The organism is Serratia sp. Je.1.23.a (genome assembly GCF_051129805.1).
GTDB classification, from domain to species: Bacteria; Pseudomonadota; Gammaproteobacteria; order Enterobacterales; family Enterobacteriaceae; genus Serratia; species Serratia liquefaciens.
The window spans coordinates 1,547,850-1,604,662 of sequence record NZ_JBCPSR010000001.1 but is presented as its reverse complement, the minus strand read 5'-3'; the positions used below and the strand labels follow the sequence as shown (position 1 = coordinate 1,604,662).

Here is a 56,813-nt window from a genome sequence, read left to right as displayed (position 1 = left end):
GTTTGACGAACACGCATTTGGCATGCAGCTGCGTACACAGCGCATTGGCGATATCGATATCAAAACCGGTGATCTCACCGTTGGGCGCGAGCACGTCAAACGGCGGATAGCCACCGTCAACGCCAAAACTGATGGTGTCGAAGGCCTGAGCCGCCGCAGGACCGCCCAACGCCAGGCTGGTCAGTAAAACCGCTAATGTTTTTTTCATCGCTGAGATCCCCGGTAAAAGAAAAGATTAGAAACGAAGTGACAGGCAGGTCAGGCCGCCGTCCATTTTTTTAAATTCACTGGTGTCGAGCTGAACGATGGGCATGCCCAGCTTTTCGATTTGCGCAAGCGTGTACGGATAACCCTGCGGCGTAATCAGCGTATCGTTGATCCACAGCGTATTGCCGGCATAGGACTCCGCTTCGGGAATGACGATCGAACTGAAACCGCTAAAGGCAGGATGGTGCTGATAGTCTTCGGTCAGCAACAAGGTATTGCGGCCAACGTAATTAACAATGGACTTCAGGTGTAGACCGGCGCTGACTTCAATCGCCGTCACCCGATAGCCATAGGGCTCCACCGCCGCAGCGAACTCGCCAATACCAGCCTCATCGGTACGGGCCGTCAGGCCAACGAAAAACTGGCGATCGACCAGCAGCACATCCCCCCCGTCCAGATGACCGCGCTCGCTCATACGCACCACTGGCCGTTCGCCTTCAAACAAGGGCGCAATGGTGGCCACCTCGCCCTGACGGCTGGGTGCGCCGGGATGGCTGATCACCGCCAGCTCAGGCATCACCACCGCCGTGTCTTCAACAAAGTGTGCATCCGGGAATGCGGGTGCTGCCGGTAACACGGTCACTTTTAGCCCCAGACGGAGCAAGGTGTCCACATAGGCCAAAAACTGACGGCCGGTGGCCGCGATATCGGGCGCGCCCAATTGGGCGGTAGTTTGTCCGCTGCCGCAGCTGTCGGCAGGGAGTCTGGCAATGGCTTGAGTAAAGTGCATGGCGATTCTCTCGATTGAAAGGGACGGTCACTGTTGCTTCGATTATCAAACAGATACCGCCGCCAATCAGGTTGAATCCGCGCGCCGACACTCTAGATTTGCGCTGTATATCGCTCCGCTAACGACAAATTCCGCTGTACGCGTTTTTAGGTCGTTGGCGCATTTGCGCCGGTGATGCGCGGCATCACCTCTTTCATCAGCTCAAGGAATTTACGCAGCCGGGCGGGATAATAGCTGGCGTACGGATAAAGCAGATAAATCGGCAAGGGCGCGGCACACCAGGTTGGCATTAAAGGAATCAGAGCGCCCTGCTCCAGATCCTGTTTGACCACCCAGGAGGACAACATCGCCACCCCTACGCCGTTCAACGCGGCTTTACGCACCGCATAAAGACTGTCGGTGCTTAATCTTGGAGCAATGTCAAAACGATAGGCTTCACCGTTATCCCTGTGAGTCAGGGTGACTTCGTTACGGTAAAAGCTATTCAACGCCAGCCAGGGCAACTGCGCTAAATCACCGATCTGCTTCAGAGGATCATGACCTGCTAATAAGCTCGGTGCTGCCACCACAATGCGCGGCACTTCCGCCAGTAATACCGCCACCACCGAAGGATCGGTTACGGCCCCCACGTGGATCGCGCAGTCCACGCCTTCGGGGATAAAATCCGGTGAGTGGTCGTTAAGCGTCCATTCCACGCTGGTCTGGCGATAGCGTTGCAAATAGTCACCCAGCGGCCCGATTAGCTGATCCTGGCCGAAGGCATGCGGCGCACGTACCCGTAATACGCCGACCGGCTCATCGCGCACGCCGCGCAGCTCATCCTCCATGATTTGCCACTGCTCTATCAGCTTGCGCGCATGCTGATAACAGCGCTCTCCGTCATCCGTCAGCTTCATACTGTGGGTGGTGCGCTGGATTAATTTAACGCCCAGCAGTTGTTCCAGCACCTGCAGGCGCCGGCTAACGGTGGGTTGTGAGGTCTGCATTTGCGCCGCAGCGGCAGAAAGACTGCCGCTGTCTACGATGCGCACCAGCGTTTGCATCATGGCTATGCGATCGCCATTGGGAAATGAGTTTTTATTCATACGTATTACGTATAACAGTTCTACCCGTTCGGGGGCTACAGTTTGCGGCAAATACTGGCAAAAATAAGCGCACTTTACCTCTACGGGATAATCACCATGACCCTGATTTCACCAGCCAATCATACCGGCACCACACCGGCCCATGCGCTTTCCGCCAAAGTTGTCTTTCTGCTGGCGACCGGCGCCGGTCTTAGCGTGGCGTCCATTTACTATAGCCAGCCGATGCTGGGGATTATGGCGGATGCGTTCCATGCCGGAGTAAGTGACGCCGGCTGGGTACCTACGCTGACCCAGGCAGGCTACGCACTTGGGATCCTGCTGTTGGCCCCGCTGGGCGATCGTCACGATCGTCGCCAGATCATCCGTATAAAAGGCATGTTGCTGGCTGTTACCCTGCTGTTCTGTGGTTTTTCATCTTCATTCCCGCTGTTGCTGCTCAGCAGCCTGGCGATCGGCCTGGCCGCTACGGTGGCGCAGGACATTATCCCGGCGGCTGCAACGCTGGCAACCGACGCCAATCGGGGTAAAACGGTGGGAACCGTGATGACCGGACTACTGGCGGGGATTTTGCTTTCACGGGTGTTCAGCGGCGTGGTGGCGGAATATTTCGGCTGGCGCAGCGTTTACCTGCTGGCGGCCGTGGCGGTGTTGGCGATCAGTTTTGCCATCGGGGCCGTATTGCCCCGTTTAAAACCCAATACTTCCCTCAGCTACCCGGCGTTGTTGCGTTCATTGGGCCAATTGTGGGCCGATTACCCGGAGCTGCGGCGTGCAGCGCTGGCGCAAGGCTTGCTGTCGATCGCGTTCAGCGCTTTCTGGTCTACGCTGGCAGTGATGTTGGCGGAACGGTATCAGTTGGGTAGCGCCGTCGCCGGGGCTTTTGGTTTGGCCGGTGCGGCAGGCGCATTGGCTGCCCCCTTGGCAGGCATGCTGGCCGATCGTCACGGGCCGGACTATGTCACTAAGATTGGCGCTGCCATGGTGGTGGTTTCTTTTGCCCTGATGTTCCTGCTGCCGTTGCTGTCGCTCCCCGCGCAATTGGCGTTGATTGCCCTGAGCGCGGTAGGTTTTGATCTCGGCATTCAGGCCACGCTAGTCGCCCATCAAACCATTATTTACGCTATCAATCCGGCCGCCCGCAGTCGCCTCAACGCCATCATGTTTACGCTGGTGTTTATCGGCATGGCAGGCGGGGCCGCTCTCGGTAGCAAGATCCTGGAAGCTGCCGGCTGGCCTGGCGTAGTGACGTTGGCCACGCTGACGGCTGCTGGCGGTCTGGCAATGAGGTTGTTCGGAAAAACCGCCCCGCGCGTGACGGCCTGAAAAGTACATCAACGATAGCCGCAGTCACTGCGGCTATGATGCCATCGCCTCACGGCCACCAAGGGCACTATATCTACTTCTGATTAACCGCCTGGAATTCTGCCAAATTCTGCTGTGTGATGGTTTTGTAAGGTATCCAGTTATAAGGCTCGACCTTTTGTTTTTCCAACAGGGCCTTGGTTACCTGCACCGCCCTGATGGCCTGCCCTTTGGCATCCTGGAAAATGGTCAACGTCATGCCGCCGTTTTTAATGAACTGCTGACCGTCCGGCGTGCCGTCGATGCCCGCCACCAGAATGGTTTTGTTTTTGGCCTGATTCAGCGCCATGATGGCACCAATCGCCATTTCATCGTTGTTAGCGGCAATCGCGTCAATCGGCCGGCCGTTCAGCAGCCAACCGGATACCACGTCCACCGCCTCGTTGCGCTGCCATTTGGCGGTCTGCTTCTCCAGCACCTTCATGTCTTTATATTTGGCGATCACCGCTTCCACGGCGCGGGTGCGCTCGCGTGCTTCTTCATTGGACAACGCCCCCATCAGGATCGCCACGTTCCCACGGTAGTTCATCTTTTTCGCCAAGGCTTCCATCTGCATTTCACCACCCACCGCAGAGTCAGAGCCTACGTAGGCCATGTCCTTGCCCAGTTTCACCTCCGGTTTGCGGTTGACGAAAATCAACGGAATATTGGCGCGTTCGGCGGCGTCCATCATCGGTTTCACCCCCTGAGTGTCAACCGGGTTGAGGATAATGGCGTCCACCCCGAGGTTGATAAAATCGTCCACCTGCTGCACCTGCAACGCCACGTCTCCTTTGGCATCGACAAACTGACCGTCCATACTCAACTGCTTAAGTTCGCTCACCATCTGTGAACGCAAAATAGAGACAAAGTTAAGATCGAAATTGGCCAGCGCCACGCCGACCTTGTAGGTTTTCGCCTGGGCGCTGAAGCTCATGACGATGCTCAGCAGTATCAGTAGCAAGCTTTTGGTTTTCATGATGACATCCTGTAGGTTGAGGTTTATTTATTATTAAAATCAACGCATCATTTTGAATGCCGGGCAGCGGCCCTGCCCGGACGTGTTCAGGCTATCGGGTAAAATGGTCGCGGAACTGTAACAGCGCCTCGGTGCTGTCACCGGATGCCCACCCTTCCATCGCCACCACGCCCTGATAACCGATGTCTTCTAACGTGCGTGCGATGGCGCGGTAATTGATTTCACCGGTACCAGGCTGTTGCCGCCCCGGCACGTCCGCCACCTGGATTTCCCCTATTGCCGGGCCACAGCGACGGATCAGTTCGATAAGATCCCCTTCGCCAATCTGCGCATGGTAAAGATCGAGATTCATCTTCAGGCCCGGACGGTTTACCGCCTCCACCAGAGCCAGGGTGTCGCAGGCTTTGGCGAAGGGTGTGCCTGGGTGGTCGCGTGGCAAATTGAGGTTTTCCAGCGTGAAGACTTTCCCGGCCCGCTCCGCCATGTGCGCCAGCCGGTTTAGCGTATCGGCCGCCTTGAGCCACATCGCACCGGTTACCACCGCCACCGGTTTCACCGGTAATCCCTGAGGATCCAACCCGGTACCGTGAAGATTCAGGCTCGGGCAATTCAAGCGTTGGGCGACGGCCAATGACTGCTCCGCGCTGTGCAACAGTTGGGCAATGTCTTCGTCGTCGGTCAGGTTGCCGGTCAGATAGCCGGTCATTGATGTAAAGCGCGCCCCGCTGGCGGCCAAAGCATCAAGGTCCTTATTGGCCCAGTTCCACATTTCAACGCCAAAACCCAGCGCATCGATACGCGCCACGCGTTCGATAAACGGCAGATCGAGAAATACCATTTCTGCGCATACAGAGAGCTGATAACTGGCCATTATTGCCCCCCTAATTTGACCGGTTTGCCCTGCTGCACCGACTCGATACAGGCCAAGGCTATCGCCAGCGCATTGCGCGCATCTTGTCCGGTAGCACGCGGGCTGCAACCCTGCCGGATGCTCTGGGCGAATTCGGTCAACTCCGCCACGTAAGCGTCACGCAGCAGATCGGTGTCCTGCCGCGAGGTTTCTATGGCGATGCCTCCGGCGTGATAACGCACGCAGTTGTTCAGGTTGATATTGCCCGCCTGCAACATGCCTTTGCTGCCAAACACCTCGCCGCGTACGTCGTAACCGTACACCGCCTGGAAATTGGCTTCGGCAGTGGCGATTGCCCCGTTGTCAAAGCGAATGGTGACCACGGCGGTGTCCAGCAGCCCTTTGTCTTTGAAGTCCGGCCGCACCAGGGCGTCCGCCAACGCATACACCTCTACCGGCCTGGCGCCAGGGTTGAAATGCAGCAAGGTGTCGAAATCATGAATCAAGGTTTCAAGAAAGATGGTCCACGCCGGGATGGGCGCCGGATCCCGTAGCAAGGGATCGCGCGTCACCGAACGGGATAACTGCGTAGTGCCATTCTCCCCCGCCTTTACGGCGGCGATAGCGGCGGCAAATCCGCTGACAAAACGGCGATTAAATCCGACCTGCAGAACGACGACCGCCCGTTTTGCGGCGGCAATGGCGCTGTCTGCCTCATCCAGCGTGATGGCCATCGGCTTTTCGCAGAACACATGCTTACCGGCCTGTGCCGCTGCAATCACCCACTCCGCATGGGTGCGGGCCGGAGATGCTATTACCACCGCATCAATAGCCGGGTTGTCCAGCATCGCCTGCAAATCGCTGTAGGCTTCAACGCCCAAACGTTCCGCCAGCCGTTGCGCCGCCCCCGGCAGAGGATCGGCCACCGCCGCCAGCACCGCACCCGGCACGCGCCGTGCCAACGACTCCGCATGGAAAGTGCCCATTCTGCCAGCACCGATCAGACCAACACGCAGGGGTTGGGATGAATGACTCATAGTGATTCCTTATGTGAGGTAACGCCCTATTGGGCAACGGAGTTCACCCTGGGTATTGCAAAGGGGATGCCAGCTCAAAACACGCGGAATTTGTGAGACGTTGCACAGATAGGCATAACAAAGTGACAACTAAATTGACATGTCAATTTCACATGTCAATAAAATGAACATTACATTCCAAACAGCGGAGCGCACCATGCAGACAGCCGCCGGCCTGATGCCGATCAAAGACGAGAGCGATCCGATCTTCAGCCTGCCTGAAGGGGCGGAATCCGGTGAATGGGACAGCCTGTTTTGGCAAGGGTGGCAGGCGTTTAATGAAGGCGGCCAGCCCGGTTGGATACGCAAGTCGATCCTGCAATCCTGGCGACGCTCGCGTGAATACGGCATCGATCCCGATGAGTTTGTTTATCACGCGCCACCGCCTGACCAACTGCTGGCGATTCTGGCGCACAATGCCGAGCTGATTGCCGTGGCGCGCAGCATCATGGAAAATTTGCTGGCCTATAATCCCGACGGTCACATCAACCTGACCGATGCCCATGGCGTCACCCTTCACTACTGCGGCGCGGACATGACGCCGATCGGCAGCATCTTGCGTGAAGAGGTTCAGGGCACCAACTGCACCGCACGCTGCCTGCTTGAACAGCGGCTGGTGTATGTGCTCAGCGGTGAAAACTGGAAGATGGGCCTGCGGCAACGGCATCGCCAATGCGCCGCCGCGCCGGTGCGCAATGCCGAAGGCGTCATGATTGGCGTGCTGACGCTCACCGCCACGCCGGACAATTTCAATGCCCACACTCTGGGTACCGTGCAGGCGGCCGCCGAGGCCATCGGTCAACAGCTCAAGCTGCACCGGCTGTTGGCCGAGCAGCAGTCCATTTTGGAAACCCTGAATGAAGGCGTGATGGTCTGCGATGGCCATGGCCGGCTGAAAACGGTCAACCGCTATGCTCGCCAAATTTTTGGCGGGCTGGAACCCGGTGATACGCCGATCGATGAGCTGTTGCGTCCTCAATCCGGATCGTTGTTAACCATGCCGTTTTGCAACGATCGTGAAATGGTGTTTATGCCCGCCGGCAAGCCAGCCCTCTCCTGCGTGATTTCGCTGATGCCTGCGCCGGATAATGGCCGGGTGCTCTCCCTGCGCGAAAATCAGCGCATCCGTGCCATCACCCGACGAGTCATGGGCGTGAGCGCCAGCTACACCTTCGAGATGATTTTCGGTCATTCCAGCCGCATGCGGGAGGCGATCATGCAGGCGCGCACCTGCAGTCGCAGTGACAGTACGGTCTTGCTGACGGGGGAAAGCGGCACCGGCAAGGAGCTGTTCGCTCAGGCAATCCACAACGGCGGTGAGCGCTGCAACGAACCCTTTGTCGCGGTCAACTGCGGCGCCCTGCCGCGCGATCTGGTGCAAAGCGAGCTGTTTGGCTACGTCGATGGCGCCTTTACCGGATCGCGTCGCGGCGGTTCGGCAGGCAAATTCGAACTGGCGGACGGCGGCACGCTGTTGCTCGACGAAATCGGTGAAATGCCGTTGGATGCACAAACCAGCCTGCTGCGCGTATTGCAGGAAGGCGAAGTGTTGCGGATTGGCGCGGCGCATCCGGTCAAAGTGAATGTGCGAATTATTGCGGCTACCCATTGCGATTTGCTGCAGGCCGTGGAGAACGGCGCGTTTCGTCGTGACCTTTATTACCGCCTGAACGTCCTTTCCCTCCCCGTTCCGCCCCTGCGTGAACGTCGGGAAGATATCGCCGGACTGGTCAACGGCTTTATTCACAAGCTGAGTACGCGGATGAAGAAGATCCCGCCGCAGGTCTCACCGCAGGCCATGGTTTGCCTTAACGCCTGGCACTGGCCCGGCAACGTGCGCGAATTGGAAAACCTGGTGGAGCGGATGGTGAACCTGTGCGAAGGGTTGCTGATCGACGTGGATGATTTGCCCAGGGAGATCGCCCAGGCTTTTCCTGAACAGGAAGCCGTCCCCTCAAGCCGTCTGGAGGACAATGAACGCGCCCATATCATTCAAATCATTGAATCCAGTAACGGTAATCTGCGACAGGCGGCTCGTCTGCTCGGGCTTTCGCGCACCACCTTGTACAATAAAATCAACAGGTGGCAGATTGATTTGGCCTTGCTGCGTCCCTGAGGAAGTTGGCTTGACAGCACGACGGCGGCGTTCGATGATGCAGGCTCTCTCTCGCCGCTATGGTTCTGCCCATGAAAACATCCCCTGCCGTCACCATTCACTATTGTTCGCAATGCAACTGGCTGCTGCGTGCGGCGTGGATGGCGCAAGAGTTGCTCCACACCTTCAGCACCGATTTAGCCGCCGTCACCCTGGTACCCGGTACCGGCGGCATTTATGAAATCACCGTCGACGGCGTGGTACTTTGGGATCGTAAAATCGAGGGCGGCTTTCCGGATGCGGCGGCATTGAAACAGCGCTTACGCGATCGTTGTTTCCCCGAGCGCTCATTAGGGCACGTAGACAATAAAGGCACGAAAGCTTAAGGGGTTACGGCTTGAGCCGCCTGACGCAGTTGGCCAATGGCCGCCGGCATGGCCAGGCCAAAACTCAGCAGCGCATTATCATCAATCACCAACAGACGCCGTTGTTGACCCGCCGGGGTAAAAGCCAATCCCGGCAGCGCCCAGATATTCGCCTCACCGCCCATCCGTCGCAAACTGCCTTTGCCTATCACCAGCAGCTGGGGCGCAGCGGCCACCAGACCCTCCTGGGTTAACGATTGATAACGTGCTACGCCGCCCATGGCATTTTGCAGCCCGGCGCTGCGAATGGCGCCATCGGCGGCGGTGCCGCTGCCGGCCCCCATGGCCGTGATCCCGGTGTGCGCCATGATAAACAGCACCCTGACCGGCAGGGGGTTCGTCGGCACCGCGGCGAGCTGGCGATCCAACGCTGCCTGCAGGGCTTTCCCCTCTTTTTCACGGCCCAGGATAGCGGCGATCGCGGTTATTTTTTCGTCGATCGCATTCAGTTCGGGTATGCCTGTCACGGTGACGACTTTTACCCCGGCCTGCTCGACCTGCTGCAACGCCAACGAGGGTTGTGACAGCATGCTGGCAATCACCAGCGTGGGTTTCATCGCCAGCATCCCTTCGGCATTGAGCTGTCGCATATAACCGACATTGGGCAGCGCCGTGGCCTGCGGCGGTTGCAGGCTGGTGCTGTCACGTGCGACCAACGCTTTCTGGGCGCCAAGCGCATAAACAATCTCCGTGACGTCTCCGCCAATCGAGATCACGCGTTCGGTGGCGAAGAGCGAAAACGGCAGTACCAGCAAGCCGATAATCCACAGTTTCATGGGGTGTCTCCTTCAACGGGAGATGGATGACCAAGCCGCCCTTCACTGACAAAAGGCGGCATAAGGAACGTTATGGGTTCATCCACCGGATGGGCTTAGAAATCCACGTTTACGCCTAACTGGAAAGTTCTCCCCGGCATAACGGCCAACGCATTATCGTAAGCATCCTGTTGAGTCGAGTCCGTGAGTTCGCGGCTGCTCAGGTAGTCACGGTATTTTCTGTCGGTGATGTTATACACACCGCCACTCAGCTTCACATTGCGAGCCACCTGCCAGTACGCGGACATATCCACCAGGCCATAACCCGGCACGCGCAAATATTCCGTGGTTGCGTCGGTGAGCGTACTGCCGCTGGCGTTGTTGTAGCTTTCGCGGCTGGTGGCCGTTGCCTGCTTGCCTTTAACGAAGGTCGCCGTCGCCGCAGCGCCGTAGCGTTTCGCCGGATCGTCCCACGCCACGCCGACAATGGCCTTCATTGGCGCAACGCTGTCGATATCGACATATTTATCGCCGGAGTAACTGGACTTGGACTTGCCCTGGTTATACCCCAGGGCAAAGTTGGCGCTCAGGCCGTTAACCTGCTCAAACCAGGTGCCAAAATTCAGCCGGGTGCTGATTTCACCCCCGTAGATGTAGGCCTTGTCGCGGTTTTCTGCCTGATAAATGGTGTAGATATTGGACGGCACGTTAGCAAACTTGTCCGGACTGCTGGCGCGCTGATAGCGGGTATAGGCAATGAAGTTTTTATAGGTGTTGTAGAACAGCGAGGTGCGCAGGGTCACGCCTTCGACAACCTCTCCCTTCACGCCCCATTCCAGGTTGTTGCTGGTCTCGGTATTCAGATCGGCGTTGCCGATCAACGCATACTGCGCGGTGCCTGCGTAGCTGGAGCCGAGGTTCCATGAGCCATAAAGTTGGCTGGCGTTCGGGAACTGCGCACCGCGTTTGTACTGGAGATAACTCATCAACGTCGGCGTCAGATTGTACTGGAAGCTGAGTGACGGCAGGACCTGGGTATCGGTGTTGCTTTTGCCGTACAGCGTTTCCAACTCGGACTCCGTCAGCACCGTGCTGCCGGTAGTCAGGCTGCTCAGGTTCTGCGGCTTGGTGCTTTGGTGAGCCACGCGCACGCCCGGCACCACCGCAAAGCCGTGCCCGTCGAGATCAAACTGGATCCTGTCCTGCACATAACCGCCCAGCACATAGCTGCGACTGTCGGACTCCGGCTGCATGATGGCGGTAAATGCACTGGGTGCAGGCTCTTCACGGAACGGTCGCTCGGTATCGGTCAACCTTGCATTGAGTCCCCCGCTCAGCGTGTGCCGTCCCCATGTTTTGGCTATCTGGGTTTCAAAACCATAGGTGTTGACGTTGTAGTCGGAATAAACCCGTTCCATGCTGCCAGTGCTGGTGGGCATATAGGTGTTGTCATGCGCCTGAGTCTGTTGGTAATAGACTTTTGAGGTCAGGGTATCGACAAAATCGTTGTACGGCGTCCATTCATCTTTCAGGCTCACTCCCCAACGGCGCGTATTGCTTTGCTGTTGGGCGGTCCCCAGAATGGCGCTGCCGGCCGAGTTCCAACTGTCGTAATGGGTGTGGTTGGTTTTGTCATAGTAATCCACCGTGCCCGTGAGTTTGTGTTCGTCGTTCGATTGCCAGATACCGGAGGCCATCAGCGCATTGGTGTGCCAGTTGGCCGGATAGGCCTGGTGGGTGCCGCTGTTATTTCGCGTTTCCTGGCCGTCACGGCGACTGTAAACAAACACCCCGCGCAGTTGTTCATCGCCCGCAGCGGCGGTAATACCATTGTGCCAGCTGCGATTGGACGAATCGTAATCGCTCTGGTAACCAAAGTAGGTCTGTTTGGTGGGGGAAAGGTACTGATCGGCTGATTTCGGTAAAAACGAAACGGCGCCGCCAATAGAAGTATTACTGCGTTCAATCGAGGTTGCGCCCGATTCGATCTCCACCTGGCCGTACATGTAAGGGTCGATATAGTCCCTGCCGATGCCAAAGGTATTGAGCCCGGCGCGGCTGACGTAGCTGCGTCCGGTGGCATCAGGCTGTGGAATGCCGTCGACGTCCAATCCGACGCGATTGCTCTCCAGGCCACGGATGTTATAACCGGTATACCCGCTGCGATCGAAACCGCTTTTCCCCGATGATGAGCCCCCGCTAACACCGGTGGCACTGATCAAGGGTTCGTAGCGCATAATCGAGCCGAAATCATTGCCCCCTTTGTTCTGCATGTCTTGCGCGGTAATAGTGGTGATTGTCCCCGATTTATTTTCAATAACCGGCGCCACTACCGTTATTTCTTCTTCACTTTGCGTGGTCTTTTCTAATGAGGTTTTCTTAACTTCCGCATTGGCGTTAAAGGCACTGGCGATTAATGCGCCCCATAAGGCGGAATGCCCGATAATTCCCCGGCAATTAAAAGTTCTGCACATGTGTTAGCCCTGCATTAATTATTAGTATTCGCTCGCAGTTGCTTCGCCACTCGGGTTTAACCGAGTTAAAAGGGATTAAAAGAAATTAATAATGCTAAAATAAAGGTCTTTCTTCGCAGACTCAGTAAATTGATAATAATGACAATGCTTACCATAAGCAACGTCGTTATAACCTTATTAAATACATTGATGAGATACTTCCAAACCGTTTACGAAATCCTTACAAAGCGGCGTCGGTAGCCGACGTGGCGAAGAGACATTGTGGGACGCAGGGGAATAAAACCGTAATAAAACGGTGGGCATAACCCACCGTGACAGAATTAAACAATAAAATCAGTGGCGGTATTTGCCTGGCCTACGATATTAACCAGGAAGTCCGGTGTCGCATGACCACTTATATTCAATGCCAATTCACTAAAATCACTTTGTGAATTATACGTCAACGTGGCCTCACCTGCCTGACCGCTGAAGCTGTCAACGAAATGAATAAAGTCGGTACCGTTATCGCCCTGATTAAAGAAAGACAGGTCAATCTTGTCGATACCGGTTTCAAAGTCGAGGATCTTATCCGGCGATTTGAACGGTGAATCGCTCACGGCGGAGAAAACAAAAATATCACTGCCGCTGCCACCGGATAACTGATCCTGCCCACCGCCACCGTAAATAACGTCGTTCCCCGCGCCGCCCTGAAGAATATTGGCGGCGTCGTTGCCGACAATGACATCATTCCCCGAACCGCCAATGGCGTTTTCGATGACAGCGCCTACGGCGATGGAAATATTGCCCTTCAACCCGCCAACGTCAGAGAACGAGCCTTCGGTCAGATTAATACGCTGGTCTTGCGAGTACCCTGAGAAATCAAGGGTGTCGTTACCGCCCGCATCCCAGACGGAGAAAATCAGTTTCTGGCTGCTGTCCGTCGCGGTGTAGAAATCTCTGCCGGAATTAGAGTTGAATCCATATACCGTGTCACCGGTGCGCGTGGTGGTATTGGCACCATATAAATACTGAATGGCAGCAATATCATCGACCAGCGGAGCCGCGGAATAATAACCGCCGTGATCGCCACCGGTGACAGATTCATCCCAATAGCTCATCACGCTGAACTGGCGAGTATCTTCGGCGTAGGTAGCCTTGGCATAACTCGGGCTTTGTCCGGCATTGTAAACCCCTGGATGATCCAACCCCAAAGTGTGCCCCAATTCATGGGTGATGCTCAGGCGGCCATAGTTGCCCAATTCAGGATGTAAATTGGCATAAACACCATCACGGGGATCTGCATAGTCGTAATTAATATTGAACCAGCTTTGACCGTCGGTATTATGCCCGCGATAATCCGTACCTGCGCCGGTAAAAGGTTTAATCGCATAAGCCTGACCGTCGCCCTCATAATTACCAAAGGTAATGTTGGACTTTTGCCCTGGGGCTACCTCGACGAAATTAAGGTTCGCCACATCGGCCCAAGACTGCAGGGAAAGCTTGGCCTGCGCTTTTTGATCGGCGGTAAAGGCACTAAGGCCGGTGTCTTGGCTGGCAAAGCGACCATTTAAATTGCTTTGATTATAATCCCAATCCGGGAAGGAGTAAGTGACGGTGGCGCCTTGGCCGAGGACGTGAGTTCCATTCCAGGTTTGTTCACTGCGCGCTATTTGCTTGCCTGCCGCTGCTATATCAAAAGAAGGCTTATTATTAATGGTTAAACCATTGCCTCTATTATGGTAATTCAGCAAATCATTAACACTATCCCAACCGTTGGTTTTTCCATTTAGGGAATTATCCATATCCATCTCCATTAGGTTAATTCATTTCCGTTATATATAATTCGCTCGCGATATAAAAACCCACTGCAATGTCATTATGCAGCATTTAAAGGCTAGTCTGATTTTCGGATAGCTCAATATATATTGATAAAATATTTTTTTGCGGAGTAAATAGCTTAAAAACACGCAGTGATTAAAGGGGCTTATTTCTTTCCCATGGAATTCCCACATTCCGGCGAAATCCCCTTTCAATCCTCGCGGGCTCTCTTGGCTTTTGGCGGGCCTCTTGCGTTATACTGTGCCCCACTTTTTGTAACGAACTCAGATGACTATGGAACGCTTTCTAGAAAATGCCATGTATGCCTCCCGTTGGCTACTTGCCCCGGTTTACTTCGGCCTGTCCCTGGCCTTGCTGGCGCTGTCGATTAAATTTTTCCAGGAGATATTCCATGTTCTGCCGAACATTTTCTCCATAGCCGAAGCGGATCTGGTTCTGACGCTGCTCTCGCTGGTCGATATGGCGCTGGTTGGCGGCCTGCTGGTGATGGTGATGTTCTCCGGCTATGAAAATTTTGTTTCGCAGCTGGATATCAGCGAAAACAAAGAGAAACTGAGCTGGCTGGGCAAGATGGATGCCACCTCTCTAAAGAACAAGGTGGCCGCTTCAATTGTCGCCATTTCCTCCATTCACCTGCTGCGGGTGTTTATGGACGCCAAAAACGTGCCGGACAACAAGCTGATGTGGTATGTGATCATCCACCTGACCTTTGTCCTTTCGGCTTTTGTGATGGGCTACCTCGATAAGCTGACGCGCTACAAAAACTGATCCCCCTTAGCCGCCGCTCTCCTGCTGGCGGCTAACGTCCTCCCCCTCGAAACACGCAATATCTTCAACAAGTTGTAATTACTGGCGTTTGAATCGGCTGACGTTATTCGCTGTTTTTCAACCCAGAAGGCTTTCATTTGGTGCATCTGATGATAATAACATTATAATGTCATTACACTTCGACCGGCACAGAGGCCCACGCAAGCTGAGCTTTGCCCGCTGACAGGATCCGAAACCCACATGCCGCTAAATGGTAATCCACTGCAGTACCAGGATGTTCAATCTATCCTGCCACACCGTTTTCCCTGTCTGCTGGTTGACCGCATCCTGCCTGCCGGCACTTGCGTTGCCGAAGGCCGCCTTAGCGCCATCAAAAATATCACCGCCAACGAACCGACATTCTGGACCGGCCATCATCAGATGACGGTGTTTCCCGGCGTATTGATGGTGGAAGCGTTGGCGCAAACCACCGGTCTGTTGGCGCATTATTTTCTCAGCCCGTTGCTGCCAGGCGAGCATTACTATTTTGCGGCCATCCATCGCGCCCGTTTCTATCGTTCGGCACGGCCCGGTGACCAACTCTGTATGGAAGTGACATTTGTCCGACAGCGCTCCGGCATTGCCCGATTCTCTGGCCGTGCGTCGGTCAATGGCCGCAGGATCTGTACCGCAGAATTTATGTGCGCCCGTAAGTAAGGCTGCCTTTTTAGGATGGAGGCTCGACGAAACTACTATGTCATTGGTTGATAAGCTGCTAAATAGCCTGGATTTCTCCCCTCGCGGTCAGGTGATTGCACGGGAGTTGGATCACTGCGGCGAAATTATCGTCTCCGATCACAAGGGTTACCGCACCCTGCGTTTTGACGGTATCTGCGAACAGAGCAAAATGTGCATCAGCGCGCCGCAGGTGCCAGTTCATAACTACATCAAAACCATGCTGATGGCGGTCGCCTGGCAGCCCCCCGCCTCGGCACTGATCCTGGGGCTGGGCGGCGGTGGCCTGGTGCGGGCGCTGCACGCCTATGATGCCAATATGCTGTTGGAAGTGGTGGAATTGCGCCAGGCGGTGGTATCCGTCGCCCGCCGATACTTCACTTTGCCTACCGTTCATAACATCACCATGCACATCGCCGATGCCGCGGATTTCTTGCAAGCCCCCGCCCAGCGGCGCTATGACCTGATTTTTTCCGACCTCTACAGCGCCTTTACCATGGATCCGCAACAGGGCACACAGGCCTTTTTGGCGCAGTGCGCCGAGCGGCTTTCGGATCCAGGCTGGTTAGTACTGAACTACCATGAAGTGCCGGATGAGGGCTCACTGCTGTATCACAGCTTACACCGGGTGTTTAACACGGTTCTGTACTGCGTGGCACCCAGCGGCAACGTGATTATCTACGCTGCGCTTGCCAATACCGAAACGCCACTCAGCCTGCTGCGCCGCCTTTCCGCTGAGGTCGGGCCAAGCTTTAGCTGCGATCTTCGCTACCTGTCACGCAAAATTGAACGGCTGCACTTTAGCTAAGGCGGTATTGCCGCCCTGCTATTATCATTTGATTATCATCCTCTGGAGCAATCACCATGGAAAAGAAAACGGCGCGTCTGACCGTCCTCATCGACCCAGACAAGAAAAAAGCCCTGGAAGAACTCTGTCTGCAACAGGACGTGACCCCCTCTCAGGTGATCCGTCAGTTGATACGTGACTATCTGCACAAGCACCAGGTGGAGTATCCCAGCCAGCCGACCCACTCCAATCCTCGGGTGGACAACGCCTGACGTCAGATGACGCACACCCAGCGCCATCCGTACCCCTCAACGATGGTGTGACTCCACAAAGCTAAGCGCAGCGCGCAAGCTGGAATCGTCGATCGTGATCGGCAGCAGATGAATCGACTCGCCCTGCTGCAGGGTGCGTTCGATCAGCCGTTTAATTTGCGCTTCATCGTGGATATCCACCTGCAGCGCTGCCAGGCTGACCGGTAAATCCAGTCGCCGGTAAAGCGCAATCAGTTGCGCCACGGTTTCCGGTTGCCCCAACAGTGCACTCTGCACCAGAATGCCGTACGCCACCTTGGTGCCATGCAAGAAGGCATCGGTTTGCGGTAGCGCGGTCAACCCGTTATGCACCGAATGCGCAGCGGCGATGCGGGTATAGCGATCGCCCAGTCCCCCCACCAAACCACCACCGGCGATAATCGCCTCCAGCACATTAAGGAAGTCCTGACTCAATTGTCCTTGCGCCTGTGCCTGCAACGCCGCCTCGCTTTGGTTGAGCAATACGTCGCGCAGCGTCAGTGCGGTATTGAGGCCCAGTTGCACGGTTAACGGCAAACGTTCCGGCTGCGGACTCAGCACCACCGCTTCATACCATTTCGCCAGGGTGTCGCCGATCCCAGCCAGCAAGTACTCCTTTGGAGCACGCAGGATAATTTCCGGCTCGACCAACACCAGATGGTTGGCATCATGGAAAATCTCATAGCGCAATGCTTGCCCCTGGTCGTTGTACCACACCGAGAGCGGCGTCCAGGCGGCACAGGTAGCGGCAATGGTCGGGATCGCCACCAGCGGCAGCCCTAAGCGACGGGCCACCACTTTGGCCGTGTCCAACACCGCACCGCCGCCAACGCCGATCACCACCTGCCGATCCGCGCCGGCCTGGCGCACGATATCCTGCACGGTGCTCTCGCTGCAGTGGCTGTTAAACAGCACCCGACGAGCATCGGCGTCGTCGAATACCGCCGGTAACCAGGGTTTTGCCGCCGCCAATGCGCGCTCACCGTACACCCAGAGCGCCTTGCTCAGCTGTTGCGGGGAATAAAACTGCGCCAGTTGGTCAATGGCTCCGGGGAATGCAAAATAGTTGGCGGGGCCGGCGACCACGCGGATGGAGTTATCACTCATGCTCAAGTCCTTATTTTATCAGCTATTGCCATCATAGGGGTGAGGACGCCAATCACTAATACTCTTTTGCATTAGCTTATGTTTTTTCGTTCATTGTCATCCGCCGGTCGGCCATGGAAACTGGCTGCCTCAATTCATCCTTTCAATAAAAAGCCATCCCAATGGTGACGATGAATTGTCCTCTCGCTTTTTAATGATGCTTAACCATGCAGGGTAAAACTCAATGAAATTGTTCAACACCTCACTTCTGGCGCTCAGCCTGTTCGCCGTGTTTCCCGCATTATCCGCCCCCACTGCCGCCCCAATCCCGGCAGCGATAGCGAATCATCAGGGGCCGATCCGCATTGCGGTTATCCGCAATTTGGGTTCTGACGACAATACCACGCAGTTCGTATCCGGGGCGGTGCAGGAAGGCCGCAAGCTCGGCTTTCAGGTCAATACCTTCCTGACCAACGGCGACGACGCCAAATTCCAGGACTTCGTCAATCAGGCCATCAGCCAGAAGTACGACGGCATTATTCTGTCTCAGGGGCGCGATCCTTACTCAACCGCCCTGCTCAAGCGCATCGCCGACAGCGGCATCGCGGTGGCCGCCTTTGATACCGCCGTGCAGGGCGAAATCCCGGGGGTAACCATTACCCAGCAGGACGACGCTTCGTTGACCGATCTTTCGTTTGGCCAACTGGTAAAAGATTTCAACGGTCAGGCGAATATCATCAAGCTATGGGTCGCGGGGTTCCCGCCCATGGAGCGGCGTCAAGCGCAGTACCAGAAACTGCTTAAACAACAGCCCGGCATCAAAGAGCTGGAATCCATCGGTGCGGTGTCCTCCGACGTTCAGGGCGATACGGCCAACAAAATTGGCGCGATCCTGGCCAAATACCCGAAAGGCAAAATCGATGCCATCTGGGGCACCTGGGATGCGTTTAGCCAGGGGGCCTACAAGGCCCTGCAGGAGAATGGCCGCACCGAAATCAAACTCTACAGTATCGATATCTCCAACCAGGATCTGGCGCTGATGCGCGCTAAAGACAGTGCCTGGAAGCTCAGCGTGGCGGTGGATCCCAAGCTGATCGGCGCCGTTAACCTGCGCCTGGTGGCCAATAAAATTGGCGGCGAGAAAACCCCGGCAACCTATGAATTTAAAGCTGCGGCAATCCCGCAGGCCCTGCTGCTCAGCCATCCGGCGGCCACCAACGTCGCCTCGCTGGCGAAAGTGATCCCGGACTGGGGTAAATCAGACGATTTCATCGCTCCTTGGTTCGCCACGCTTGAAGCGCAACAGGCTAAGAAATAAGGAGCGATGATGGCAACGCAACCCCTTGTGCAGCCCGAATACAGCCGCAATATGCGGCTGATCGGTCACAGCGATCAGGGCGGCAGGCCGGACGGCGTACAGGTGATGGTTCATCGGGGCTATGCCTATATCGGCCATATGGTTTCGCAGGGCTTTTCCATCGTCGACGTACGCGATGCGAAGGATCCGAAACCCGCCGGCTTTGTCCCTGCGCCACCCGGCACCTGGAATGTGCATTTACAGGCGCATGACGATTTGCTGCTGGTGATTAACGCCCGGGATTTATTTGCCGACGTCCGCTTTGCCGATGAAAAAGTCTATTACACCCGCGCCATCAGCCAGACGGTATCGAGCAGCGATCTCCGCGGCTGGAGCGCCGGGATGCGTATTTTCGATATTTCCACCCCGGACCGGCCACGGGAGATTGGTTTTCTGGCGCTGGAAGGCATCGGCGTACACCGCATCTGGTACGTGGGCGGGCGCTGGGCTTACGTTTCGGCGCTGATCGACGGCTACAGCGACTACATTTTTTTGACCGTCGATCTGGCCGACCCTTGTCATCCGCAAATCGCCGGGCGTTGGTGGCTACCGGGTATGCACAGCGCCGGGGGTGAAACGCCCAACTGGCCGGAGGGCAAGCGCTACGCTTTGCACCATGCGATCATCAGCGGCGATACCGCCTATGCCAGTTGGCGCGACGGGGGGCTAACCCTGTTGGATATCAAGGACCGCAGTCAACCGCAGTTAATTGCCCATCGCAACTGGAGCCCGCCGTTTGGCGGCGGCACCCACACCGCACTACCGCTACCGGATCGGGACCTGCTGGTAGTATTGGATGAGGCGGTGCTCGACAACCAGCAGGACGGCGAAAAGTTGATCTGGCTGTTTGATATTCGCCAACCGACCAACCCGGTGAGCATCGCGACCTTCCCACAGCCGGATGAACGCGATTACGTCAGCAAAGGCGCACACTTCGGCCCCCATAATCTGCATGAGAACCGTCCTGGCAGCTTTATCAGTTCGACGCTGATTTTCGCCACTTACCAAAATGCCGGCGTTCGCGCTTACGACATCAGCAACCCTTATCAACCGAAGGAAACCGGCGCTTTGGTTCCCGCTGCGCCGCAGAGGATGATGGACACACGCCCCGATCGTCCGCAGGTTATTCAGTCGTGCGACGTATTTGTCGACGCTCAGGGGATCATTTACAGCACGGATTACAACGGCGGTTTGTCGATCATTGAATATCTGGGCTGAAAATTCAGCGCCGCGTCGTTCCTTTTGGGGCTATTAAGCCTAAGCTGAAGGAACGTGTAAGCAGGGACAAATAAGGGAAACTATGTTTAGTCATATCACCGTAGGCGTCAGCGATCTGGACAAAGCCGCTGCATTTTACGATGCGATTTTGCTGCCACTGGGACTCAAGCAACGCCCGGTCACGCCCGATGGCGGCCCCGGGGCTCGTTGCTGGGTATTGCCTGATCGGACATTGCCGCGTTTTTACGCCTACCAACCTTATAACCGACAGCCGGCCAGTGCCGGCAACGGCAGTATGGTGGCGTTCACCGCCCAGAATGAACAACAGGTTCGGCAAGCCTATGCCGCCGGGCTGGCGGCGGGCGGCACATCGGAAGGTGAAGCCGGCGAGCGGACCCATTACGGCAGGGGATATTTTGGCGCTTATCTTCGCGATCCGGACGGCAACAAAATTCATATCGCCTACCGGGGCGACCTGCTGTAATCATCCTCGTGCGGGCGGACGCCACCGTTTCTGGCAGCCATCACCAGCGCAAACGCCGCCAGCGCACCGGCGACCAGGTAGGTTATCTGCATGCCATTTGCAACGGCGTGCGACGAAGCCAACTTGATATCGCCGGTGTGGGTTGCCAACATAAATAATGTCCCCATGGCCGATGCGCCGGTGATCAACCCAAGGTTGCGCGAGAGGTTGATCATGCCCGAGATCACCCCACGCTGCTCGGGGGCGGCATGCTTCATCAAGGCCGTATTGTTGGCGACCTGAAAGAGCGCATAACCCAGCGTCATCAGGCACAGCGGTGCCACGTAGCCGAACACGCCCTGATTCAGCGACATCATCGACATGATGCCTGCCCCAACAGCCATGGTCGTCAGCCCCACCAGAGTGATCCTTTGCGCTCCGAAGCGATCCACCCACCGGCCGGCCGGTACCCCGAGCAACGCGGCCACTATCGGCCCCGCCGACATCGCCAGTCCCGCTTGCCCAACCGCCAAACCCAGCCCATGCGTCAGATAAAATGGCCCTACCACCAGCGTCGTCATCATAATGGTCATTACCAGCGCACTCATCGCCAACCCGACGCTCAGACCCGGTTGGCGGAACAACGCCAACTGGATCAGGGGAAGCGTCGTGCGCTTTTGCAACCGGACAAATAACCCCATCCCCAGCGCCGCGCCCAACAACAACGTCAGGTTAACGACGCCAAAGTCACCGCGCCCCAACGTCATCGACAGCGCATAGCAGGCCAGCGTTACCCCAAGCAGTAAGGTCCCTGCCCAGTCAAACCGACCGCGTTCTTTTTGCCGTTGCCGTTCATCCTGCGGCAGGGAGCAATAAACCAGCAGAAAAGCCACTACGCCCACCGGTATGTTGACCAGAAACATCGCCCGCCAGCCGAAAGCCAATATCAGTGCGCCCCCCAGCGAAGGGCCAAGCGCCGTGCCGATGGCCGACATGCTGCCCAGCAATCCCATGGCACGGCCGGTATTTTCTTTACCCACCGTCTCACCAACCAGCGCCATGGTCATTGCCATCATGACGGCCGCTCCCAAACCTTGCGCAACGCGCGCCGCCAACAATAGCCAGATGTCCGGCGCAAAAGCACACAATCCGGACGCCAGGGTGAACAGAGCAATCCCCGTCAGCAACAGGCGGCGGCGCCCCATCCTGTCCCCCAAGCGGCCCATGGCAATAATCGACGTGGTAACGGCCAGCAGGTAGACGATAACTACCCATTGTACCGCCTGAAAAGAGCTGTTGAACGCCTGCGCCAGCGTCGGCAAGCCCACGTTGGCAATGCTGGCGCCCAGCGAGGAAACCAGCATCGACAAAGAAAGGCTGGCAAGGATCCCACGCAAATTGACTGGCGGGCTGGCGTGTTGGGTTATTGACTTCATGTTGCTGACTCCTGAAAGAACCTGTCAGTAGCCTATGCCGTCCAGAGAGCAGGCGGAAGGCGCAGCAAATGCAGTTTATTAGTGCACCAGGCGCCATGTCACGGCGGACCTGTACCCGCATTAAGAAGCAAACGTCAAAACGGCTTCAGGTAGATGATGAGGACACCCCCTCAAGGAGAGATAGATAATGAAAATCGACCTGCTGTTTGACGATCTGTCGATGCGCGCCGTGCAGTACAACGCCCGTGCCTCGGTAGAAGATTTTGACGCCTGTATGGCGCAATATGAACAACTGGCCACGCAGGCCAAAGCGCAGACGCCGGGGATTTACGATATCCACTACGGGATGGGCGTCGCCGAGCGCCTGGACTTGTTCCCTGCCGCCAGACAACCGTCACCGCTGTTGGTGTTTATTCACGGCGGTTATTGGCACTCCCAGCGTAAGGAAGAAGCCTGTTCGATGGCGGCAACTTTCACCCAGCATGGCGTAGCGGTCGCTACGTTGGAATACACCTTGCAACCTGAAGCCACGCTGGCAGAAATCGTCCGAGAGGTTCGTAGCGCAATAGCCTGGCTTTACCACCACGCCGGCCAGTACGGCATCGACCCAGAACGCATCTTCGTCAGCGGCAGCTCGGCCGGCGGCCACCTGTGTGGCATGCTGATTGCCGATGACTGGCAGCACCTGTATCAGGTGCCCGTCAACGTGATCAAAGGGGCGCTGGCGCTGAGCGGCCTGTACGACATACGACCGCTGTGCGATATCTACATCAATGACTGGATGCGCCTGACGCCTGAGCAGGCGGCAACCCTCAGCCCGCTGTTTATGCTGCCGGAAAAGGCGCATGCGCCGCAGATCCTGCTCGACGTCGGCGCCAAAGAAACCCAGGGGTTCAGAAACCAGACGCTGGCTTACTTCGCCGCCTGCCGAGAAAAAGGGCTGAATGTGGCGCTGCTGGAAGATCGGCACAACAACCATTTCACGCTGGTTAACGAGTTGGCCAACCCCGACAGCATCCTGTTCCAACGCGTTATGGCAATGATTAAGTGACGCCGTGAGTCACTGCGGCGCCGATTCGAGGGTAGAGCCTGATTTTAAACGCGATCGTCACCGTCGCCAGCGCCGCGAACACCCCACCGGAGAGCATGATGCCCTGCAGCCCCACGGCATCAATAAAGCCGCCGCTGACCACCGAACCCAACGCCACCCCCAGATTGATAAAGGCAATATACAGCCCGGTGGCGAATTCCGGTGCCTGCGGCGCTTCGGCCGTCAGCCACATTTGTGTCACTATCAAACCGCTGGTATGCGCCGCCCCCCAAAACAGGCAAAGAACGATCATCGTGCCCAGATGGGTGCTGCCGTACAGATACAGCAACCCATAAGCCAGCGCCAGCACCACTGGGTGCAATAAGGTGGCCGCGAACCGGTGACGGTTCAGTAATTTCCCCGCCAGCAGATTGCCGGACACGCCGCCCAAGCCAAAAATCACCAGTAGCAAGCCAACCCTTGGTCCACTGATGCCAATTTCACCACTCAGGTATTCGGTGGCATAGGCATAAACGGAAAACATCGCAGCGAAGATCAGCACACAGGCAAGAATATTCAGCCACAGCGCACCGCTGCGCAATATTGCCAACTGCTTGCCATATTCCATTCGCTGGGGGGCACTATCAGGCAGGCAGAAAAATAAGCCGATACCCGCCAGCAGGTTAACCAGGGCACAAAACAGGAAAGAGGCCTCATAGCTGAACTGCCCGGCGATCCAATGCGTCAAGGGGATCCCCAGCACCATGCCCATACTGGTGCCGACAAAAGCATAAGCCGTCGCCCGCGTCACCTGCTGTTGGGGATACAACGAAGCCGCCGCCACCATCGCCAACGCGAAATATATCGGGTGGAACAGCGCCGGTAAAATGCGCAACACCAGCAGGGAGCCGAAACTGGCCGCATAAGCCGAGAGCACACTGGTCACGACAAATACGGCCAGTGAAATCAGCAGCATGCGCTTACGGTTAAACCGTGAGGCCAACAGCACCAACAGTGGCCCCAGCAAAGCAATCGTTATCGCGAAAACCCCCACCAGCCACCCTGCCTGCGAGGCTGAAATTGCGTAACGTTCCATGATCAGCGGTAATATGCCCACCACGCCAAATTCGATGCAGTACACACCGAACAGCCCCAGGGCAATGAAAAAAATCGGCGACAGAATTTTCATCATCATTGGTCTCCTGCGAGAAGCGGTAATCCGTCATATACCGCCTGGCAGAGTTCCCCGACAAATGCTCCCGCCATCCCTTCCAGCGCGGTATTGGTAAAAGCCACGACGCTGAGCTGCCGGGCCGGATCGACAAACCAGGAATGGCCGTACGTCCCGCCCATACGCCAGGTACCTACCGATTCCGGCGTCTGGGCCGCCCGCGGATCTTTCAATACGGTGATCCCCAGCCCAAAACCGCGCCCCGGCCAGAATGGCATCGGTAAATCGCCGATCTGGTTGCTGGTCATGACCGTTACCCACTCTTCGGGCAGCAATGGTGCGCCGCCCCGACGCAGGGTTTCCAGCAAACGCAGAAAATCTTCCGCCGAACCTACCATGCCGGCCCCGCCTGACGCATAGGCGCTGGCATCCAGCGCCCTGGCAGGTGAAAGCTTAAAACCGTCGGTGCCGTCAATAAACTCGATGCGATCCGGTTGTTGCAGAGGCCGGGGCTCGGGGTAATGGTTAGCGTAAGCCACTGTCAGCCGCTGCGCATCGTGGGTACTGAACCCGGTATCTCGCATCGCCATCGGTCCGGTCACCAGATGTGCCACCGCTTGTGCCAACGGCAAACCACTGGCTTGTTCAATCACCGCACCCAGCACATCGGTGGCAATCGAGTAGCGCCATTCGGTTCCTGGTGCTGCCTGCAGAGGAGCCGAGGCAATACGACGCACATTTTCCGCCAGGCTAAGCGGATCGTCATCCATACCGTCGGAAACTCCCGCCTGCGCATAGGATCCATGCTCAGGTTGGAAAAAGCGGTAACTCAGCCCTGCGGTGTGGGTCATCAGATGACGTACGGTCACTAAGGGTTGCTGGCCGTCCGGCGTACGCGGCCGGAACGACGGCAGCCAGCGCACCACCGGGTCTTCAAGCCGTAAACGCCCTTGAGCCATCAGCACCAGTGCCGCCGTGGACAGGATCGGTTTGGAGACCGAAGCCAAGCGAAACAGCGCATCGATGCGCATCGGTTTGCCCGCCTCTCGATCCGCCATACCGGCCGCACGACGATAGACCTGCTCGCCGCCCAACGCCACCAACACCACTGCACCCACCAGCCGTTTTTGTTCCAGCGCCAGATCGATGGCCTTATCAATAGCCTTGGCATCAAGTTTGTATTTATTCATTAGCCATACCTCAGGTTGACAGCGAATTCTGTCAACCCCGAGGATAGGTTGTGGCGAAAAGAAGAAAAACAGGCTAGATTTCCCTTCATAACGGACATTAACGTCCGTAATAGGAGGCACGAGATGGATAATCTGGCCGGGATCTCCGCCTTCGTTCAGGCGGCAGAAGCGCTCAGTTTTGTCGAGGCCGGACGCCTGTTGGGCGTATCCGCTTCGGCAATCGGTAAAAGCGTTGCCCGATTGGAGGCCCGTCTGGGCGTGCGATTGTTCCATCGCAGTACCCGCAGCATGACTTTGACGGCCGAAGGTCGGCTTTTCTTGCAGCGTTGCCAGCGGATCCTCGGAGAAATGGCGGCGGCGGAACAGGAACTCAGCGACACTCGCAGCGCCCCGCGTGGCAAACTTCGCGTCAGCTTGCCCCTGGTCGGCGGACTGCTCAACCCGGTGCTGGCGACGTTTATTCGTCGATATCCCGAAATTGAACTTGAACTGGACTTTTCCGACCGTCGTGTTGAGGTAATCGAGGAAGGATTCGACGCGGTGATCCGTGTTGGGGAAACGGAAGACTCAAGATTAATGAGCCGCCAACTGGGCAGTTTTCATCTGCAACTGGTCGCTTCGCCCGCCTATTTGCGTCAGGCCGGCACACCACAATGCCCGGACGATCTGCGTCAGCACGCCTGCTTGCTGTACAAATTCCCCACCACCGGCAAAGTCGAAGCCTGGCCGGTAATGGACTGGGATAAAATGCTCGGCGACGGTCTGCATGCAAGCGCAGTGTGCAACAGCGTCGATACGCTGATCTATTTGGCAGAACAGGGCCAGGGCATTGCCTGCCTGCCTGACTTTGCGGTAAAGCAGTCGCTGGCTGAGCAACGTCTTCAGCAACTGCTCGGTGCGCATTGCCGGCACACGGGCAGCTTTAAAATTCTCTGGCCCTCCAGCAAGCACCTGACGCCCCGACTGCGGGTGTTTATCGATCTGCTGAGTGAACAACTTTTCCCGCTTTAGCGCCCTTTTTTCTTAAGCCAAATGGCGACTTTGCTTTGCCTTAAAATGACTAAGCCAGATGCCCCGCGGTATTGAGCCAGCTTTATTGCCGGGATCGGCATCCACCATATTCCATTTTGAAATATGAAATTTCCGTTCGTTCTTTCGGGGCTAATGAAATCGCCACACAATGAAATCTGAATCGCAGGCCGGCGCATAACCGCATAAAAAATCAGGTTTTATATCTTGTCATCGCTCATAACCGCTCAATTTGCCCATTTGGTGCTGGATAGCCGGCCCGAAGCATCAGCCCTGTCGGCCGCCCGCCTTGGGCTGATAGATTATTTTGCCTGCGCGTTGCCGATCGCCCAGGGCGTACTCACCGACAGCGGCCTGGCAGCGGTAAAAAAAGTGTTCCCGCCTGCCAGTGCCGAGAACCGTGCGCTCTATTTCGGCTATATCAGCCATTCGCTGGATTTTGACGATTATCACCCCGCGCTGCGCGGGCACCCCAGCACGGTGGTGCTCTCTGCGCTGCTGGCATTGACCGACGATAACCCCGACGTTGACGCGCTACTGACCGCCTATGTCATTGGCGTAGAGGCAGCCGGGCGACTGGGGCTGGCTGCCGGTACTCAGCACTATCAGTTGGGATTTCACAGCACTGCCACCCTTGGTGCCGTTGCCGCCACTGCGGCGGCGGCACGCTATTTACACCTCACGCTGCACCAAACGCAGATCGCCCTTGGGCTGGCGGCCACCCAGGCCGCTGGGCTGCGCAGTCAGTTCGGGTCAGCCGCCAAGCCGTTGCACGCAGGGATCGCCGCTCGGGCGGCAGTCAATGCCGTGCTGCTGGCGCAGCTGGGTTTTGCCGGGCAGCCGGAAGGCGTGATAGACAGCCTGTTGAGCTCGCATGGCGACGGACGGCAGCGGCCCGAGCTGTTGACGGCCGATTGGGGGGCGCCGTGGCGTATCCTGCAACCGGGGCTGGAATTTAAACGCTATCCCACCTGCGGCGGTACCCACAGCGCTGCGGAGGCCGCATTTATCCTGCGCGAACGCCTGCTCGAACAAGGCATTGCCGTCGAGGATATTTCCGCTGCCATCGCCAAGATCCAGGTCAGTTTTCCACCCGGTGCCGATACCGCTCCCTATATTCGCCGCCCGTCAACCGGCGTTGAGGCGCGTTTTAGCCTGGAATACGTCATCGCCGATGCGTTGTACAGCGGCAGCGTGCCGCTAATGCACTACGGTGAGGCCCCCGTTGACCCAAATATTTCAGCCCTGGCGGCACGGGTTGAACGCCATGCCGACCTGACGGCACCGCCAGACGAGCTGGATGCGGAGTTACGCTTCCACCGCGTCACGCTAACGCTGCACGACGGCCGCCAGTTAAGTGACATTGTCACAAGAAAGCAAACCGCCGCCCGACAGACCGACGTCGGTGCGAAACTGCGCAGCATCCTGCTATTGCTGCCGCATTTGAACGGTGACCGCGTGATCGAGGACTGCGCGCTAACGCAGCCCGCCGCGCTGAGCCGTTTAATCGAATTATTAAACCAATAATAAATATAGGAATAATTATGAGTACTTCACCTTCAACACCATCGCGTCAATTACGTCTCGGCCTGTTTGTTCAAGCTCTGGGCCATCACGTCGGCGGCTGGCGTGCCGAAGGGGCCAGCGGCTCGCCTACGGACATTGACTGGTTCACCTGGATCGCCCAAAAGGCCGAAGAAGGCACCTTTGATATGTTCTTCGTCGGCGATGCGCTGGCGACCAGCGTGCACCGCTTGCCTTCCACCCTGTCCCGCCTGGAGCCGCTGACGCTGCTGGCGGCGCTGGCGGTCAGAACCCGACACATCGGCCTGGCGGCCACCGCCTCCACCACTTTCGACCAGCCTTTCCACCTGGCGCGCGCCATGGCCTCTATCGATCACATCAGCCACGGCCGCGCCGCCTGGAACGTGGTGACGTCATTCTCCAGTGACGCGGCACGTAACTTCAGCCGTGACGATCTGCCTTCGCACGCAGAGCGTTATGAAGTGGCACGAGAGTTTCTCGAAGCCAGCTACAAGCTGTGGGACGGCTGGGAGGAAGGGGCTATCGTACGTGACAAGCACAGTGGCGTGTATGCCATTGACGAGAAAATCCACGCGGCCAACCACCAAGGCAAGCACTTCTCGGTGCAAGGCCCGCTGAACATTGCCCGTTCGCCACAGGGGCGCCCGGTGATCATCGAAGCCGGTTCTTCGCCGGCCGGACAACAGCTGGCCGCAGAGACCGCCGAGGTGGTGTTTACCGCCGCCGCCACGCTGGAGGAAGGCCAGGCCTTCTATCGCAGCCAGAAGAAATTTGTCGCCGATGCCGGCCGCAACCCGGATCACCTGCTGATCCTGCCGGGCGTGATGCCGATCGTGGGCCGCACCAAAGCCGAGGCGCAGGAAACCTGGTATCAGCTCAATCAACTGGTGGATATCGATAACGGCATTGAACAGCTTTCCGCCCGCTTCGGCTTCGATCTTAGCGGCTTCCCGCTCGATGGCCCGGTACCGGACGTCGGCGCGACCGAAGGCGGCCAGAGCCGGGTGAAGCTGCTGACCGATCTGGCGGCACGCGAAAACCTGACGCTGCGTGAACTGGCGGCGGTTGCTGCCGGTTCGCGCGGGCATCGCGTGGTGGTGGGAACCGCCGAAGAGATCGCCGATGACTTCCAGCTGTGGCTGGAACAGCAAGGTGCCGACGGCTTTAACATTATGCCTGCGGTATTGCCGAATCAGTTGGAACTGTTCGTCGAACTGGTGATCCCGGAGCTACGCCGTCGCGGCCTGTTCCGCGAGGAATATCAGTATTCAACCCTGCGTGAAAACCTGGGCCTGCCGCAACCGGCAATCAACTTCGCTAACGTAAAATCGGCTTAATTCGCAGGGGAACATGATGAAAACCAACCTCAAACGCACCGTACTCTCCCTGCTGCTGGCCGGCGCTACCTTGGCTCCGCTGGCCGTTGGTTATGCCGCTGAAGGCGATGTGCCCTTCCGCGCCGCGGTAAAAGCCAGCGCCGATCCCGCACTGCACGACAGCCTGCCGGAAGCAATAAAAAAAGCCGGTTACATCGTGGCGGGCACCAACCCCAATACGCCCCCGACCACCTTCTATGAAGCCGACAACAAAACGCTGGCCGGGCGTGAAATCGACGTGATGAGCGCCATCGCCGATCGCCTCGGCGTGGCAATCCACTGGAAGGATACCGGCGGCTTCGACAATATCATCCCCGGCCTTAAATCCGGCCGTTATGACGTTGCCCTGGCCAATATCGACGCAAACAAGAAGCGCTTCCAACAGGTCGATTTTGTCGGCTATTACAACGCGTCCAAGCTGGCGCTGATCGCCCGTAAAGATGCCGCCCTCGGCCCTTACACCGAGCTGGCGCAGCTTTGTGGACAAACCGTCGGCGCCGGGGCGGGCACTTCACAAATTACCCGCTTGCAGCAGGCCAGCGACAGCTGCGTCAGCGGCGGAAAACCGGCGATCACCATTCCGATTTTCCCCGACCGTCCGGCCGGTGTTCAGGCCGTAATCAGCGGACGCGTGCCGATGTTCTTTGGTCCGTATGAAGGCCTGCGTTATCAGGCTACCCACGTTAAACCGCTGGCGCTGGCAGGCGACATCAACATTGAAGGCACCACGGTCGCCATCGCCTTGCCGAAAGGTTCCGACCTGGTGAAACCGGTGCAGGCGGCGCTTAACTCGCTGATTGCCGACGGCAGCTACCAGAAAATCCTCGACGGTTGGGATATCGGCTTCGGCGCAGTGAAAACCGCTGGCATCAATGAAGAGATTGCAAAATGAATGGGCCACAAGCGACCGGTGATGCCGAACTGCGCATCGTCGGTCATCGGCATTATGGGCGCTGGTTCAGCGCCCTGTTGGTGCTGCTGATCGTCGGCATTATCGCCAATTCGATGCTGCATAACCCTCGCTTCGAATGGGCGGTGGTGGCGGAAAACTTTACCGAAGCGTCGATTATCAATGGCGTGATCATGACGCTGAAGCTCACCGTGATTTCGGTGATCTTCGGCTTCGCCGGGGGCGTGCTGCTGGCGTTGATGCGTCTGTCGGCCAACCCGGTGCTGGTGGCGGTGAGCTGGTTTTATACCTGGTTCTTCCGCGCGGTGCCGATGCTGGTGCAGCTTTTCCTGTGGTACAACATCGCCGCACTCTACCCGCGCATCAGTCTGTGGATCCCCTTCCTGGGTGAAGTGGCCAGCGCTCCGACCAACACCATCATCAGTACCTTCAGCGCGGCGGTGATCGCCCTGGTGATGCATCAGTCGGCTTATGCGGCGGAGATTGTGCGCGCCGGTATCCAAAGCGTCGGCAGTGGCCAGCTGGAGGCCGCCAAGGCCTTGGGGTATCGCCGTGGACAAATCCTGTGGCGCGTAGTTTTACCGCAGGCCATGCGCACCATTTTGCCCCCTGCCGGCAATGAGGTGATCGGGCAGCTTAAAACCACTGCGGTGGTGTCGGTGATTGCCCTGCAGGACGTGCTCTATTCGGCGCAGATCATCTATCAGCGCACCTATGAGGTGATCCCGCTGCTGTTGGTTGCCACGTTGTGGTATCTGGTGATGACCTCGATTTTGTCGATCGGCCAGTACTATGTTGAACGCTATTTTGGTCGAGGTAGCCAGGCGGTGCGCAGCAACTGGCTGTTCCGTCCCCGCAAAGCCGCATCCAGTCCGTCACAGGAGGCACAATCATGAGCGCCGCCATTCAGATCAACCAGGTGCGCAAGTCATTTTCCGGCACCGAAGTGTTGAAAAATATCAGCCTGCAGATCCCGGCAGGCTCGGTAACGGTGATCCTCGGCCCTTCCGGTTCGGGGAAGTCGACCTTGCTGCGCTGCATCAATCACCTGGAAAAACTCGACGGCGGAACCATTCGGGTGGGCGAGCAACTCATCGGGTACCGCCAAAAAGGCAACCAGCTGTATGAACTGAAGGAACGCGAAGTGGCCGAACAGCGTAAAAGCATCGGTATGGTGTTCCAACAGTTCAATTTATTCCCGCACCGCACAGTGCTGGAGAACGTCACTGAGGCCCCGCTGCTGGTCAAAAAGGAAAAGAAAAGTCTGGTGGTGGAACGGGCAAAAGCGCTGCTGGCCCGCGTCGGGCTGGAACATCGCATTCACGCCTGGCCACGCGAGCTTTCTGGTGGACAGCAACAGCGAGTGGCGATCGCCCGCGCCCTGGCGATGACGCCAGAGGTGCTACTGTTCGATGAGCCCACTTCTGCGCTCGATCCCGAATTGGTTGGCGAAGTGCTGCAGGTGATGAAAGGCCTGGCGCACTCTGGCATGACTATGGTGGTGGTGACGCATGAGATCGGTTTTGCCCGCGAAGTGGCGGACCAAATCATCTTTATGGATCAAGGAAAAGTGGTAGAAACGGGGACGGCAAAACAGGTGCTGGATGAACCGGTACATCAAAGAACGCGTGATTTCCTGGCAACGGTACTTTAAACCTGCATCGGGGGGCATTGCGCCCCTCGAACATTATTTCAGCGTCAGCTCTTTTTCCCGCCCACGGCAGAAAACAGATTAAACAGTTCACCCAAGCCATAAATCGAGCCAAGCAACAGGGCTATCATTACCGGCACCATGATCACCACGGTGGCCAAACTCTCTAGTATTTCTAACATCGTTGTCTCCTGGTTTTTAAGCAGCAAAAAGCCTGCCCAGAAAGGAAAATTTCCCTGGAATTTCTTAAGGTTATTTTTGCTTGATTTCAATCTGTGATGCAGATCACAACTCAGTATCGCTAATGTAACTTACACAGTTGCATTACCGCAATGCAAAAAAATGCTCTCTGTCAGGGACAACCAGCACCAGAAGCAGTGGCGCCAACACCCAGCGGTATCCGTACGCCAATGCAGGCCGGAACGCGTCATAGCCCATAACCCTCGGCCTTAGGATTTTTAACGCGTTTTAAGGATTATCCAACCTGCCCCAAGAGATAACAGGCTGGCGATTTAATCATCACCCCAAAGTAAAATGGCGATTAAATAAAATCCGATGGCACAAAATTAAGAATATTTACCTGTTCTATTTTCTTTCGGCAGAATACATTCATCTCAACTTCTACTGGCCGATTAATCAGTGCTTTCTTTGTCTGTTAATTAGGCAATTTATCAGGAAACTCTTATGAACCTTAAACGTGCCGCAGGCGTGATGGTTATCATCATGGCAACACTTTCTGTCACCGCATGTGGGAATATGTCTCACCGCGATCGCAACACCGCTATCGGTGCCGGCGTTGGCGCCCTGGGTGGCGCAGTATTGACCGACGGCAGTACGCTGGGTACCTTGGGCGGCGCAGCGCTGGGCGGTATCATCGGCCACCAAACCAGCCGTTAATATTTTTAAGCCGGGTTGTTTTCAATTGAAAATACCCGGCCGAATTTATTTTATTCGCCACGCATTGGTGCGTCAGATTTTCTTATTTTATCGAATTAATCAGATTGTCTTATCTATAAATATTCCCGCCCAGACAAAGTATCGACGCTTAAAAAATATTCCCCTTTTTAATAAAACCGCCAGATTTATCTTAACTTCACTCGTGATGTCGAATGGGTACAGGCCCACCTTGCGACGTTGAAAAAGTGACTGGTTCCCCCTCCACAGAGGGGGAACATCAGGTTAGCCTTTAACCTGGGAAACGACGTTCAACGGCTGGGCATCAGGCAAGATATTCATATGTTCCAATACCTGCGCCATGATCTTGCCGAACACCGGGCCAGCCACCGAACCACCGAAGTGCTTGCCTGCTTTCGGGTTGTTGACCATCACCACCAGCGCCACCTGCGGATCGCTGGCGGGCGCCACGCCGGCGGTGTAGTTAATGTAACCACCGTCGTATTTGCCGTTGGTGCCCATTTTCTCTGCGGTACCGGTTTTAATCGCCAAACGGTAACCTGGTACCGCAGCGCTGACCCCGCTGCCCCCCGGTAAGGCATCGCTTTCCATCATATGCACCACGGTTTTTACCGTATCTTCCGGCAGAATGCGCTGCCCCATCACCGGTGGCGTCACTCGGGTGATCGACAATGGCCGATAAACGCCATAGGAACCGATAGCCGCGTATTCACGCGCCATCTGTAACGGGGTCACACGCAAACCATAACCAAACGAGAAGGTTGCGCGTTCGATGTCAGCCCAGCGTTCGCGGTGCTGCGGCAAATAACCGCTGCTTTCGTTGCCGATGCCCAGGTCGGTCGGTCTGCCCAAGCCAAAGCTCTTGTAAACCGCAGGCAGTACGGTGGCGGGCAGCGCCAGCGCAATATGTGAAACGGCGATGTCGCTGGATTTTTGCAGCACGCCGGTAATGGTCAATTTCGACCAGTGGCCTACGTCCTTGATCAAATGACCATTGACCCGGTAAGGCGTGGTGTCCAGTACGGTATCCGGCTTAATCAACCGGTGTTCCAGCCCGACCATCACCACCACCGGCTTCACGGTAGAACCCGGTTCGAAACTGTCGCTACTGCACACGTTGCGGATATCTTTGGCCGGGGTATTGGCGTAGTTGTTCGGGTTGAATGACGGGTAGCTGGCCATCCCCAGCACTTCACCGGTATTCACTTTTACCAGCACCGCACAGCCGGAATCGGCCTGGTTTGCCACCACGCCGTCGCGAATTTGCGCGTACAGCACGTACTGGATGAATTTATCAATACTCAGCGTGACATTCGGCGGCGGCACAGGATCGACGTTCTTGATCACGCCAATCACCGCCCCGCTGCCGTCCTTCTGGTAAACCCGCAGGCCGTTCTTGCCTTGCAGCAGGCGGTTAAAGCCCAGCTCGATACCTTCAAGACCCTGATTGTCCTGCCCGACAATGCCGATCAGCCCGGCGGCATCCTGGCTCATCGGGTAGAAACGGCTAAAGTCCTGCAGGGTACTGACGCCGGTTAAACGCAGCTTGCTGATGTAATCGGCATTATCATCTTCGACTTTGCGCGCCAGATAGACAAAACGCTTGTGGGCATTAGCCTGGATCAGCTTTTGCACCTCGGTTAGCGGCATTTTCAGCACGTTGGCCAGGCTCTGCCAGCGTTCATTGCCGATATCGGTATGGGTGTCGAGAATATGCTTGGGATCCAACACAATATCTTTCGAAGACACGCTGACGGCCAAGGCCTCGCCGTTACGGTCGGTGATCATCCCCCGGTTGGTGGGCAGCACCTCGGTGCGAATCGAACGCTGATCCGCCTGATCCGCCAACTGCTGATGCTCCAGCAACTGCAAATAGCCGACCCGAAAGGCCAGCAGGAAAAAGCAAACCAGGATCCCGCCGCAAATCCAGCCAAAGCGAAGGGTCGAATAATTTTTACCGCTTTTTTTTGTTAATGGCGCCACTGTTAACCCTGCGTTTTTATTAAAGTTATGTGATTATTTCAGTCTACCCTGACAGAAATAGTTAGAAGATTGCAGTTTGTAAGAAAGTAAAAGCAAACGCGTTTACTGTTGCACATCCGCGCTGTCGTTTAACTCCGGTTTAACTTTCTGGTTATCCTCAGGCTGCGGGGCGTTGGCCGGGTCAAAAATATGGTCGAGGATCGCCCGGGCCGTCGGCCCCGCGACCACACCGTCACCACCGCCGTTTTCCAGAATTAATGCCATCGCCACCCGCGGATTTTTATAAGGCGCGAACAACGTATAGAAAATATGGTCGCGCAGCCGTACCGGGATCATTTTGGCGTTATAAGTCTGATTCTCTTTCAGACCAAACACCTGTGAAGTCCCGGACTTGGCGGCAATCTGATACGGCGCAGTATGGAACAGCTTATAACCGGTGCCGTTTGGCAGATTGGCCATGCCGTACATGCCATTGCGAACGATGCCCCAGTACGGCGATTTGGCATAACCAATCTGTGCACTCTCTACCGGTGGCTGGTAGCGGCTCACCAGGTTGCCCTGCCGCATGGAGTACAACAAATGGGGCGTTTTCACCTTGCCGTTGTTGATCAGCGTCGTTAACGCCTTCACCATCTGGATCGGCGTAGCCACCCAATATCCTTGGCCGATGCCTACCGAGATGGTGTCCCCCTGATACCAGGCTTTTTTATGCACCCGCTGTTTCCATTCGCGGCTTGGCAGCACGCCGCGATACTCTTCGTTAAGGTCAATCCCGGTCGCCTGACCGTAACCAAACTGGCTTAGCCAGCTGTGAATACGGTCAATGCCCATTTCAAACGCCACCTGATAAAAGAAGGTATCGGCGGACTCCTCTATCGCCTTGGTCACGTTCAGCATGCCATGCCCGGTTTTAAGCCAGTCACGATAACGGCGCTGGGTACCCGGTAAGGTCCAGGTCGGCGCGCCAAAGAAGGTGGTGTTGGGGGTGATCACTCCAGCAAACAGCGCGGAAGTGGCCATGTAAGGCTTCACCGTGGATGCCGGTGGGTAAAGCCCTTGCGTGACGCGGTTAATCAGCGGTAGATCGGGGTTGCTCAGCAGAGCTTTATACGCGGGATAGCTGATGCCTTTCACAAAAGGGTTGGGATCGTAACTGGGGCTGGAGACCATGGCCAAAATGCCACCGTCGCGCGGGTCTTCCACCACCACTGCCGCCCGCTGCCCTTTAAGCACCGATTCGATATATTGCTGCAGCGGCAGATCGAGGGTCAGGTAAATGTTTTTGCCCGCCTGTGGCGGTTGTTCTTTCAGCAGGCGTATCACGCGACCGTGGTTATCCACTTCGACTTCCTGATAACCGGTGGTGCCATGTAACTCTGACTCATAATAAGCCTCGATGCCCTGCTTGCCGATATTGTGGTCGGCGGCATAGTTCTCGCTGAGGCCCGCCTTGTCCAGCCGCTTCAAATCGCCATCGTTGATTTTAGACACGTAACCCACCACGTGGGCCAGTTCGGCACCATAGGGATATTCCCGCTGCTGATAGGTGTCAATCGTCACCCCGTCAAAACGGTATTGATTGACCGCGAAGCGCGCCACCTCGGTTTCCGTCAGTCCGCTTTTCAAGGTGACCGGCTTATAGCGGCCATTGTGGTGCATGTCATCGCGAAAAGCGGCGATGTCTTCGGGGGTCAGATCGACAATCGGCGTCAGCGCCTGCAGCAGCGCAGTCATATTGTCGATTTTGCTGGGGATAATCTGGATCTGATACAGCGTAATGTTACGCACCAGCGGAATGCCGTTGCGGTCGAAAATCAGCCCGCGACTGGGGGCAATCGGCACCATCTTGATGTCGTTTTGATTGGATCGCGTCTGGTAGAACGCATGCTGTTTTACCTGCAGGCGGTACAGGTTGAGGATCAACACGCCAAAACAGGCGACAACCAACACCATTGCCACGCCGGCGCGGCGTATAAACAACATTTCTTCGGCGGAATGGTCGCGAATTTTATCTTTTAATAGGGCCATACGTGGCGAGTTACCTGTCAGACGTCACATTTTCCCAAGATAAATCAGGGCAGTGAAAAGTCGGCAAGCATAGCGTTATTGGTTTGCGCTCCCCATTAAAAGGTTGCTAATGAAATGGCATAAATGTTTCAGCATGTTGGAATGTTACCAAATGCCGATTTTTCTCCCGCTCAGGGATTGAGCAGCGATTTCCCCCGGTGCTACAATGTGACGCAGATCACATTATTTCACCCATTGCCCTGACCTTCCGGCCGCTCGCCGGGAGCAGCTTTATCACCAAGGATCCCGTTCGATGAGTGCCATTGCCACAGGTTTTATTATGATGCGCTGGGAGTTACTTAGCGCCGTTATGATGTTTATGGCCAGCCAGCTAAACGTCGTTTGCCGTAAGACCAGCCGCAACGGCATGGCATTTATGTTCAGCAGCCTCGGGTTGTTCACCACCTGCTGGTTCGTGATGGGCCTGATGGGGATTAGCTTCAGTCAGGAAGGCTTTACGCAATTCTGGTCCCACGCCTGGGACATGTATGTCGAGGTCGTCAGTAACACCCCTACCGATTGGCCACTGCCCTGAGTTATGGCATTCGCTGGCGACGGAATTGACCGTTGTCAGCCTGACCATTTTCAGCCCTGCAGAGCAAAGGGTTGAAATCGCCGGTGGTAACATCCCGTTATTACCCAAAGGTTCACAAAATAAATAAAATATAAGGTAGCGGTCTGAGGCAAATACCGGCTTATGCTTGCCGCAGACAAACCTTGTCACACCGACCGGAAGGCAAACTTCCTGCCCACGCGTTCCTGTTTCCCCCAATTAATCCAGAATCCGGCTTAATAATTAACCGATGACTGGCCTGGCTGATGGATAGCCACACGCCGCCATCAGGAAACGTGATGATTTCTCCCTCTGCCCTTATTGCAGACAACAGCCTGATCGCGCCCGGCGCGATGATCGGTGCGCACGTGCGTATCGGGCCTTTTTGCGTCATCTCCGCCGGGGTTGAGATAGGCGAAGGCACCACTGTTGCCTCGCACTCTGTAATTAACGGCCTGACCCGTATCGGCCGCAACAACGTTTTCGGCTCGTTTTCTTCGATCGGCGAAGCCAGCCAGGATTTGAAGTATGCCGATGAACCGACCTCGTTAATCATTGGCGATCGTAACCGTATAGGCCATTACGCCACCCTACATCGCGGCACGGTACAGGGGCGCCAGCGCACCGTCATCGGTAACGACAATCACCTGCGGAATAATGTGCATGTTGCCCACGACTGCGTCATCGGAAACGGTGCTTACGTCGGCGAGCACAGCGGCCTGGCCGGGCATGTTGAGATGGGCGATGCTGCATGGGTCGGCGCCCGGTGCGCGGTACACCAATTTTGCATTATCGGTGCCCATGCAAAAGTTGCCGACGGTGCCCTGCTGGTGCAGGATCTGCCGCCCTTTGTTCAGGCCGGCGGCCATCGCGCCAAACCTGACGGCCTGCATCTGGCAGCGCCGGCTTTTCTGGCCGCCGATCCGCAACAACAGCGAGTTATTCACGCTCTCTACGATATGCTGTATCACCGGTCGATGGCGTTGGAGGATGTACGGCAAGAGGTTATCCACCTGAGCGTGGAATACCCATTGCTACGCCTGTTCCTCGACTTCTTCACACGCTCGACGCGCGGCATTATCCGCTGAGCGTATCGCCGTCATCCTACCTTATGGCAACGCACCGCCGTGCCGCCCAAGTTGACGCTCAAACTTTGCGGTCGCTGGCACCCCTCGCCGGCGTAAGGGCAACGTTCGCGAAAAAAGCAACCCAGTGGCAACTGACGGTTGCCCGGTAATTCCCCTTTGCGGTCTTCAATTGTGCTGTCGCTCAGTGAACGGCCGGTACGGGGCACCGAATCCAGCAGCAACCGGGTGTAAGGGTGCTGCGGCTGGCGCAACACCTGTGCGGTCGGCCCCAATTCGACAATCTGCCCCAGATACATTACCGCTACCCGATCGCTCATGTGCTGGATCACCGAGACGTTATGCGAGATCAACACATAAGTCAGGTTGCGCTGACGTTGCAGTTCCACCAGTAAGTTGAGGATCTGCGCCTGCACCGAAATATCCAGCGCCGAAGTAGGTTCGTCCAGCACGATGATGTCCGGCTGCGACGACAGTGCGCGGGCGATGGAGATACGCTGTCGCTGTCCGCCGGAAAACTCGTGCGGCAACCGGTCAATCGCCTCCGGCCGCAGTCCCACCTGCTGAGCCAACTCCGCCGCCTGCGCCCGTCGTTCCGCCACGCTGTTGTGTTGCTGCACGTACACCGGCTCGGTGATAATTCGCCATACCGGCAGGCGCGGATCGAGCGATGACTGCGGATCCTGAAACACCATTTGCATACCGCTGCCAAACCAGGAGCCGGCATTGCGCGCCCGCAGCAGCTCGCCGCTGCTGGGCTTCAACAACCCCATCAGCAACTGCGCCAGGGTGCTTTTGCCGCAGCCGGACTCGCCAACGATGCCCAAGGTTTCGCCGCGCATAATGTTCAGATCCAACCCATTGAGCGCATGAACATACTCTCGCGGCTTGCCGCGCCAGTTATAGCTGGCGGGGAAACGTAATCGCACGTCGCGCAGTTCCAGCAGTGCCTCAACGTTCATTTTGCACCTCCAAATCGACAGACTGCGGATGCCAACAGGCTACCCTTTGGCTCGGCTCTGCCACCAATGGCGTAAGTCTTGGCGTATGCCGACACTGAGCGTCAGCATGGCGGCAACGGTTGCTGAAAGCGCAGCCTGGCGGTAACGCGCTCAGATTGGGCACCGTACCGGGGATAGCCTGCAGCAGGCTGCGCGGTTCGGCACGCTCCGGCGCCGCCAGCAATAGCCCAATGGAGTACGGATGACTGGGATGCTCAATCACATTGGCGGTTGCGCCACTCTCAATCACGTGTCCTGCGTACATCACATACACCCGGTCGCAAAGTTGCGACACCACGGCCATATCGTGAGTGATAAATAGCACCGCCGTGCCGCTGGCTCGCGCCTTCTGCTGTAGCAAACGCAACACCTGACGCTGGACCGTGACGTCCAGCGCAGTGGTGGGTTCGTCAGCGATGATCAGTTCCGGTTCGCAGGAAAACGCCATGGCAATCAGCACCCGTTGGCGCATACCGCCGGACAGCTCAAACGGATATCGCTCCATCACCCGCTGTGCATCGGCAATCTGCATTTCCTGTAACAGCTGAATCGCCTTGTCGCGAGCCGCCGAGGCGGAAAGTCGCTGGTGCAGGCGGATCACCTCGCACATCTGGCGGCCGATCTTGCGCGTTGGATTAAGCGCACTCATGGGTTCCTGAAAAATCATCGACACCCGCGCACCGCGCAACTGGCGCATTTGCCGCTCGCTGGCGTTAAGCACGTCGGTGCCCAGCATCTCCAGCGAACCGCCGGTCACGCGGTAACCCTCTTCCGCCAGCAGCCGTAACGTCATCATCGCAGTGACCGACTTGCCGGAGCCGGACTCGCCCACCACGCCGACGATTTCACCCGCCTTGACCTGCAACGAAACGCGATTGAGCGCCTTGACGCTGCCGCCGTAAACCGGAAACTCCAGCTGCAATTCATCGATTGATAAAACGGTGGTTTCACTCATCAGCGCCCCCGGGTTTTAGGATCCAGCAGGTCGCGCAGACCGTCGCCGAACAGGTTGAAACCGGTGGCGGTGATCAGGATCGCCGTGCCGGGAAAGGCCGAATACCACCATTGGTCGAGCACATAGTTGCGTCCATTGGCCACCATAGCGCCCCATTCGGCGGTCGGTTGCTGGGCACCCAGGCCGATGAAGCCCAGCGTAGCCGCCATCAGGATTGCGGTACCGATATCCAGCGACGCCTGCACCACCAACGGCGGCATCACATTGCGCAGCACGTGCCAGCCAATCAGATGCCAGCGCGAAGCGCCAAAGGTGCGCGCCGCTTGCATATACGCCTGATGACGCAGCGTTAACGTTTGGCCGCGCGCCAGCCGCACGTAGAAAGGAATGCGCACTACGGCAATCGCCAACATGGCGTTGAACAAACTGGGGCCCAACGCCGCCGCCAGCGCCATGGTCAGCACCAGCGACGGCACCGACAGCATGATATCCATGCAGCGCATAATTAACGCATCAACCGTACCGCCCATCACGCCGGAGAAACAGCCGAGCAGCGAGCCAATGCTCCCCGCTAAAACCACCACCGCCAGCCCGGCGGCCACCGATTGACGGCTGCCAACCAGGACTCGGCTGAACAGGTCCCTGCCCACTTCGTCGGTACCGAACCAGTGCTCGGGCGAAGGCGGCAGTAAGCGCGCGGTTAGGTCAATGGCGTCCGGGTTATGCGGCACCAGCCACGGCGAGAACAGCATCAGGAACAGCACGGCTATCATGATGGCGGCACCCAGCAGCGTCAGCGGACTCCGCCGAACCCGGTACCAGGCGCGGCGCAGGCTGAGATAGCGCAATACGGGTTCCGCGATCGGTGGTTGTTCGATTTGAGTCATTGTCATTATCCCTCGCGCCCCATTCTTGGGTCGATCCACAGGTAGAGCAGATCGACGATCAAATTAACCATCACGTAGGCAAAAGAGACCACCACGGCAAACCCCATCACCGCCGGAAAGTCCAGCGCCTGAATGGAATCCACCACGTAAGCGCCCATGCCCGGCCAGGCGAAGACCGTTTCGGTCAGCACCGCGCCATAGAGTAAGTCCCCCAAAGCCAGCCCCAACACCGTCACCGAGGGGATCAACGCGTTGGGCAACGCATGCCCAAGCACCACTCGCCAGTGCGAAAGGCCGTTGGCACGGGCCGTGCGGATATAGTCTTCCCCCAATTGTTCAAGCATCGCCGAGCGGATTTGGCGCGCCACTACCCCAAGATGAACAAAGGCTAACGTCAGCGCCGGCAGGATCAGGTGTTGCAGGCTGTTCCAGAACGCCTCGCCGTTGCCGGTCAGCAAGGAGTCCAGCAGGTAAAACCCGGTGATGTGGGTGGGAGGATCCAGCCAGTCGTCCAGTCTGCCGCCGCCGGGCAATAGATTCAGTTGCCCGTAGAACAGGATAATCACCCCCAACCCCAGCCAGAACGCCGGGGTGGAGATGCCGGTCACCGACAACAACCGCACCAGATGATCGGGCCATTTATTGCGATACACTGCCGACACCACCCCAAGCGGGACACCAAACGCGATCGCCAACAGTAAAGCGCAAAAAGCCAGCTCCAGCGTGGCGGGAAAGAAGGCGCGCAGATCTTCCAGCACCGGCCGTCCGGTGCGAATGGAAGTCCCCAAATCGCCATGCAGCAAATCCAGCACGTAGCGGCCAAATTGCACATACAGCGGCTGGTCCAGCCCCAGCTGTTGGCGAATATGCTGGACGATTTCCTCGCTGGCGCGGTCACCGGCCAGCAGGCGCGCCGGATCGCCGGGGATCAGGTGCGAGATGGTAAAGGTGATCACGCACACCCCGAACATCACCAGCACCAACCCCCAGCAGCGCTGACGGATAAGGCTCCAAACGTTCATAGCGGTTTCCCATGGTGCAGGGGCAGCCAAACGGCTGCCCGAAAAAAATTACTTGCTCATCTGCCCAACGTTGAACACCTGCTCCAGCATCGGGTTATACACAAAGCCCTTCACCTCTTTGTTCATCGCCACCTGATAGTTTTTCTGGAACAGATAGACGTAGGCCGCCTGGTCGATGACGATTTTCTGCGCCGCCTGGTAATCCGCGGTGCGAACCTGCTGATCGGACACCGATACCGCTTTCTTCAACAGGGCATCCACCTGCGGATCGCTGTAGAACGACCGGTTGCCCGGCAGCCCTTTCTTGTCGGATTCAAACCAGTAGTTCATGAACATATAGGGGTCGGCGAAATCCGGGCTCCAGTTCCCGATGGCGATATCGTAATTGCCCTGACCGATGCGATCCCGCATGGTGGCGTTAGCCAGCTTCTCCAGTTTGACGTTGAGGCCGACCGTCGCCAGGCTCGCCTGCACCGACAGCGCAATCGCCTCCCAGTTAGGGTCACTGATCGAATACAGGAAGTTCAGCGAAGCGGGTTTGTCTTTCACCGCCGCCAGTGCTGCCTTGGCCTTGTCCGCATCCTGACTGTACTGCTGGGCATTGGCGTCATAGCCCCACATGCCTTCCGGGATCGGGCCGCGCATCTGTTTGCCGTTGCCCCCGAGAATGCCCTTCACCATGCCCTGATAATCCACGGCGTAAGAGATGGCGCGACGCAGATCCACCTGGTTAAGCGGCGCTTTGCCGTTGTTAAGGTACAAATAGGTCACCCGTAGCGACGGGTACTCGTTGACCGCAACCTTGTTTTCACTTTTCAGCGCCGTGAGCTGGTCAATCGGCAGCGATTCGGCAATATCCAGGTCGCCTCGGGTCAGTTGCAGACGGCGGGTGGCGCTTTCGCCGATGATTTTCACCGTGACGCGTTTAAACGCCGGTTTGGCACCGCTGTAATGCGGGTTAGGCACCAGCACCAACTGCTGGCCCTTCTGCCAGCGATCCAGTTTGTACGCCCCAGAACCGGCACTATGGTTCGCCAGCCAGGCCTTGCCCTCGTCTGCCGGATTCGCCTTGGCAATCGCCGGATTAACGATGCCGGCACCGTCATTGGCCAAGGTGTACAGGAACGGCGCAAACGGCGTTTTCAGAGTGAAACGCACCGTCAGCGGATCCACCACCGTGACCTGCAGGTCTTTCGGGAAGGCCTCTGACGGCCCCTGACCAATCTTCATCAGACGCTCGAACGACCATTTGACCGCCTCGGCGTTCACGTCCGAACCGTCATCAAACTTGTTGCCGGGTTTTAGCTTAAAGGTCCAGACCAGTTGGTCGTCTGAACTGGTCCAGCTGTCGGCCAGCTCACCCTCCACCTGGGTCGAACCTTTTCCGCCTTCGGTCTTGTACTGCACCAGTCGCTGATAGGCCGGGTAGGTCACCGTCCAGTCGTTGTTATCGATAGTCACCGCCGGATCCAGCGTTTGCGGATCGGCCGCTTTGCCAATCACCAGCATGTCTTTGGGCACCGCCGCCTGTACCGGCCCGGCTACCGTCAGGCCCAACGTCACTGCAGCCGCCAGAGCGGCGTATTTGATCTGATTCATAAACAAAGCTCCTGATGCGTTGAATGTGTGTTGTTTTAGTCGTAAGAAAAACAGCCGAAGCGATCGGCCAGCAGCGGATAATCCCCGGCGTTGGGCAGCTCGAAGTGCCACCATTCGCTGGCGATCCCGCGAAAACCTCCGGCGGCCATCACCGCATTCAGCAGCAGCCGGTTGCGCTGCACCTCCGGAGGGAAATCGGGATAAAACGGGTGTGATTTTTCGCTCATTTCATCAAAGCCGGTGCCCATATCCAGAGCGATACCCTCGGCGTCCAAAAGCGTCACGTCGATCGCGACACCCCGGCTATGATGCGATCCGGTCAAGGTGCTGGTGACATATTGCGGATCCGGACAGGCTTGCCACAGCAATGCCTGCGCCTGCTGCGGTCGATAAGCGTCAAACACCAGTAGGGAAAAACCGGCCAGCCGCGCCGCCAGCAGGCAACGCGACAGCCCCTGCACCGCATCAGGATGCAGCAGGCAGCGGCTCTCGCGATAAATCGCCCGGCCCGTCAGGTTGTCGGCGCCGGCATATTTCAACTCAATCGGCAGACCAGGGAAGGCCTCGGCCAGATCGGTTAATGTTACATTGTCACTCATTGCGTTTTCCCATACGGTTAAGATTCAAATTGCCCCAGCTCTTTTTGCAGCATTCGGTTGCTTGCCAGCCGTTGCTCGACCGCTGTACCGCCCTGTTCCAGCACCGAAGACAGCAGCAGGTTGAACAGGCAACTGAGCGGGGCCAGCGAATCCCAAAACTGACCGGTGTCGGTTTTTACCTGCAGCAGGTCGATCGGGTAATCCCGAGCCCAGGGGCAGTAAATATCGGTAATCAGCGCCAGCCGCAGCCCACGCGCACAGGCCGCCTGGCAGTATTTTTGTGCGATGGTCGAATACGCGCGCGTGTCCGTCAGCACCAGGTATGGCGCACTGAATTCCGAATTTAGCGACTCCACATAGGTGCCGGATAACCCGTCCGCGTAATAGACCTTGGGCCGCAGATATTCCAGATGGCTGTAAAAGGCATTGGCAATGCCGCGCGTAGACTGTATGCCCACGACAAACACCGCTTCCGCCTGCGCCAACTGACGGCTGACCTGCGCAAAGGCTTCGCCGCCGGCCAATTGGTAAACGTGTTCGATCGCTTCCAGCTCCAGCGTTAATGACTGACGTAATTTTTGGGGTTGCGGCTGTTCGCGCCGGCGGCGGTAAGCCCCCAGGCGATCGGTCACGCCCCAGGGTTGACGCAAAGCCGTACCCTGCTCGCGCAAGGTGCGCTTTAAGTCCTCAAGGTTGCGGTAACCCAGGCTGCGCAGGTAGCGCCCGACCGAAATACCGCTGGTCGCGGTGCTACGAGCAATGCTGTCGGCGGTCTCAAACGGCACCTGCGGCAAATTGGCCAGCAGATATCCGGCAATGCGTTTCCCGGTGGGAGTTTGCACCGCAAATGACGCTTCTATTTGTGCCATCACATCTGGATGCTCTGCCATAGTTCGCCCGCTGTTGTTGAGTTGTCACCAAACCCCACTCTGTTACTCAGATAACAAAGCGAGATGATGACAATGCATGGCCTGTGCCAATTGCGGATTGCAGGGGAAATTTCACGCGCGACGGCGTACGGCGGCGCAGGAACGACAAAAACCTGCGGTTACAACATAGTCATCAGTTGATAACTATTGCACAACATTTGGGCAATGCATCGGGCGATGCACCACCCTGAACCCTTAATTTCAATTTTATGACCAGGCTTGCGAAACCAGTGAAAATGTCAGTGCAACGTCGCAATCCGGTCTATGGGGCACGCTACGCACCATCATGGTCGGCGTATCGACACAGGGTAAACCGCGCTCGGCCAGCCAAGGGCTGAGGCCGCTGGCCAGAGGAGTATCCACCCGCACAAACTCGCCCTGACAAGGCAGGCATAAGGCGTCAACCATGGCAATGGCCCCCGTTAGATCAGGCGCAACCACTGGGCCAATCATGTTGCCGTGACCAAAACGACGTCGGAAGGCAAATCCGACGGCAATCCCCTGCTGCTCCAGCACCAAAGCCTGTTCGGCGCTTGCCAACATTGCGGCCAACAGGGGTTGGCGGCTGAGGCCACTGGCGGCCAAATCCAGCTCAACCAGGGTGGCAAGATCCTGCGGCAAGGCCGGCCGTAGCCTTGCCCCCTTTGGCAAAGGTGCGGTATGGCCTGCCGGCATCTCCCGGCATTGGTGCTGCGCCAGTAATCCCTGATCGATAAACCCCAATTTTTGGTACAGCGGTTTGCCTTGATCGGTCGCTACCAGATGAAGCTGATAGTCGGGCAAAGGCGCTATCATCTGCTGCAACATGGCTCTGGCGATACCTTGCCCACGACATTGCTCTGCAACAATCACCAACCCTAGCGTGGCCCGTTGGTCGCCCCATAGCCAGCGCAAGGCGCAGCCAACCACGTCTCCCTCGACTTCAGCGATCACCCCGCCACCCAATGACCACGCTTGCTGCCAATCTTCCAGCCGATGCGGCCACTGTATTTTTTGCGACAGTAGATGTACGGGCGCTACATCGGCCGCCCCCATCTCTCGCAGCGTAAACGTCATTTCCCGCGTCTCCTGAACAATGCTGATTCCTTGCTATAGCACCATGACGGCATCGCCGATGGCAACCGGCAATCTTGCGTTACCGGTGATCATTTTACAGTAGCATTACGGCGCCATAGCGCGGGATACCGCCGTTACAGAGCCATCCGCCAACCGGCAGGTTTTACTTTTGTTCACTTATTTCATCCGTCATGCCCTGGTAACCGGTGTTATTATTATCTTGCTCAATAATTCCCTCCTAATTCAAAGTGGTACGACAAGCTGATGGAAGCGTGGAAACTCAATCTGATTTCGGTCTGGCTCGGCTGTTTCTTCACCGGGCTGGCAATGAGCCAAATCCTCCCTTTTCTGCCGCTGTACGTCGAACAGCTCGGCGTCAGCGGTCACCAGTCACTCAGCATTTGGTCGGGCCTGGTGTTCAGCGGCACTTTTTTGGTGTCTGCACTGGTGTCGCCGCTGTGGGGCAGCCTGGCGGACCGCAAAGGCCGCAAGCTGATGCTGTTGCGCGCCTCGCTGGGCATGGCTATTGTCATTGCACTGCAGGGCATGGTCACTAACGTTTATCAGCTGTTTGCGCTGCGTGCGTTGATGGGCCTGACCTCCGGCTATATCCCCAATGCAATGGCGCTGGTTGCCTCGCAGGTGCCGCGCGATAAAAGCGGTTGGGCGCTGGGCACCTTGTCCACCGGTCAAATTTCCGGAGTGATAGCCGGCCCGCTGCTCGGCGGGCTGATGGCGGACCACTTGGGGTTGCGCGTGGTGTTTTTCGTTACCGCTGGGCTGATGTTCGTCAGCTTTTTGATTACCTTGTTCCTGATAAAAGAGCGGCGTATCGAGGTAAAAAAAGCCGACCGATTGAGCGGCAAGGCCGTTTTCCAGTCGCTGCCCTATCCTGCGCTGATTGTAACGCTGTTTATCAGCACCCTGATGATCCAACTTGCCAACTCCTCCATCAGCCCGATACTGACGCTGTTTATAAAAGAGTTGTCAGGTGATAGCGGTAATATCGCCTTTATTAGCGGCATGATTGCCGCCGTGCCTGGGGTGGCGGCGTTGATTTCCGCACCACGCCTCGGCCGGCTGGGCGATCGTATTGGCACCGCACGCATTCTGCTGGCGGCGCTGGGGCTAACCACCCTGCTGTTCGCCATCATGGCCTGGGTGGAAACACCGCTCCAGTTGGGGATCCTGCGTTTTCTGCTGGGCTTTGCCGACGGTGCCCTGATGCCTGCGGTACAGACGCTGTTGTTGAAGTACTCTTCCGATCAGGTCACCGGCCGTATCTTCGGCTATAACCAGTCGTTTATGTATCTTGGCAACGTGGTCGGTCCGTTGATTGGTTCTGGGGTTTCGGCGCTGATGGGGTTCCGCTGGGTATTTGCCGTCACGGCGGTGTTGGTGCTGCTCAATTGCTTACAGGTACGCAGGCAGTTCAAACAGGTCGAGAATGGGCGCAGATGAGTAACAGGGCCGCCGGAGCGGCCCTGTTGCGTTAGAACATGGTGTTGTCGTTGGCCGATTTCTCCGGCACTTCCTGATTGACATCCCAGTGTTCGGTGATTTTACCCTGATTGTTCACCCGATAAATATCCACGCTGGCGGTACCGCGGTCTTGTGGATTGTTTTTATACAATACGTGGACATACACCAGGTCGCCGCTCACTGCACTGCGGTATATTTTCGCGCTGAACTGTGGATTATCTTTAAAATTCTGGCTGAAGAAATCCAGGAACGGTTTAATGCCATCGCCAACAAACGGATTATGTTGCTTGTAGTTTTCCACTATCAGCCGCTGCGCCACGCTGATATCATGCTTATTAAAGAAACCGGCGTACAGATCTTCCACTACCTTTAATTTCTTTTGATCCTGAATGTTTTTATTTCCAGCGACTTTATGAGGCTCGCTGTTTTTAACCGCCAATGCAGGGTAATTAGCCAGCATACTGCCGACGATAACCAAAGGGATAAATACCTTTTTCATTGTAGCTCCTTTATTTTCCTGAGTGACCTATGATTTTCAATTGCCCTTTCAGATGGGTGAAAGTCCCATCCTTACTGGCGATATTGGTGTAGACCTCACCCCGCTGAAAATCCTCGACATGAGTGACATTATCGCCGGACTTGGGTTCGCTCCAGTAAACCATGTAGACCTTGGGACGTATCTCAACCGCCGTATACTGAACGGTGTCGGTTACGCCCTGAGAGGCCGCGCCAACCCCCGTAAAGGTCATGGTTTTGTCGTCGGTGAAATCCAGTTTGAAGGCAAAATCGCCGAAAGTAACCTGCACAACTTTTCCGGCCGCGATAAACGACGGCTGCGTTTGCTGGGCCGTAACATCCTTATTTGGCATATTGATATTCTCCGCCATTGCCGTAGGTAATATCATCGTCATTCCCAGGGATATTAATGTTGTCATCCCTACCCTTGCTAATTTGCCCATAGTTCCCTCTTCCTTTCCTTGGTTGAAAACGAGAATCATTATTATTTTAGCGATGGGTGTGGAATATAAGAATTATCTCTATTTAATTTTCCTTAGCGTGTAATTATGAGCACCCTAATTTTATTTTGGCCTCTAAAGAAAGGAAATAACGATCTATGGATGATGTTTTTATCTAACTGACAGGAATAACTATCACCAATCAAATGAAGAGCTCGAGAACAATAGGTTTATCGGTTAGGGTTTTGAATAAGCTAATAATAAATTTTTCTAAAAAACGATATATCCCCCACCAGCGGCGAGGGAATTAGACCAGTGAAAATCAATCACGCAACCAAGGGGTAAAGGTAACGCCAATCAATAGCCCTTCAGGGCTGAGCAACCGTGTGACACTCTGGCCCCAAGGCTCTTCGCGATTGGCAACCAGCAGACGGTAGCCACGGTCAATCAACCCCTGAGTTGCCAGCGCCATATCAGCGACGTCAAATTCCATCCAGGCTTGCGGCACCGGCAGGTCTGTCGGCCATTGATCGCTGCCAAAACACGACTGCGCGGCCTGCGCCAGCGGCCAGAGAGCAAAGTGCTTCACGCCGTCCAGCGCGCCGTGCTCGCTCAGCAGATAATCGGCATTGCCTTCCATCGGCTTCAACGGCAGCCCCAGGGCATCGACGTAAAATGCCTTGCTGTGCTCTGTTTGTTGGGTAATAGGCCCAAATCCGGCGACAAACAACACGCCCAGTCCTGCGAACTGCTGTTCCATGTTCTCTCCTGTTGAGGTTAACGCCCCTGACGCCGCTGCGTTGGGGAACATCCATAGGCCACTTTGAAGCGATTGCTGAAATGACTGGCGGAGCTGAAACCGCACTCCAGCGCTATCTGCGTCAACGGCAACTGACTGTGGCAAAGCAACTGCTCTGCCTGTTGTAGCCGTGCGCGCATGACAAACTGATGCGGCGCCAGACCGGTGTCATGTTTGAACATACGGGCGAAGTGGAACTCGCTCAGCCCCGCCTGCGCGGCCAAATCGGCCAATACCAGCGGCAGATCCAGATGCTGCTCGATATACTCTTTCACCCGTTTGGCAACGGCCGGGGCCAGACCGCCACGGACCTGCGGCAGCGTCCATTGCAGTTCACTGTAGCGCTGAACCAGACAGGTCATCAGCAGCGTTGTGGCACTGCTGAGGGACAGCTGATTGGCCCGTTCCTGCCAGTTGCAACTGAGTAGAAACTGGCGATACAGCAAGGTGATTTGCGGGTCTTCGGCAAACGCGTTGGGCACCAGATTTATCGACGCCGGGCTGCGATCCCAGATTTGTTCCGCCACCTGACGCAGGTGCTTATCGGTACAGTAAAGGTGGACGAAAGACAGATCGCTGCGCACGTCCCAGGTGGATTCATACTGGCGCGGCATAATGCAGAAACGGTCAGGTCCGCCGCCGTTTCTCCACCCTCCGGGCACTTTTTGATAGCACTCGTAACCGTCGGCGACGTACAGGCTCAGAGTATGATGCTCCGCGCTTTCCTGGGTAATACGGTCGTCACTGTTGGACCAGGCGGCCAGCTCCACGCCGCAGCTTAATCGCACACTGTCGTGCAACTGCGCTTTATGTTCCCGCAGCGTTTCAAACGCCTTGTATCTGGACATTACCGACCCCGCTTTGCTCGATCTTTCCAGTTTAGAGAGTGGCGCGGTGCCATACCAGCCATCAGCACGCGCTTTTGCCAAAAAAAGCGCAAGAATATGCAATTGCTCGCAAAGCGCTGAAAGCGCGGCGCCGTGCAGCGGCGGATACTGAGCCTATCCATTTTGCCGGAGTTAATTATGAACGTGCTGTTGTACCTTGCCGTGGTGCTGATTTGGGGCACCACCTGGATTGCCATTACCCTGCAGCAGGAAGGCCCGGTGGCCATTCCCGTTTCCATCAGTTACCGTTTTGTGGTTTCCGCAGTAGTGATGCTCGTCATTCTTTTATTGGCACGACGCCTGCGCCGTATCGCCCTGCGCGACCATCTGTTTTGCGTCCTGCAAGGCTGCTGCGTTTTCGGTTTTAACTTCTACTGTTTTTACCATGCCGCAGCCTACATCAGCAGCGGGCTGGAATCGGTGATTTTCTCGATGGCAGTGCTATTCAATGCCGTTAACGGCATTATTTTCTTTCGCCAGCGCCCTAGCCCCAATCTGTTACCGGCTGCGGTGCTGGGCCTGACCGGGATCGTCGCCCTGTTCTGGCAAGATCTGGTGGCAACGCAAATGGCGCCGGACCTGTTGAAAGGCATCGGGCTGAGCGCTCTTGGCACCTACGGCTTCTCTTTGGGGAATATGATCAGCTCCCGCCACCAGCGGCATGGGCTGGACATTCTTTCCACCAATACCTATGCCATGAGCTACGGCGCAATCCTGATGGCGCTGATTGCGTTGGCCCAGGGTGCCTCATTCCAGATTGAGTTCAGCACCCGTTACATCGGCTCGTTGCTGTATCTGGCGATTTTCGGCTCGGTGATTGCCTTTGCGGCCTATTTCAGCCTGCTGGGGCGGATCGGCGCCGGGGCGGCTGCCTACAGCACCCTGCTGTTTCCTCTGGTGGCACTGACGATTTCAACCCTGTATGAAGGCTATCAGTGGCACACCAATGCGGTGATAGGCCTGTGCCTGATCCTGCTTGGCAATCTGGTGATGTTTGCCAAACCGGGCCGGTTTGCTGGGTTATGGCGGCGCCCGGTGGCATAAACATACGTCAAAAGCGCCTGAACCCAAGGCGCTTTATCCCAAAACTCCCCAATCTGACTCCGCCATTTAAACCCCACTAAAAATTAACAATTAATGCTGAACGACAGACATAACCGTTGACATTAGCGGACGCAGATCAATACATTGAATACTAAATCGTTACAGTATTTTTGTATCTTAACGCTATATATCACCATTTTGGTTTGGAAAACAAAGATGAGTAATAAAAAAACTCATTGGAGTATAAAGAGGCTGACCCGTTTCCTGGTCGTCGTGATGCCTTTATATTCTTCATTGAGTTACGCGCAAACTGCTGACGCAGAGAGTGATTTTGCACAGCACAAAGGCCGTTATTTAGCCATTGCTTCAGACTGTGTGGCCTGCCATACCGCGTCGGGTGGCAAGCCTTTTAGCGGGGGGTTGGCTATGCCATTGCCCATGGGCAATATTTACTCCACCAACATCACGCCAGATAAAACCTACGGTATTGGCGAATATACATTGGAAGATTTTAAGAAGGTATTACGGGAAGGGATTAGACGTGATGGTTCAAATCTTTATCCGGCAATGCCATTCCCCTCTTACACCAAGTTAACGGACGAAGACATTGCCAACCTGTATGCCTATTTTATGCATGGCGTTGAGCCTGTTAACCAACCGAATAAAAAGCCTGACTTCTCTTGGCCCCTTACCCTGCGCTGGCCGCTGATGGCCTGGAATACTCTATTTCTGGAGAAAGGGGCTTATCAATACAAATCAGACCGCAGCCCAGAGTGGAACCGTGGCGCTTATTTGGTGCAAGGCGCCGCACACTGCGGCTCTTGCCACACCCCCCGCGGATTGGGCATGCAAGAAAAAGCCTATGACGAAAGCCAGAAAGGTTTCCTGGCCGGCGCCAAGATTGGCGGCTGGGAGGCGTTTAACATCACCAGCGACAAAGCATCTGGTATCGGTAGCTGGACACAGCAGGAGATCGTTCAATATCTGAAAACAGGCAATGTCCCCTTTAAATCTCAGGCAGCCGGTTCCATGGCTGAAGCCATTACCCACAGCTTCAGCAAAATGAATGATTCGGACCTGAACGCCATTGCAGGGTATTTGAAAGACATACAGGCCGTAGGTGATGAACAGACCCGACCGCGCTCATCTCAGGTGCAGCCGAGGCCGAACGGCGAAATGCCGGGCGCCAACATTTATCTGAACAATTGTGCAAGCTGCCATGGCGGAGAAGGTGCCGGCACAACGGACGGTTATTACCCTTCAATGCTCGGCAACAGCGTGATCGGTGCGAACGACGCCAACAACCTGATTCAGGTCATTCTACACGGCGCCAACGTGAACAACGGTAAGGACCACTACTTTATGCCCGCGTTCTCAGATCAGTTGAGCAATCAACAAATCGCTCAACTGGCTGAATATCTGGTGGAAAGCTTCGGCGGACATGCACTCAACGTCACCCCCGATCAGGTTGAAAAACTGCGTGGTTCCAGCAATGAGGACGTAGTGCAATGAAAAAAGAGAGCAAAAGTAAAGCGAGCTACGGCTTTTCTCGTCGCCATCTATTGAAAAGCACCCTCATCGCGGGGGCTGCCTTTCTGTCGGTCAATGCCGTTTCAACCCCGCTAAAACGGCTCGATGACAAACACACAGAGGTGCTTTTTAATCAGTTGGCTCAGTGGCTGACCCTCCGACAGAACCTCGATTCGGCATTTACCGCTGCCATGTATTCAACCATGGCGTCCCATACCGAGAAATTTGGCGACAGGCTCGCCATGTTGGAAAAAAGGATAAGCGATAGTGGTGCCCCCGATGTGCAATCCTTTATTTCTGCCCTGCCCGCAGAGGATGAAAATCGGAAATTAGCACTGCTAATTATAGAGAGCTTTTATACCGGTAATGTAGGGCGTGGCCGCCAGGCCGTAGTAGTGAATTACGAGAAAGCCTTGATGTTCCAGGCAACGAGTGATGTGACCGTGATCCCTACCTATATTCGCGCGCGACCCAATTACTGGATAGCCACGCCAAATTTAGAAAATTGAAGATCATTAGTGAGCAAATATGGCCATTGAATATGATTGCGACATTATCGTCGTGGGTGCCGGTATTTTAGGCGGTGCTATTGCGAACAGCCTTGTCAGGCAAGGAAGATCCGTCATCATTTTAGAGGCGGGCCCCCGCGTTAAGCGTGCGGAAATCCTTGAAGCATTTCGCCAATATGGGAATAAATCAGATTATAACGGCCCTTACCCAGACCTGCCCTGGGCGCCCAAGTCGGCGACCGGCAAGTATTCTGACGACTATATTGAGAGCGTGGGCAATATTACCCAAAAGCCTTCCTTCTTGCGTCTGGTTGGGGGAACCACCTGGCACTGGGGCGGGGCAACCTGGCGTAATCTGCCTGCCGACTTCAAATTAAAAACGCTCTATGGGCACGGACGCGACTGGCCCATTGACTACGACACGCTGGAACCCTGGTACCAATTGGCCGAAGAAGAAATTGGCGTGAGCGGCTCCGATACCGATGACCAGCGTGGCCATGGTGAAGAACCCTATCCCCCACGCTCCAAACCTTATCCCATGGCGATGCAACCCTGGACCTATCTGACCCAGCAGGTAGCGGAAAAAGTCTCCAGTGCACATCACCACTTCGTCGATGAACCCAACGCACGTGCGACCCGCCCCTATCAAGGGCGACCAATATGCGCGGGTAACAACAACTGTGCCCCTATCTGCCCGATCGGTGCTCAGTTCTCTGGCGATAAGCCGGTCGTTTGGGCAGAGCATCGGGGGGCAAAGCTGCGGGTGAATGCGGTGGTTTACCGTATCGAAAAAGGCCCGGACAACAAAATCGTCGCCGTGCACTATAAGAATCCGCAGGGGGAAAGTACGCGCCTCACGGCTCGCTATTTCGTGCTGGCTGCCCATGGGGTAGAAACACCGAAATTGATGCTGATGTCGGACATAGGCAACTCGTCGGATCAGGTCGGACGTAACATGATGGGGCATACTGGGCGGGCTATCGCCATGCTGGCGAAAGATCCCGTTTGGGCAGGTCGTGGTCCGACGCAGCAGGGAAGCATCAACACCTGGCGCGACACGCCGCTGCGACGCCAGCATGCGGCAATCCGCCACTTTCTCGATAATACCGTCCCTAACGAGTTGATCACCAAGCGTTTGCTGGACCAGGGTATCGTCGGCCCTGAGCTGGATCGTCTTATTCGTCACAATAGCGCACGCTACCTGAAAATTGCGTCCTACGTCGAGGTATTACCCGATCCCGCGAACCGCGTCACTTTGAGCAATAAGCGCGATGCGCTTAATTTGCCGACGCCGCGTATCAATTACGACATCGCACATGAATACACCCTGAACGCCATGGGCCAACTTTATCAAGACTATGAGCAGTTCAAGGCGTTATTTGGCGCCACTGAAGTGCTAAATGACATCCAGGCATGGGTACCCAGTTCCCATATCATGGGCACCACTATTATGGGCAGTGATCCACGGGACTCGGTGGTCAACCACGAGTGCCGCTCCTTCGATCATGCCAATCTCTTTATCACCAGCACCAGCGTCCACCCCAGCTCTACCGTGGTGAATCCAACCTTAACCGGCTATGCCATTGCCCTGCGCGTTGCCGATATTATCAATAAAGAGATTTAATAACCTATTGCTGTTAAAAAGAGCCCGTCACCAGGCTGATTTCCCCCTTCGCCACCGGTTCGCCGGTGGCAAAAACCTTCGGCGTTAAACACCGGCAGAGGGTTCGTCGACCATTGAAAGATTAAACGGCGTCACCACGCTAACCCTTGAAAAGGCATGCGTGATGATATTGCCGGGAACAAAGCCGTGGTGTTGCAAAATGGCCTGGAAGGCATTGCGCGCGTCCCGTTGTAAATCGTGGTCGATCACCGCATCAATCCGCTCTTGTGCCAGCAGTTGGCGATTCTCCTGATCCAAATCGTGGCCGATAAACGCCGCCAGCGGCCGATGTTGCCGGCTGAACGCCTCAACAATCGCTGAGTTCCCGCCACCGACGCTGTAAACCGCGTGAATATCCGGATGACAGCGCAACGTTTCCGTCACTCGTGCCAGAGTCGGTGCATACACCCCCAGGCCACCGCTAATGTCCACCACGCTCAGATGCGGTGCCCTTTCCCGCAGCCATTGACGGAATCCACTCTCTCTTTCTTCTTCGCCGCGAAAACCCTGGCTGCTGATCACCACTGCCACCCGCTGCGGCTGGGGCGGTAACCAGCGTGCCATCAGATAAGCCGCTGTACGACCGGCGGCTCGGTTATCCATGCCGATATAGCTGATGCGCCGACTTTGTGGCAGATCGGTCACTATGGTCACCACCGGTATGCCCTGCTGCTGCAACAAACCGACGCTGTCATTGAGCAATTGCTCATCGCTCACCTTCAGGATCACCCCGTAGGAGCCCTGGCTACGGCAGCGCTCGAGCACCTGCTGCAGTTCAGCGGTACCGATCTGTTCGAAAATATGAAAGCGCAGCGTAATGCGAAACGGCACAAAAGCACTCAACTGGCTACACAGTGCATCCGTAACCAACTGACTGAAACGCTGCGGCGTGTGCATCACCACGTCAATCGGCAGCGTACGGCCGCTGGCCAGGCCGCTGCGCTGCTGATTTTCCAAATCCTGCAGCGCCTGCTCAATACGCCGCAAGGTTTGTTGATGCACCTTGCCCCGCTGATGCAGCGCGCGATCGACCGTTGCCTTGCTGACGCCCGCCTGCCCGGCAATTTGCTTGATAGAGAATTTCATGACGTCACCAAATTGAGGTCTTTTTGAGGTTTCAGTGAGGTTTTGTTAACAAAATGTAGATGCTAGTGTTAGCAATAGCAAGATGAAGATAAAAACAACCGATTGATTTTCAATATCAAAAATTATCTGAGGCTGACGCAATGCACGAGAATGTAAACACTATGTTTTCAGGAAACTATTACGTGGTGACGGGGGCAACCCAGGGGCTGGGCGCTGCGGTGGCACAACTGCTGGCCGAGCGCGGAGCCGCAGGGCTGATGCTTTGCGGCCGCAATCAGAAAGCGGGGGCC

General features: G+C 56.3%; 55 protein-coding genes (2 of these 55 cut by a window edge). 26 read left to right on the top strand and 29 right to left on the bottom strand.

The window, feature by feature from the left end; all coding sequences use genetic code 11:
* From AAZT04_RS07730 to AAZT04_RS07720, 3 genes are all read right to left on the bottom strand, one after another.
* On the bottom strand, positions 1–208 hold the start of the coding sequence (locus tag AAZT04_RS07730) for an ABC transporter substrate-binding protein (RefSeq protein ID WP_434679499.1). The gene continues 566 nt to the left of window position 1, outside the view; the window shows 208 of its 774 coding nt (coding positions 1–208); the start codon lies at positions 206–208; its stop codon lies beyond the left edge, outside the window.
* Positions 209–235: 27 nt separating this feature from the next.
* On the bottom strand, positions 236–997 hold the full coding sequence (locus AAZT04_RS07725; RefSeq protein ID WP_020826859.1) for a dimethylarginine dimethylaminohydrolase family protein: 762 nt from the start codon (positions 995–997) through the stop codon (positions 236–238).
* 146 nt (positions 998–1,143) lie between these two features.
* The gene (locus AAZT04_RS07720; protein WP_258089694.1) at positions 1,144–2,082 is read right to left on the bottom strand and encodes a LysR family transcriptional regulator; all 939 of its coding nucleotides are present in this window, start codon (positions 2,080–2,082) and stop codon (positions 1,144–1,146) included.
* Positions 2,083–2,178: 96 nt separating this feature from the next.
* Between AAZT04_RS07720 and AAZT04_RS07715 the strand changes: the two genes are divergently transcribed.
* A complete protein-coding gene (locus tag AAZT04_RS07715) occupies positions 2,179–3,405 on the top strand; it encodes an MFS transporter (protein ID WP_427690504.1) in 1,227 nt (408 codons plus the stop codon).
* 73 nt (positions 3,406–3,478) lie between these two features.
* Here AAZT04_RS07715 and AAZT04_RS07710 read toward each other — a convergent pair whose 3' ends face one another.
* The 3 genes from AAZT04_RS07710 to AAZT04_RS07700 all read right to left on the bottom strand — a co-directional run bounded on the left by AAZT04_RS07710 (position 3,479) and on the right by AAZT04_RS07700 (position 6,289).
* Positions 3,479–4,402, bottom strand: a complete 924-nt coding sequence (locus tag AAZT04_RS07710; RefSeq protein ID WP_434679497.1) for a substrate-binding domain-containing protein — start codon at positions 4,400–4,402, stop codon at positions 3,479–3,481.
* A gap of 91 nt (positions 4,403–4,493) precedes the next feature.
* Positions 4,494–5,273 carry a TIM barrel protein gene (locus AAZT04_RS07705; RefSeq protein WP_176984059.1) on the bottom strand — a complete coding sequence of 260 codons (780 nt, stop codon included), beginning with the start codon at positions 5,271–5,273 and terminating at the stop codon, positions 4,494–4,496.
* Positions 5,273–6,289 (bottom strand): Gfo/Idh/MocA family oxidoreductase, encoded by a 1,017-nt coding sequence (locus AAZT04_RS07700; protein ID WP_427690501.1) that lies wholly within the window; start codon positions 6,287–6,289, stop codon positions 5,273–5,275. Before AAZT04_RS07700 ends, AAZT04_RS07705 begins: the two co-directional genes overlap by 1 nt.
* 196 nt (positions 6,290–6,485) lie before the next feature.
* Between AAZT04_RS07700 and AAZT04_RS07695 the strand changes: the two genes are divergently transcribed.
* Positions 6,486–8,444, top strand: coding sequence for a sigma-54-dependent Fis family transcriptional regulator (locus AAZT04_RS07695; RefSeq protein WP_427690499.1), 1,959 nt, complete (start codon positions 6,486–6,488; stop codon positions 8,442–8,444).
* A gap of 71 nt (positions 8,445–8,515) precedes the next feature.
* Positions 8,516–8,809, top strand: coding sequence for a SelT/SelW/SelH family protein (locus AAZT04_RS07690; protein WP_048758976.1), 294 nt, complete (start codon positions 8,516–8,518; stop codon positions 8,807–8,809).
* Here AAZT04_RS07690 and AAZT04_RS07685 read toward each other — a convergent pair.
* The 3 genes from AAZT04_RS07685 to AAZT04_RS07675 all read right to left on the bottom strand — a co-directional run bounded on the left by AAZT04_RS07685 (position 8,806) and on the right by AAZT04_RS07675 (position 13,858).
* Complete coding sequence (locus tag AAZT04_RS07685; protein WP_434679493.1) at positions 8,806–9,624, bottom strand: heme/hemin ABC transporter substrate-binding protein; 819 nt, start codon at positions 9,622–9,624, stop codon at positions 8,806–8,808. The genes AAZT04_RS07690 and AAZT04_RS07685 overlap by 4 nt on opposite strands.
* 95 nt (positions 9,625–9,719) lie before the next feature.
* The gene (locus AAZT04_RS07680; protein ID WP_434679491.1) at positions 9,720–12,077 is read right to left on the bottom strand and encodes a TonB-dependent receptor domain-containing protein; all 2,358 of its coding nucleotides are present in this window, start codon (positions 12,075–12,077) and stop codon (positions 9,720–9,722) included.
* Positions 12,078–12,397: 320 nt separating this feature from the next.
* A complete protein-coding gene (locus tag AAZT04_RS07675; RefSeq protein ID WP_122080616.1) occupies positions 12,398–13,858 on the bottom strand; it encodes a serralysin family metalloprotease in 1,461 nt (486 codons plus the stop codon).
* 310 nt (positions 13,859–14,168) lie between these two features.
* On the opposite strand from AAZT04_RS07675, the gene AAZT04_RS07670 reads away from it, so the two are divergent.
* The 4 genes from AAZT04_RS07670 (at position 14,169) to AAZT04_RS07655 (ending at position 16,436) form a co-directional block, all read left to right on the top strand.
* Positions 14,169–14,663: a TIGR00645 family protein gene (locus AAZT04_RS07670; RefSeq protein WP_041414553.1), complete on the top strand. Its 495-nt coding sequence runs from the start codon at positions 14,169–14,171 to the stop codon at positions 14,661–14,663.
* 240 nt (positions 14,664–14,903) lie between these two features.
* The gene (gene fabZ, locus AAZT04_RS07665; RefSeq protein ID WP_046373579.1) at positions 14,904–15,359 is read left to right on the top strand and encodes a 3-hydroxyacyl-ACP dehydratase FabZ; all 456 of its coding nucleotides are present in this window, start codon (positions 14,904–14,906) and stop codon (positions 15,357–15,359) included.
* 37 nt (positions 15,360–15,396) lie between these two features.
* Positions 15,397–16,185: a spermidine synthase gene (locus AAZT04_RS07660; RefSeq protein WP_129940585.1), complete on the top strand. Its 789-nt coding sequence runs from the start codon at positions 15,397–15,399 to the stop codon at positions 16,183–16,185.
* A 56-nt stretch (positions 16,186–16,241) separates the two neighbouring features.
* The gene (locus AAZT04_RS07655) at positions 16,242–16,436 is read left to right on the top strand and encodes a ribbon-helix-helix protein, CopG family (protein WP_012145111.1); all 195 of its coding nucleotides are present in this window, start codon (positions 16,242–16,244) and stop codon (positions 16,434–16,436) included.
* A gap of 36 nt (positions 16,437–16,472) precedes the next feature.
* Here AAZT04_RS07655 and AAZT04_RS07650 read toward each other — a convergent pair whose 3' ends face one another.
* Positions 16,473–17,561, bottom strand: coding sequence for an oxidoreductase (locus AAZT04_RS07650; protein WP_334647333.1), 1,089 nt, complete (start codon positions 17,559–17,561; stop codon positions 16,473–16,475).
* Between the two features lie 223 nt (positions 17,562–17,784).
* On the opposite strand from AAZT04_RS07650, the gene AAZT04_RS07645 reads away from it, so the two are divergent.
* From AAZT04_RS07645 to AAZT04_RS07635, 3 genes are all read left to right on the top strand, one after another.
* The gene (locus AAZT04_RS07645) at positions 17,785–18,858 is read left to right on the top strand and encodes a sugar ABC transporter substrate-binding protein (protein WP_046373581.1); all 1,074 of its coding nucleotides are present in this window, start codon (positions 17,785–17,787) and stop codon (positions 18,856–18,858) included.
* Positions 18,859–18,867: 9 nt separating this feature from the next.
* Complete coding sequence (locus tag AAZT04_RS07640) at positions 18,868–20,115, top strand: LVIVD repeat-containing protein (protein WP_115058848.1); 1,248 nt, start codon at positions 18,868–18,870, stop codon at positions 20,113–20,115.
* A gap of 82 nt (positions 20,116–20,197) precedes the next feature.
* Positions 20,198–20,599: a VOC family protein gene (locus tag AAZT04_RS07635; protein WP_129940583.1), complete on the top strand. Its 402-nt coding sequence runs from the start codon at positions 20,198–20,200 to the stop codon at positions 20,597–20,599.
* Here the strand turns inward: AAZT04_RS07635 and AAZT04_RS07630 are convergent.
* Entirely contained in the window at positions 20,578–22,014 is a 1,437-nt protein-coding gene (locus AAZT04_RS07630) for an MFS transporter (RefSeq protein ID WP_129940582.1), read from the bottom strand. The genes AAZT04_RS07635 and AAZT04_RS07630 overlap by 22 nt on opposite strands.
* A 187-nt stretch (positions 22,015–22,201) precedes the next feature.
* Between AAZT04_RS07630 and AAZT04_RS07625 the strand changes: the two genes are divergently transcribed.
* A complete protein-coding gene (locus tag AAZT04_RS07625) occupies positions 22,202–23,065 on the top strand; it encodes an alpha/beta hydrolase (RefSeq protein ID WP_048758990.1) in 864 nt (287 codons plus the stop codon).
* On the opposite strand, the gene AAZT04_RS07620 is transcribed toward AAZT04_RS07625, so the two are convergent.
* Both AAZT04_RS07620 and AAZT04_RS07615 read right to left on the bottom strand, forming a co-directional pair.
* Positions 23,058–24,233, bottom strand: coding sequence for an MFS transporter (locus AAZT04_RS07620; protein ID WP_234530264.1), 1,176 nt, complete (start codon positions 24,231–24,233; stop codon positions 23,058–23,060). The two genes, AAZT04_RS07625 and AAZT04_RS07620, sit on opposite strands and share 8 nt — an antisense overlap.
* Before the next feature lie 2 nt (positions 24,234–24,235).
* On the bottom strand, positions 24,236–25,405 hold the full coding sequence (locus AAZT04_RS07615) for a serine hydrolase domain-containing protein (protein ID WP_115058851.1): 1,170 nt from the start codon (positions 25,403–25,405) through the stop codon (positions 24,236–24,238).
* A gap of 123 nt (positions 25,406–25,528) precedes the next feature.
* Here AAZT04_RS07615 and AAZT04_RS07610 point away from each other — a divergent pair, with 123 nt between their 5' ends.
* The 6 genes from AAZT04_RS07610 to AAZT04_RS07585 all read left to right on the top strand — a co-directional run bounded on the left by AAZT04_RS07610 (position 25,529) and on the right by AAZT04_RS07585 (position 31,919).
* On the top strand, positions 25,529–26,416 hold the full coding sequence (locus tag AAZT04_RS07610) for a LysR family transcriptional regulator (protein WP_048758992.1): 888 nt from the start codon (positions 25,529–25,531) through the stop codon (positions 26,414–26,416).
* Between the two features lie 225 nt (positions 26,417–26,641).
* Positions 26,642–27,961 (top strand): MmgE/PrpD family protein, encoded by a 1,320-nt coding sequence (locus AAZT04_RS07605; protein WP_048758993.1) that lies wholly within the window; start codon positions 26,642–26,644, stop codon positions 27,959–27,961.
* Positions 27,962–27,978: 17 nt separating this feature from the next.
* A complete protein-coding gene (locus tag AAZT04_RS07600; protein WP_048758995.1) occupies positions 27,979–29,316 on the top strand; it encodes an LLM class flavin-dependent oxidoreductase in 1,338 nt (445 codons plus the stop codon).
* Between the two features lie 16 nt (positions 29,317–29,332).
* Positions 29,333–30,247 (top strand): ABC transporter substrate-binding protein, encoded by a 915-nt coding sequence (locus tag AAZT04_RS07595; protein ID WP_048758998.1) that lies wholly within the window; start codon positions 29,333–29,335, stop codon positions 30,245–30,247.
* Complete coding sequence (locus AAZT04_RS07590; RefSeq protein WP_020826836.1) at positions 30,244–31,161, top strand: amino acid ABC transporter permease; 918 nt, start codon at positions 30,244–30,246, stop codon at positions 31,159–31,161. Before AAZT04_RS07595 ends, AAZT04_RS07590 begins: the two co-directional genes overlap by 4 nt.
* The gene (locus AAZT04_RS07585) at positions 31,158–31,919 is read left to right on the top strand and encodes an amino acid ABC transporter ATP-binding protein (RefSeq protein WP_020826835.1); all 762 of its coding nucleotides are present in this window, start codon (positions 31,158–31,160) and stop codon (positions 31,917–31,919) included. Before AAZT04_RS07590 ends, AAZT04_RS07585 begins: the two co-directional genes overlap by 4 nt.
* Positions 31,920–31,963: 44 nt before the next feature.
* Here the strand turns inward: AAZT04_RS07585 and AAZT04_RS07580 are convergent, their stop codons facing one another.
* The gene (locus AAZT04_RS07580) at positions 31,964–32,098 is read right to left on the bottom strand and encodes an AcrZ family multidrug efflux pump-associated protein (protein ID WP_020826834.1); all 135 of its coding nucleotides are present in this window, start codon (positions 32,096–32,098) and stop codon (positions 31,964–31,966) included.
* A 502-nt stretch (positions 32,099–32,600) separates the two neighbouring features.
* On the opposite strand from AAZT04_RS07580, the gene osmB reads away from it, so the two are divergent.
* Positions 32,601–32,813: an osmotically-inducible lipoprotein OsmB gene (osmB, locus tag AAZT04_RS07575; RefSeq protein WP_020826833.1), complete on the top strand. Its 213-nt coding sequence runs from the start codon at positions 32,601–32,603 to the stop codon at positions 32,811–32,813.
* 282 nt (positions 32,814–33,095) lie between these two features.
* On the opposite strand, the gene AAZT04_RS07570 is transcribed toward osmB, so the two are convergent.
* Positions 33,096–34,814 carry a penicillin-binding transpeptidase domain-containing protein gene (locus AAZT04_RS07570; protein WP_434679481.1) on the bottom strand — a complete coding sequence of 573 codons (1,719 nt, stop codon included), beginning with the start codon at positions 34,812–34,814 and terminating at the stop codon, positions 33,096–33,098.
* Between the two features lie 102 nt (positions 34,815–34,916).
* Positions 34,917–36,842, bottom strand: coding sequence for a penicillin-binding protein 2 (gene mrdA / locus AAZT04_RS07565; RefSeq protein ID WP_434679479.1), 1,926 nt, complete (start codon positions 36,840–36,842; stop codon positions 34,917–34,919).
* Positions 36,843–37,134: 292 nt separating this feature from the next.
* On the opposite strand from mrdA, the gene AAZT04_RS07560 reads away from it, so the two are divergent.
* Positions 37,135–37,416, top strand: a complete 282-nt coding sequence (locus AAZT04_RS07560) for a YjcB family protein (RefSeq protein WP_020826830.1) — start codon at positions 37,135–37,137, stop codon at positions 37,414–37,416.
* A gap of 317 nt (positions 37,417–37,733) precedes the next feature.
* Positions 37,734–38,522, top strand: coding sequence for an acyl-ACP--UDP-N-acetylglucosamine O-acyltransferase (lpxA, locus tag AAZT04_RS07555; protein ID WP_129982881.1), 789 nt, complete (start codon positions 37,734–37,736; stop codon positions 38,520–38,522).
* 11 nt (positions 38,523–38,533) lie between these two features.
* Here lpxA and AAZT04_RS07550 read toward each other — a convergent pair whose 3' ends face one another.
* From AAZT04_RS07550 to AAZT04_RS07515, 8 genes are all read right to left on the bottom strand, one after another.
* Complete coding sequence (locus AAZT04_RS07550) at positions 38,534–39,481, bottom strand: oligopeptide/dipeptide ABC transporter ATP-binding protein (RefSeq protein WP_046373591.1); 948 nt, start codon at positions 39,479–39,481, stop codon at positions 38,534–38,536.
* Positions 39,471–40,475: an ABC transporter ATP-binding protein gene (locus AAZT04_RS07545; RefSeq protein WP_130015715.1), complete on the bottom strand. Its 1,005-nt coding sequence runs from the start codon at positions 40,473–40,475 to the stop codon at positions 39,471–39,473. Before AAZT04_RS07545 ends, AAZT04_RS07550 begins: the two co-directional genes overlap by 11 nt.
* On the bottom strand, positions 40,475–41,362 hold the full coding sequence (gene ddpC / locus AAZT04_RS07540; RefSeq protein ID WP_020826826.1) for a D,D-dipeptide ABC transporter permease: 888 nt from the start codon (positions 41,360–41,362) through the stop codon (positions 40,475–40,477). The genes AAZT04_RS07545 and ddpC overlap by 1 nt, the downstream gene beginning before the upstream one ends.
* 5 nt (positions 41,363–41,367) lie before the next feature.
* On the bottom strand, positions 41,368–42,384 hold the full coding sequence (locus AAZT04_RS07535) for an ABC transporter permease (RefSeq protein WP_044550981.1): 1,017 nt from the start codon (positions 42,382–42,384) through the stop codon (positions 41,368–41,370).
* Positions 42,385–42,432: 48 nt separating this feature from the next.
* The gene (locus tag AAZT04_RS07530; RefSeq protein WP_115058858.1) at positions 42,433–43,983 is read right to left on the bottom strand and encodes an ABC transporter substrate-binding protein; all 1,551 of its coding nucleotides are present in this window, start codon (positions 43,981–43,983) and stop codon (positions 42,433–42,435) included.
* A 35-nt stretch (positions 43,984–44,018) separates the two neighbouring features.
* Entirely contained in the window at positions 44,019–44,582 is a 564-nt protein-coding gene (gene ddpX / locus AAZT04_RS07525) for a D-alanyl-D-alanine dipeptidase (protein ID WP_434679474.1), read from the bottom strand.
* Between the two features lie 17 nt (positions 44,583–44,599).
* Positions 44,600–45,472, bottom strand: coding sequence for a MurR/RpiR family transcriptional regulator (locus AAZT04_RS07520; protein ID WP_129982883.1), 873 nt, complete (start codon positions 45,470–45,472; stop codon positions 44,600–44,602).
* Positions 45,473–45,718: 246 nt separating this feature from the next.
* The gene (locus tag AAZT04_RS07515) at positions 45,719–46,567 is read right to left on the bottom strand and encodes a GNAT family N-acetyltransferase (protein WP_434679472.1); all 849 of its coding nucleotides are present in this window, start codon (positions 46,565–46,567) and stop codon (positions 45,719–45,721) included.
* A 264-nt stretch (positions 46,568–46,831) separates the two neighbouring features.
* Here AAZT04_RS07515 and AAZT04_RS07510 point away from each other — a divergent pair, with 264 nt between their 5' ends.
* Positions 46,832–48,028, top strand: coding sequence for a multidrug efflux MFS transporter (locus AAZT04_RS07510; protein WP_142815229.1), 1,197 nt, complete (start codon positions 46,832–46,834; stop codon positions 48,026–48,028).
* Between the two features lie 31 nt (positions 48,029–48,059).
* On the opposite strand, the gene AAZT04_RS07505 is transcribed toward AAZT04_RS07510, so the two are convergent.
* From AAZT04_RS07505 to AAZT04_RS07490, 4 genes are all read right to left on the bottom strand, one after another.
* The gene (locus AAZT04_RS07505) at positions 48,060–48,548 is read right to left on the bottom strand and encodes a nuclear transport factor 2 family protein (RefSeq protein ID WP_020826819.1); all 489 of its coding nucleotides are present in this window, start codon (positions 48,546–48,548) and stop codon (positions 48,060–48,062) included.
* 10 nt (positions 48,549–48,558) lie between these two features.
* Positions 48,559–49,008, bottom strand: coding sequence for a MoaF-related domain-containing protein (locus tag AAZT04_RS07500; RefSeq protein ID WP_020826818.1), 450 nt, complete (start codon positions 49,006–49,008; stop codon positions 48,559–48,561).
* 319 nt (positions 49,009–49,327) lie between these two features.
* Positions 49,328–49,765 (bottom strand): glyoxalase/bleomycin resistance/dioxygenase family protein, encoded by a 438-nt coding sequence (locus AAZT04_RS07495; protein WP_046373601.1) that lies wholly within the window; start codon positions 49,763–49,765, stop codon positions 49,328–49,330.
* A gap of 17 nt (positions 49,766–49,782) precedes the next feature.
* The gene (locus tag AAZT04_RS07490; protein WP_048759024.1) at positions 49,783–50,652 is read right to left on the bottom strand and encodes a helix-turn-helix domain-containing protein; all 870 of its coding nucleotides are present in this window, start codon (positions 50,650–50,652) and stop codon (positions 49,783–49,785) included.
* A gap of 177 nt (positions 50,653–50,829) precedes the next feature.
* Between AAZT04_RS07490 and AAZT04_RS07485 the strand changes: the two genes are divergently transcribed.
* The 4 genes from AAZT04_RS07485 to AAZT04_RS07470 all read left to right on the top strand — a co-directional run bounded on the left by AAZT04_RS07485 (position 50,830) and on the right by AAZT04_RS07470 (position 55,398).
* Positions 50,830–51,735, top strand: coding sequence for a DMT family transporter (locus AAZT04_RS07485; protein WP_020826815.1), 906 nt, complete (start codon positions 50,830–50,832; stop codon positions 51,733–51,735).
* 216 nt (positions 51,736–51,951) lie between these two features.
* Complete coding sequence (locus AAZT04_RS07480) at positions 51,952–53,247, top strand: cytochrome c (RefSeq protein ID WP_197820857.1); 1,296 nt, start codon at positions 51,952–51,954, stop codon at positions 53,245–53,247.
* Positions 53,244–53,774: a sugar dehydrogenase complex small subunit gene (locus tag AAZT04_RS07475; RefSeq protein ID WP_046373602.1), complete on the top strand. Its 531-nt coding sequence runs from the start codon at positions 53,244–53,246 to the stop codon at positions 53,772–53,774. Before AAZT04_RS07480 ends, AAZT04_RS07475 begins: the two co-directional genes overlap by 4 nt.
* Positions 53,775–53,793: 19 nt before the next feature.
* Complete coding sequence (locus AAZT04_RS07470) at positions 53,794–55,398, top strand: GMC family oxidoreductase (RefSeq protein WP_046373603.1); 1,605 nt, start codon at positions 53,794–53,796, stop codon at positions 55,396–55,398.
* A gap of 84 nt (positions 55,399–55,482) precedes the next feature.
* Here AAZT04_RS07470 and AAZT04_RS07465 read toward each other — a convergent pair whose 3' ends face one another.
* Positions 55,483–56,523, bottom strand: a complete 1,041-nt coding sequence (locus AAZT04_RS07465; protein WP_197820855.1) for a LacI family DNA-binding transcriptional regulator — start codon at positions 56,521–56,523, stop codon at positions 55,483–55,485.
* Positions 56,524–56,684: 161 nt separating this feature from the next.
* Here AAZT04_RS07465 and AAZT04_RS07460 point away from each other — a divergent pair, with 161 nt between their 5' ends.
* Positions 56,685–56,813 carry the beginning of an SDR family oxidoreductase gene (locus AAZT04_RS07460; RefSeq protein ID WP_232103184.1) on the top strand. Its footprint extends 702 nt past the window's final position, so 129 of the gene's 831 nt are visible here — the first part of the coding sequence; the start codon lies at positions 56,685–56,687; its stop codon lies beyond the right edge, outside the window.

Coding starts and splice junctions, on each gene's coding strand:
- AAZT04_RS07725 (WP_020826859.1), bottom strand. CDS start 997: ATGCACTTTACTCAAGCCATTGCCAGACTCCCTGCCGACAGCTGCGGC.
- AAZT04_RS07720 (WP_258089694.1), bottom strand. CDS start 2,082: ATGAATAAAAACTCATTTCCCAATGGCGATCGCATAGCCATGATGCAA.
- AAZT04_RS07715 (WP_427690504.1), top strand. CDS start 2,179: ATGACCCTGATTTCACCAGCCAATCATACCGGCACCACACCGGCCCAT.
- AAZT04_RS07710 (WP_434679497.1), bottom strand. CDS start 4,402: ATGAAAACCAAAAGCTTGCTACTGATACTGCTGAGCATCGTCATGAGC.
- AAZT04_RS07705 (WP_176984059.1), bottom strand. CDS start 5,273: ATGGCCAGTTATCAGCTCTCTGTATGCGCAGAAATGGTATTTCTCGAT.
- AAZT04_RS07700 (WP_427690501.1), bottom strand. CDS start 6,289: ATGAGTCATTCATCCCAACCCCTGCGTGTTGGTCTGATCGGTGCTGGC.
- AAZT04_RS07695 (WP_427690499.1), top strand. CDS start 6,486: ATGCAGACAGCCGCCGGCCTGATGCCGATCAAAGACGAGAGCGATCCG.
- AAZT04_RS07690 (WP_048758976.1), top strand. CDS start 8,516: ATGAAAACATCCCCTGCCGTCACCATTCACTATTGTTCGCAATGCAAC.
- AAZT04_RS07685 (WP_434679493.1), bottom strand. CDS start 9,624: ATGAAACTGTGGATTATCGGCTTGCTGGTACTGCCGTTTTCGCTCTTC.
- AAZT04_RS07680 (WP_434679491.1), bottom strand. CDS start 12,077: ATGTGCAGAACTTTTAATTGCCGGGGAATTATCGGGCATTCCGCCTTA.
- AAZT04_RS07675 (WP_122080616.1), bottom strand. CDS start 13,858: ATGGATAATTCCCTAAATGGAAAAACCAACGGTTGGGATAGTGTTAAT.
- AAZT04_RS07670 (WP_041414553.1), top strand. CDS start 14,169: ATGGAACGCTTTCTAGAAAATGCCATGTATGCCTCCCGTTGGCTACTT.
- fabZ (WP_046373579.1), top strand. CDS start 14,904: ATGCCGCTAAATGGTAATCCACTGCAGTACCAGGATGTTCAATCTATC.
- AAZT04_RS07660 (WP_129940585.1), top strand. CDS start 15,397: ATGTCATTGGTTGATAAGCTGCTAAATAGCCTGGATTTCTCCCCTCGC.
- AAZT04_RS07655 (WP_012145111.1), top strand. CDS start 16,242: ATGGAAAAGAAAACGGCGCGTCTGACCGTCCTCATCGACCCAGACAAG.
- AAZT04_RS07650 (WP_334647333.1), bottom strand. CDS start 17,561: ATGAGTGATAACTCCATCCGCGTGGTCGCCGGCCCCGCCAACTATTTT.
- AAZT04_RS07645 (WP_046373581.1), top strand. CDS start 17,785: ATGAAATTGTTCAACACCTCACTTCTGGCGCTCAGCCTGTTCGCCGTG.
- AAZT04_RS07640 (WP_115058848.1), top strand. CDS start 18,868: ATGGCAACGCAACCCCTTGTGCAGCCCGAATACAGCCGCAATATGCGG.
- AAZT04_RS07635 (WP_129940583.1), top strand. CDS start 20,198: ATGTTTAGTCATATCACCGTAGGCGTCAGCGATCTGGACAAAGCCGCT.
- AAZT04_RS07630 (WP_129940582.1), bottom strand. CDS start 22,014: ATGAAGTCAATAACCCAACACGCCAGCCCGCCAGTCAATTTGCGTGGG.
- AAZT04_RS07625 (WP_048758990.1), top strand. CDS start 22,202: ATGAAAATCGACCTGCTGTTTGACGATCTGTCGATGCGCGCCGTGCAG.
- AAZT04_RS07620 (WP_234530264.1), bottom strand. CDS start 24,233: ATGAAAATTCTGTCGCCGATTTTTTTCATTGCCCTGGGGCTGTTCGGT.
- AAZT04_RS07615 (WP_115058851.1), bottom strand. CDS start 25,405: ATGAATAAATACAAACTTGATGCCAAGGCTATTGATAAGGCCATCGAT.
- AAZT04_RS07610 (WP_048758992.1), top strand. CDS start 25,529: ATGGATAATCTGGCCGGGATCTCCGCCTTCGTTCAGGCGGCAGAAGCG.
- AAZT04_RS07600 (WP_048758995.1), top strand. CDS start 27,979: ATGAGTACTTCACCTTCAACACCATCGCGTCAATTACGTCTCGGCCTG.
- AAZT04_RS07595 (WP_048758998.1), top strand. CDS start 29,333: ATGAAAACCAACCTCAAACGCACCGTACTCTCCCTGCTGCTGGCCGGC.
- AAZT04_RS07590 (WP_020826836.1), top strand. CDS start 30,244: ATGAATGGGCCACAAGCGACCGGTGATGCCGAACTGCGCATCGTCGGT.
- AAZT04_RS07585 (WP_020826835.1), top strand. CDS start 31,158: ATGAGCGCCGCCATTCAGATCAACCAGGTGCGCAAGTCATTTTCCGGC.
- AAZT04_RS07580 (WP_020826834.1), bottom strand. CDS start 32,098: ATGTTAGAAATACTAGAGAGTTTGGCCACCGTGGTGATCATGGTGCCG.
- osmB (WP_020826833.1), top strand. CDS start 32,601: ATGAACCTTAAACGTGCCGCAGGCGTGATGGTTATCATCATGGCAACA.
- mrdA (WP_434679479.1), bottom strand. CDS start 36,842: ATGGCCCTATTAAAAGATAAAATTCGCGACCATTCCGCCGAAGAAATG.
- AAZT04_RS07560 (WP_020826830.1), top strand. CDS start 37,135: ATGAGTGCCATTGCCACAGGTTTTATTATGATGCGCTGGGAGTTACTT.
- lpxA (WP_129982881.1), top strand. CDS start 37,734: ATGATTTCTCCCTCTGCCCTTATTGCAGACAACAGCCTGATCGCGCCC.
- AAZT04_RS07550 (WP_046373591.1), bottom strand. CDS start 39,481: ATGAACGTTGAGGCACTGCTGGAACTGCGCGACGTGCGATTACGTTTC.
- AAZT04_RS07545 (WP_130015715.1), bottom strand. CDS start 40,475: ATGAGTGAAACCACCGTTTTATCAATCGATGAATTGCAGCTGGAGTTT.
- ddpC (WP_020826826.1), bottom strand. CDS start 41,362: ATGACTCAAATCGAACAACCACCGATCGCGGAACCCGTATTGCGCTAT.
- AAZT04_RS07535 (WP_044550981.1), bottom strand. CDS start 42,384: ATGAACGTTTGGAGCCTTATCCGTCAGCGCTGCTGGGGGTTGGTGCTG.
- AAZT04_RS07530 (WP_115058858.1), bottom strand. CDS start 43,983: ATGAATCAGATCAAATACGCCGCTCTGGCGGCTGCAGTGACGTTGGGC.
- ddpX (WP_434679474.1), bottom strand. CDS start 44,582: ATGAGTGACAATGTAACATTAACCGATCTGGCCGAGGCCTTCCCTGGT.
- AAZT04_RS07520 (WP_129982883.1), bottom strand. CDS start 45,472: ATGGCAGAGCATCCAGATGTGATGGCACAAATAGAAGCGTCATTTGCG.
- AAZT04_RS07515 (WP_434679472.1), bottom strand. CDS start 46,567: ATGACGTTTACGCTGCGAGAGATGGGGGCGGCCGATGTAGCGCCCGTA.
- AAZT04_RS07510 (WP_142815229.1), top strand. CDS start 46,832: ATGGAAGCGTGGAAACTCAATCTGATTTCGGTCTGGCTCGGCTGTTTC.
- AAZT04_RS07505 (WP_020826819.1), bottom strand. CDS start 48,548: ATGAAAAAGGTATTTATCCCTTTGGTTATCGTCGGCAGTATGCTGGCT.
- AAZT04_RS07500 (WP_020826818.1), bottom strand. CDS start 49,008: ATGGGCAAATTAGCAAGGGTAGGGATGACAACATTAATATCCCTGGGA.
- AAZT04_RS07495 (WP_046373601.1), bottom strand. CDS start 49,765: ATGGAACAGCAGTTCGCAGGACTGGGCGTGTTGTTTGTCGCCGGATTT.
- AAZT04_RS07490 (WP_048759024.1), bottom strand. CDS start 50,652: ATGTCCAGATACAAGGCGTTTGAAACGCTGCGGGAACATAAAGCGCAG.
- AAZT04_RS07485 (WP_020826815.1), top strand. CDS start 50,830: ATGAACGTGCTGTTGTACCTTGCCGTGGTGCTGATTTGGGGCACCACC.
- AAZT04_RS07480 (WP_197820857.1), top strand. CDS start 51,952: ATGAGTAATAAAAAAACTCATTGGAGTATAAAGAGGCTGACCCGTTTC.
- AAZT04_RS07475 (WP_046373602.1), top strand. CDS start 53,244: ATGAAAAAAGAGAGCAAAAGTAAAGCGAGCTACGGCTTTTCTCGTCGC.
- AAZT04_RS07470 (WP_046373603.1), top strand. CDS start 53,794: ATGGCCATTGAATATGATTGCGACATTATCGTCGTGGGTGCCGGTATT.
- AAZT04_RS07465 (WP_197820855.1), bottom strand. CDS start 56,523: ATGAAATTCTCTATCAAGCAAATTGCCGGGCAGGCGGGCGTCAGCAAG.